Here is a 57,671-nt window from a genome sequence, read left to right as displayed (position 1 = left end):
TGGAATTTTAATGTTGATTGAAACAGCTGAAATCGATCAAGCAGAGGAAGGCGTCAAAGAAATAAAAGATCGAATTGATGTCCTCTTTGATCTTTTGGAACAAGAAGTTCACGCTAAACATTTTGTGATTAAGAACGAAAAAGCAGCTTATGAGCTTTTAGCTTCTGCCCAAAAAGAGAATAAGGAGCTATCAAATGAGGTGTTTGCAGTTCAACAAACCTATCAATTGTCTGATAGTGATTTTGAAACTCAGAGGCAGCTTGAAAAAGAGTTATCCACTGTCTATAAGCACTATGAAATATTAGTTGAAAAATTGAAGATGAATGACACAGCACAAACGGCACTTAGCAATGAACTGAATTTAATTAAAGATCAGCTGGATGTCATTCGCGAAGGACAGAAGGCCTTTGCCTTAAAACTTCAAGCTTTACGAAAAGATGAAATCGAAGCGCGGGAAAAAGTGAAAGAATTAACAAAAAAAGTAGCCGAAACCATTCGGATTGTGAAGAAAAACAATGTTCCTGGTTTGCCGGCAGATTACCAATTTCTATTCGAAGATACAAACGAAAGCATCCAAAACGTACGTTACCAGCTTGAAGAAAAGCCACTTAATGTCTCGGCTCTTAATCAATACCTAGAAGTTGCTGTGTTAACAGTTAATAAGCTTGTGACAACTACTTATGAGTTAATTGAAAATGTTACACTAGCCGAAAAAGCAATTCAGTATGGAAATCGCTATCGCAGCCAGTACCCATCAATTGCTAAAGGCTTAGCAGATGCGGAAGATGCTTTTAGGCATTATGATTACCAGGAAGCATTAGAACAGGTCGCAGCTTCACTTGAAGGAATTGATCCACAGGCATTAAAGAAAATAAAAGCAGCAACTGTAACGGAATAGGTTTGAGAAGAAACCGATTCAGCCATAAGGCTTGAATCGGTTTTTTCGCTCGTTTAGGAAATTTTAAAATTTTCGCTTGTGGATAACAGTTAAAAAAGGGACTTTCGACGTCCAGCTCCAGCGCCTAGCCACTCGATGGTCTACAGCCACTCAAGGAATGAAGGCAAAGAACGCCTTCTTTCCCTGAGCGTCTTATGCTTGTCGGGGCTGATCAAGGCGCTTGCGCTTTTGTTCTTCTTTTTCAAATGAACCTAAATATGATAAGATTTATTTTTGTTAAGTGTCTGGGCGGGGAGGAGATCACAACTTGATTTATTTTGATAATAGTGCAACAACTAAACCATATAAAGAAGTTTTAGAGTCCTTTATGACGGTTTCAAGTGAATATTTTGGCAATCCTTCCTCATTGCATAGTATAGGAGGACAGGCAGAAAGACTGCTGACACAGGCTAGGGACCAGGTGGCAAACCTGCTAAAGGTAAGGCCGGCTGAAATATATTTTACCTCAGGAGGTACAGAGAGTAATAATATGGCCATTAAAGGGGCTGCTCAATTAAACAAAAATAAAGGGCGGCATATCATTACCTCAAGTGTCGAACATGCATCTGTTTTGGCAGTAATGGACCAGCTTTCCGGGGAAGGGTTTGACATTACGTACTTGCCAGTAGACCAAAATGGAAGAGTCTCAGTTGATGATATAGATAAAGCAATTCGGAAAGATACCATATTAATATCCATCATGCAGGTTAATAATGAAGTTGGGACCATACAGCCGATTGCTGAAATTGGGGAACTGTTGAAAAAACATCCCAACATTTTATTTCACGTCGATTCTGTTCAGGCAATTGGAAAAGTTTCGTTGTCCTTGTACAAGAACAGGGTTGATTTTTGTTCGTTATCAGCTCATAAATTCCACGGTTTAAAAGGGACGGGTGTATTGTTTGTCCGAGAAGGAGCAAGACTTGCACCCTTATTGTCAGGCGGCAATCAAGAGCGCAGGCTGCGCAGTGGTACGGAAAATGTGGCGGGATTCGTTGCGCTCGCAAAGGCCTTAAGAATCACAATGGGTAAAAGTGAGCTTGGAATCACGAACATGAAAAAAATCCAGTCCATGCTGCGGAAAGAATTAAATGAAATAGAAGGTGTAAATATCCATACACCGCTCGAAGGGGCGGCACCCAATATATTAAATTTTTCACTAGAAGGAATAAAATCGGAAGTATTTATTCATGCATTGGAACAGGAAGGTGTGTTCGTTTCCACGACAAGTGCCTGTTCGTCAAAGAAAAAATCACCAAGCAAAACACTGCTTGCAATGGGGATTGCGGAAAAATTAGCGGATAGCTCGATTCGAATAAGCCTCACTTTTGATAATACAGAACAAGAGGCGAGAGCAGCCATTACTGCGATTAAAAAGTGTGCAAACCAATTACGAAAGGTTATGAAATAAATGAATTATGACCGTATTTTAATACGTTATGGTGAAATATCCACAAAGGGACGAAATCGCCATAAGTTTGTTGAGAAGCTTAGAAATAGCGTGAAAATTGCCCTGGTACCTTTTCCAAATATTAAAATAGAGGCGAGCCGGGACCGGATGTATGTTTTATTAAATGGGGAGAATGGAATAGAAATTATCGAAAAACTAAAGCATATCTTTGGGATTCAATCCTTTAGTCCGGTGATTAAGGTGGAAAGAAATGTTGAGGCTCTAAAAAACTCAGCATTGGATTTCGTAAGGTCACATTATAAGGAAGGGCAGACCTTTAAAGTTACACCAAAGCGTTCAGATAAAACATTCGAGTTAAATACAGATGGAATCAACCGAACGATTGGCGGCTTTTTACTTCAGAATATCTCTGGACTTCGTGTAGATGTAAAGAATCCGGATATCAATTTACGAATAGAAGTCAGAGAAGACGCAATATATTTATCGTGTGAAACGATTCCAGGTGCTGGCGGAATGCCGATTGGCTCGAATGGAAGAGCAATGCTCATGTTGTCTGGAGGAATTGATAGCCCTGTTGCCGGTTACCTGGCAATGAAACGAGGATTAGAAATTGAAGCGATCCATTTTCATAGCCCTCCATTTACAAGTGAACGTTCGAAAGAAAAGGTAGTAGATCTTACTAAGAAGCTTGCAAAAATTTATGGAAGCAGTATCAAGCTTCATATAGTCCCTTTTACCAGTGTCCAACAGGCTGTTCGCGAACAAATTCCTGAAAATTATTCAATGACTTCGACTAGAAGAATGATGCTTCGAATTGCCGATGAAATTCGGATTAAACAGGAGGGGCTAGCGGTTATTACGGGTGAGAGCCTTGGTCAGGTAGCGAGCCAAACCTTAGAAAGTATGTTTACGATTAATGAGGTGACGAACACCCCCATTCTCCGTCCATTGATTATGATGGACAAAACGGATATAATCAAAATCGCGCAAGAAATAGATACTCTCGAAATATCGAATAGACCTTTTGAGGACTGCTGCACAATCTTTGTTCCTGCCTCTCCTAAAACAAAACCACGTCGGGAGAAAGTTCAGCATTATGAAAGTTATTTTGACTTTACCCCTCTAATTAATGATGCAGTCCAACAGGTTGAAACTCTTGTCATTCAACCTGAAGAGCAAAACTCAGAATTTAATTCATTATTTTAATAAACAAAATATGAAATTTTTGTGAACAATTACCAATTGGATTATAGAATGAACTTTACAGTTTCTACACATTCTATACTCACAAGGAGGTGATATCACATGGCAAACAACAATAACAACTTATTAGTTCCTGGTGTTGAACAAGCTCTTGATCAAATGAAATATGAGATTGCTCAAGAATTTGGTGTAAACCTTGGTGCTGACACTACTTCACGTGCTAACGGTTCTGTTGGTGGTGAAATCACTAAGCGTCTAGTTTCTATGGCTGAACAACAATTAGGCGGCGGATTTTCTCGTTAATCAAATTGAATAAAATGGCTACAGAGAGTGTGGAGGTTTACCTCCCACTCTCTTTCATTTGACTTAAACTGGAATAAGTGCGCAATCAAAAAGGTCTTCTAATTTATTATTTAAGATGTATAATAAAGATATTTCGAAAATAGAAACATTAAGGGGATCGGAAGACAGATGAAAAATACAGATGCAAAGATGGGAGCGGTCCATGCCGGCTTTTCTTATTTTCTTTGGGGATTACTGCCGATTTATTGGAAACTTATAGAACAAGTAAATGCGAAGGAAATCCTTGCAAACCGGATTTTTTGGTCGTTTATATTTATGGTGCTTGTTCTAGTCATAACAAATAAATGGAGTTTATTTATTTATACCTTGAAAGGTTTTACGGAGAATAAAAAACAGATGTATGCCCTAACCATTGCCTCGTTATTAATTAGCGTTAATTGGTTCGTCTATATTTGGGCAGTTAATAGCGGCCATATGATTGAGGCCAGTCTGGGCTACTATATTAATCCGCTTATTAGTATCTTACTTGGCATGATTGTCCTTAAAGAAAAATTAACGGTTGTGCAACTTGTATCATTTATTTTGGCTGCAATTGGAGTAGTTATTATAACTATTTCACATGGTGTATTTCCATGGATTGCAATAACTCTTGCTTTATCCTTTGGTTTGTATGGGCTTGCTAAAAAGATGATTAATGTGGAATCGTCGGTGGGTTTAACGTTAGAGACTATGGTGCTTGCACCAATTGCTGCTATTTATATGATTTACTTATTCCTAAATCAATCTAATTTCTTATTTACCGCCGGTTGGGAAACGGATTTATTATTGATAGGTGCAGGTGCAGCTACTGCGATTCCGCTGCTTTATTTTGCAAAAGGAGCTCAAAAGATACCACTTTCTTTACTGGGCTTCCTGCAATATATTTCACCAACGTTAACACTGATTTTAGGTGTATTTGTCTATGATGAGCATTTTTCTAAAATACAATTGTTATCCTTTATGTTTATTTGGGCTGCTGTAGCCATCTATTCACTTTCAAAAACAAAATGGTTTACCCATAGAAAAGTTAAGCTTTCAAACGAAAACAGAGCTGCACTTTAACTGAAAAAGCCCTTATCCGGCAGTTGCGGATAAGGGCCTTTTTATAAAAAGGTTCGTTTAACTTTATTCCAGAAAGAGTTATCTTTTAATTTTAAGGTTTTTATTTTGTTATCATTAATTTTAATTTGAATGGTTTCCACGTGACGGATACTTAAAGCCTCATTATCCATCCCCATTGTAGGGTGGTCATTCCCTTCGGAAATGACTCTTAAGGTTAGTGTACGTTCACTTCCAACGATAAAGGAAGCACCAAGTGTTCGATACTGATTAGTATTCACAGATGCCACCTCACTAACTTGCATGCAGGAGAGCAGCGGGTCCACAATAGAGCCGCTAACTGATTTATTATAAGCCGTACTACCAGTTGGGGTAGCCACAATTAATCCATCACCGCGAAATGTTTCTAGATGAAGCCCATCAATGAATACATCGATCACAAGTGTTTTAATAATGGCTGATCTGATACTGAATTCATTTAAACAACGAAATGTACTTTGCCCATCGACAGTTACCTCAATGGTCGGATAACGACGAACCTTTAATTGTGTGCTTGTGGTAATCGCTTCTATCATTTTTGATGTATCATTAATGCGAAAATCACAATACATACTCAGACTATCCATGACTGAAATGCCCATATAAAGGCAATCCTCCCGAAAGCCTGTTTTTCTAATCGCTTGCAAAAATGTGCCATCATCCCCAACACTGGCAATAATATTAGCCTTTCGATAATCATCTACAATAGTAAAATCGTAGCGTTTCGCAAGTTCTAACAGGGGTGCCATTTTTAAAAGTAAATCATCATCCCGTTTGTGATAGAAATAAATATTCCGTCTGATATCCATGTTCTGTCCCCCTAAGATCTTAAAAAGAGATGCAATAACTTTGTTGAAATTAAAATGTCTGATGTTAGTTTAGCATTTTTTAGAAACAATATAAAAGTAGGTTAAACTGTTACTTATGTTGAACATGCAAGTTAATCCCCTAAACCAATCTACATCTTGATGGTAGGTTTATTTTTTTCATAAATGCAAATAATAATTGGCTGAAAGGATGTGAGAAAATGTTTTGGCTGCTCCTCACTCTGCTTATCATTTTGGTCTTATTCCTATTCATTATTTTTACAAAGTTGACAATCTATATTTATTATTCTCATTTTAACGATAACGACGATTTAAAAATAGAGTTACGTGTATGGTTTGGCTTAATCAGATACAGAATAAAGGTACCTGTAATTAAAGTTGATGATGACTCTCCAAGCATTGTTGTGAAAAGCAAATCACATTTTGGAGACACAGCTGATGAAGACACCGAAACGGATGTTAATCAATTAAACCAGGATGATTTTTTAAGTAAACTTCAGTCCGTAAAATATATGTTGCATAAGGTTTTTGGGATGAATGTAATAGTTAAAAAGTTTTTACAAAAGGTTACAATTAAAAACTTTGAGTGGCAAACCTTAATGGGTGTTGGTGATGCAGCCTATACGGGGATGATGACTGGAGCCTTATGGGCTATTAAAGGAGGGATTATCGGACTCCTCAGCCATTATATGAGGTTAAAAGAAATGCCTCAATTAACGGTTACTCCGCATTTTCAGGCGGCTGTTATCCATACAAGGTTAACATGTATGTTTCAGTTTCGAATCGGGCATGCTATTCTCGCAGGATTAAAACTGATTAAATTCTGGAAGGGCGGGAAACCGCGCCTAAAAGGCAAATCAGATTTTCAAGAAGAAAAAACTAAATCCGTTTCATAGAGGAGGATAAAACCTATGTCTGACCATCCAATACAAGGTTTGATGACAACCGCAATGGAAAGCTTAAAAGAAATGATTGATGTTAATACGATTATTGGTGATCCGGTAGAAACCCCAGACGGAAGTGTTATTTTAACAGTATCAAAGGTTGGATTTGGATTTGCTGCAGGAGGCAGTGAGTTTAATAAACAAGATAGTGGTGATAAAGAAGGACAAGGGCAGCCTAAACTTCCATTTGGCGGAGGAAGCGGCGGCGGTGTGTCTATTACTCCTATCGCTTTTCTAATTGTAAATTCTCAAGGTGTAAAAATGCTTCATTTAGACGAAAGCACTCATTTATATGAGAAAATTCTCGAGCTAGCTCCTCAGGCTGTTGATAAAATACAGCAAATGTTCTCGAAAAAAGATGGGGGTAAGCAGCAGCAATCCCAACAGCAGACACAACAATCTCAGCAACAGCAGCCAAAAGTAGATTTAGAATTATAAGCAAAAAAGTTAATCTTCCTAGATTTAGGAAGGTTAACTTTTTCTTTTGTAATCACTGTTTCACATTAGGCATTCAAATAAAAACCAAATTTCTCTAGTTCAAATAATTGCAAAAATAGTTTTGAAAAGATATATTAACACTGTACATAATTAAAGTTCATTCGTCTTGAACGAAGGCTTTAATACAACAAAGGAGGATGAATTAGAATGGCAAATGTTACATTTAAAGGGAATCAAATTACTCTTCTTGGCAATGAGGTAAAAGTGGGCGATAAGGCTCCAAATTTCACTGTCCTTGCTAATGACTTATCAGAGGTAACTCTAAATGATACTAAGGGACAAGTTCGTTTAATCACATCAGTACCTTCCCTAGATACAGGTGTTTGTGATGCAGAAACACGTCGTTTTAATGAAGAAGCAAATAGCTTAGGTAATGTTAAAATCTTAACAGTAAGCGTAGACTTACCATTTGCTCAAAAGCGCTGGTGTGCCGCTGCTGGAATTGAAAATGTTCAAACTTTATCAGACCATCGTGATCTTTCTTTTGGTGAAGCATATGGAGTCGCGATTCAAGAGTTAAGACTTTTAACTCGTGCTGTTTTCGTAGTAGATTCAAGTGATACAGTTGTCTATGTGGAATATGTCAGTGAAGCAACTAACCATCCAAATTATGAAGCAGCACTTGAAGCAGCAAGAAACGCAAAATAATATAACTAAGGGCCTCGTGAAATTACGAGGTCTTTTTACTTGTTTAAAAAATACATACTCGTATAGAATGAATAAGGAAATTTAGTAATGGAGGGAAACAATGAACATTTCTCCAGTAGAAGAGTTATTTACATTATTTAATGAAACAGCCCTTATTTTACAAGAGGAATTAGCCTGCAGTTATCTTGAGGCGCTTGCCGAAACCGGTGAGAACTTATTTCAAGGTGCTATCCTGCAGGAAGAGTTAAGTGAATTAACTGTAAAGAGGCTTAAGAAACAATATAGCGAGCTTAGTTTGGACAACTATTCAAATGAAGACATCCGCAAAGCCTTTCAGTTAGTGATTTTAAAAGGAATGAAGGAAAACGTGCAGCCGAATCATCAAATGACTCCCGATTCTGTAGGGATGCTCGTTGGTTACTTAGTTGAGAAATTTATGCAGAAACCATCCTTTCGTCTCCTCGACCCGGCTGTAGGAACAGGAAATCTTTTAACAACGGTCATCAATCATTCTCGTAAACAAATCAGCTCCATTGGTGTAGAGATTGATGATATCCTGATAAAGCTTGCTTATGTGAATGCAAACCTGCAGGGACATCCTATTCAGTTTTTTAATCAAGACAGCTTAGAATCTTTATTTATTGACCCCGTTGATGCAGTAATTGCTGATTTACCTATTGGATACTATCCGAATGATGTAAGAGCGGCCGACTACCAATTGAAATCGGATACGGGCCATTCTTATTCCCATCACCTGTTTATCGAACAAAGTGTCCGGCATACCAACCCAGGAGGATATCTGTTTTTCTTAGTTCCTAATGGTCTTTTTGAAAGTGAACAGGCGCCGCTGCTGCATGAATATATAAAGGACCATTTATATATTCAAGGTCTGCTTCAACTACCAACAAGCATTTTTAAAAATAAGAGTTCAGCCAAAAGTATTTTGATTTTACAAAAGAAGGGGGACCACATCCAACCCCCTAAACAGGCATTGCTTGTGAATCTACCGAGTCTTTCAAACGCCTTTGAGATGGATAAGATCCTAACAAAAATGGAAAAGTGGTTTCAAGAAAATAAAGGATAAAATAGGGGAGATACCCTATTTTATCCTTTATTTTGTTTTTATTCGAATTAAGAAATTTGTGAATATATGAACATTTGTAATGTAATCGGTATCATATTAATTATTCCTTGAAATGTCCTATCTACAATGATTAAATGAAAAATTGAGGGAGATAAACAGGGTCGGTTTGCACAAAATAAAGGTGTATTAAAACATAAATAATTACAAGTCGATGTTGTTATATAAAAGGAGCGTTCTAAATGGCAAAAGTTATTGCAATCAATGCAGGAAGTTCTTCGTTGAAATTTCAGTTATTTGAAATGCCGAGCGAAGAAGTAATCACGAAAGGACTTATTGAAAGAATAGGCCTAAATGATTCGATTTTTAATATTACGGCTAATGGCGAAAAAATTCAGGAAATCATTGATATTCCAGATCATGAAGTAGCTGTTAAAATGCTGTTAGATAAATTAACTACACTGGGGATTATCAAGTCTCTCAACGAAATTGAAGGAATTGGCCATCGTGTTGTGCACGGAGGAGAAACTTTTAACGATTCAGCTGTAATTACTGATGAAGTTTTAGCTAAAATTGAAGAATTATCAGAATTAGCTCCATTGCATAATCCGGCAAATGCCACTGGTATTAAAGCATTCAAACAAGTTCTGCCTAATGTACCGGCAGTTGCAGTGTTCGATACAGCATTTCATCAAACAATGCCTGAGAGCTCTTTCCTATATAGCTTGCCGTACGAATACTATAAAAAATATGGCATCCGTAAATACGGTTTTCATGGCACAAGCCATAAATATGTATCCCAACGTGCAGCAGAATTATTAGGCCGCCCGATTGAACAGCTTCGTTTACTCTCCTGTCACCTAGGAAATGGAGCAAGTATTGCTGCGATTGAAGGCGGCAAGTCCATTGACACATCTATGGGATTTACACCGCTGGCAGGTGTAACCATGGGTACCCGTTCAGGGAACATTGACCCAGCGCTTATTCCTTATATCATGGAGAAAACGAATCAAACAGCTGAAGAAGTGCTTGAAGTGTTAAATAAAAAGAGTGGTATGTTAGCTGTTTCTGGTTTTTCAAGTGATCTTCGGGATATTATTGGTGAAGCTAACAAAGGAAATGAGCGTGCAGAGCTAGCATTGGATGTGTTTGCAAATCGTATTCATAAATATATCGGTTCTTATGCTGCTCGTATGTGTGGCGTAGATGCGATTATTTTCACTGCCGGTATTGGTGAAAATAGTGACCCGATTAGAGAACGTATTTTAAAAGGATTAGAATTTATGGGCGTTTATTGGGATCCTGCTTTAAATAAGGTAAGAGGCGAAGAAGCATTTATCAACTATCCTCATTCACCAGTTAAAGTAATAATTATACCTACAAATGAAGAGGTTATGATTGCCCGTGATGTGGTTCGTTTAGCTCAATAAGGTTAAAAATTAGTTTTTTATTGAACTAAGAAATTAGAAAAAGGCAAAAGCTGTTGTTAACGGCTTTTGCCTTTTTTCAGTCCTGTTTTGATGTGATATACTGGAAAAAGAAACAATGAGCAGGAGGGATTACCATTGCCATTGACAGACCGTGAAACAGTAGTGTTAAATGAAATACGCTCATGGGAAAATAACTTATTAAATTACGAAGCAAATGATTTTCAATTACTATATGAAAAGTATTTGGAACGTTCTTTTTCCTTATTGCCAGAAAAAGTTCAAAGGCAGTTTTTCTACTTGATTGACGGTTGGTTATTTCATTTACACAGTATTATACAAGGGTCACAGTTTCAAATGGATGCAAAGGAAAGAATCCTTACATCAGGCAGAATCTTCAAAAAAGATATTGAGAAAATCGCGGACTTACGACAGTTGGATATTGACCAATTGCAATACATAGCGGAGCAGCAAATTGCCAAGCATCGCCTCTATTCCTTTGCCCAAGGCGGACTCTCTGGGACGGGAGGTACACTTCTGTTAGGGGCAGATATTCCTGCAATGGCAGTAATAAATTTACGGGTGGTTCAATTGATTGCTATGACCTATGGATTTGAGGTGAATACTCCATTTGAAATGATGACTTCTTTAAAAGTATTCCATACCGCCACATTGCCGCCAAGAATCCAAAAAGAAGGCTGGGCTTCCTTAATGGCAGAACTAGAGGCACATGAAGAGTTATATTTCTATGAGGGAAATGAGAAAATTACTGATATTACCTGGTTAGAGCGGCCGGTTCAGCAGCTATTTAAAGCAATGGTGATTATGCTGTTCCGAAAACGGGCAATTCAAGGTATACCACTTGTCAGTATGGCCATTGGGGCTGGGACGAATTATCAATTAACCCGGAAAGTAACCGATTTTGCCCATAAGTACTATCAATTGCGATATCTAAAGGAAAAAGAGGAGTCATACGATGAGTAGCGAAGAACATAAAAAGGAAGCGCCGAAGGCAGTAAGATGTAAGATCATTACTGTCAGTGACACTAGAAATCAGGAAACAGACAAAAGCGGCAAGCTAATGATGGAGATGCTTGAAGGTGCAGGGCATAAAATTGTTGATTATTGTATTGTAAAAGATGAAACGGCTCCGATTCAGGCCGAAATTCTTAAAGGCTGTGACAGAGAGGATATTGATGTTATTTTGACTAATGGCGGGACCGGGATTGCCAAGCGGGATGTAACGATTGAAACCGTTGACGGTCTGCTAGAGAAAGAAATTGTCGGCTTTGGGGAATTATTTCGCATGCTGAGTTACCAAGAGGATATCGGTTCCGCAGCTATCCTATCCAGAGCCATAGCAGGTGTAGTTAAAGACAAAGCGGTATTTTCTACTCCGGGCTCTACTGGTGCGGTGAAATTGGCCATGAGTAAATTAATCCTGCCTGAGATTGGGCATGTGGTCAGAGAGATAAAAAAAGACCTATAAATAGAAAAACTCCCTGACAGAGGGAGTTTTATTGTTTATTGATGGACCTTTGTAGAAACGGTTTGATTTGCACGGTACCACAGCCATAAATCATTGATAATCGAAGCCAGTTCAGCTATTTCCGTATTCAACCTACAAGAACGAGGAAAGTCACTTTCATCTGAGAGTTTATCTTGTTTAAGGTTTATTTCCTGCTCAAGTTCCGCAATTCGATCTGGAATAGATCCGCGAATCTGTTCCCAATGGAGTAAAATATACTGCTGCGTTTCCTTGCTATATTCATCCCACTCAAGCCCTAGATCCGGCACATGGATCCCAAGCCGTTCATCAAAATAAAAATGATCCATCATGTGTCTGCCTCCTATATTTCAATTTGTATACAGTAGAAATGGTGTCAGGCACCATCTTAAGATAATTGTTCTTATTGTACTATAGATAGAGTGATCATTCACGATAATATATGAAATTTTAAACGAAAAGCACGGGGCAATTAGCTCCGTGCTTTAATAGTCTATATGGTTATTCTGCATGTTTTATTGTTCGAACGACAAGAACATCACAAGGAGCGTAGCGAGTGATATGTTCAGAAACACTTCCAATAATGAACCTTTCAACCATATTCATACCGGTAGCCCCACAGAGGATTAAATCAACATGATGTTTTTTGGCTATATCTCTAGGAATACATATTTTAGGGGAGCCGTATTCAATCTCATATTGAACGTTTGTTATTCCTGCTTCAACAGCTTGTTGTTGATTTTTCGAGCAGTTCCTTTGCCTGCTTTTCTGCTTGATCGCCAATAGCGGTATCATATGCTTCAATTAAGGCAAACGACCTTGTATCGATTACATGTACTAATATCATACGTGCACCATTTCGTTTGGCAATTTCTATCCCTTTTTGAAATGCCCAATCTGCTTCCTTTGACCCATCAATAGCGACTAAAATATTTCGATATTTAAGTCCCATGATTATCATCTCCTCACCTTGATTATACAATATTTAACAATGAATAATTGTTTCAATTTTTCGAACAATAAATGAAGTAACATATCCAAAGGGGGCATGAAAGTGATGGAAAGAGAATCAAAGAATAAGTATACGTTTGAATTTGATGAAAAAGGAACAATGGAGGTAAGCCAGCAGATATTGAACTCCTATAATACCGGCTTTATAGGGGAAGGAACGGCACTTGCAGACAGCAGTGATTTTTCAGCTGTAGAGGAATAAACTAGAATTTTAATTAGGGATAAGCTGTCTAATATTAGGCAGCTTTTTCTATTGGATTCTAGTCCTAGGAATAGTACTAGTCATATGTCCTTGAAAATTCAGAAGTAAAGGGCATTTACCCAAGAGTTTATAAATAAACATGCATATTCTTTAGTGTGTCAACTATAAAAAGAGGAGGAAAAATATGAATAATCAAATGTATATGGCTTCTGCCCCAAATTATATGCAGTTTGAACAAATCCCTCAACATGGAAATCAAGATTCACGTTTGTGGGGTGGCTTTGGCTGGGGCAGACCTTGGGGCTGGGGATTTGGTCGTCCATTCTTTGGACCGCCATTTGGCTTTGGCTTTGGAGTACCTTTCGGCTTTGGCTTTGGTGTTCCATTCTTCGGAGGCTTCCCATTCTTTGTTTAAAAAAAAAAAAAACAGGGTTAAAAAACTAGCTAAAGAGGAGAAAGAATAATGACAACTGAAATGTATGGAATAAATACGGGAGATGAAAGACTTCACCATGGGTTCGGTCATTTTGGCGGCTTCGGTCATTTTGGCCGCCCATTCGGGTTCGGGTTTGGCCGCCCATTCGGGTTCGGGTTTGGCCGCCCATTCGGGTTCGGGTTTGGCCGCCCATTCGGGTTCGGGTTTGGTCGCCCGTTCGGATTCGGTTTTGGCCGTCCATTCGGCTTTGGTTTTGGCAGACCATTCGGTTTCGGCTTTGGTAGACCTTGGGGCTGGGGATTTGGAGGTTTCGGGCTGCCGTTTTTAGGAGGCTTGGCAGCAGGTGCATTATTAACTGCCCCATTTGCCTATGGTTATGGTTATCCATATTACTACCCATATGCTTATCCTTATTATCCTTACCCTTACTTTTACTAAATCATTGTGCCTGAGCTTTGCCTTCTGGCAAGGCTCTTAACCACTTTAAGCCTTGAGGTCCTAATTCAAATAAAATAAATGCTATTTCATAATTTTGGTTACATTTTTTACATATAAGGATATAGTATAGTATCTATTTTTTCCAACGATTAAATAACTTTGGGGGTTAGCACAATGCGGATTGGAGTACCGAAAGAGATAAAAAATAATGAAAATCGTATTGCCATGACACCGTCAGGAGTTGTTAATCTCGTAAAATATGGACATGAAGTAATGATAGAAAAAGGTGCAGGACTCGGCTCCGGCTTTTTAGACGAAGATTACCGCTCTCATGGGGCACAAATCGTGGAAACAGCAAGTGAGGCTTGGTCTATGGACATGGTTATGAAGGTAAAAGAACCACTCCCAAGTGAATATCAATATTTCCGTGAAGGGTTAATATTATTTACATATTTACATCTTGCGCCTGAACCGGAGCTAACCAAAGCATTGATGGACCACAAAGTAATTGGTATTGCCTATGAAACGGTTCAACTTGCTAACCATAGTCTGCCATTACTTACACCCATGAGTGAGGTTGCTGGAAGGATGGCCCCGCAAATTGGTGCACAATTCCTAGAAAAGGTCTACGGGGGTAAGGGGATCCTGCTTTCAGGTGTTCCTGGGGTACAAAGAGGAAAAGTCACCATAATAGGCGGCGGGGTTGCCGGTACAAATGCGGCCAAAATGGCGATTGGACTAGGAGCAAAAGTCACCATTATTGATGTGAATCCAGATCGCCTCCGTCAATTAGATGATATTTTTGGTTCGGATGTTACGACCCTCATGTCTAATCCCTTAAATATTGCTGAAGCCGTGAAAGAATCAGATTTAGTCATTGGTGCTGTACTAATCCCTGGAGCAAAAGCTCCCAAACTCGTAACAGAGGAAATGATTCGATCCATGACAGAAGGAAGTGTTGTCGTCGATATAGCGATTGACCAAGGAGGAATTTTTGAGACAACCGACCGAATTACAACTCATGATCATCCAACATATGTGAAGCACGGAGTTGTCCATTATGCTGTTGCGAATATGCCTGGCGCTGTCCCTAGGACATCAACCATCGCCCTAACAAATGTAACAGTTCCTTATGCACTCCAGATTGCAAATAAAGGCTATAAAAAAGCATGCATAGAAAATGAGGCTTTGTTAAAAGGGGTTAATACCCTTGGAAGCTATGTAACTTACCCAGCAGTTGCAGAAGCACAAGGTTTGAGTGCTTTTGATACAAGGAAATTACTGGAACAAAATTAAAAGAAGAGGCCTCAGCCTCTTCATTTTACATAGGTATGAAAGTATAAAAGTTTTTACCTAGAGAATTGTCCAGCTCCAGCGCCTAGCCCCTCGAGGTCACAAGCTTATCCAGTTGTGGCTCCTTGGGACCAAGTCTAGCCATCCCCTGAAGAAGGCAAAAAGCGCCTTCTTGCAGAGGCTGTCTTATCCTAGAGTCCCAGGGCAGTCGTCTGGTCAATCCGTTCAAGAGGTTAAAGAGCAACCTTTCGGCCGGCTCGTCTTTTATTTTTAGCTTGGCTACAGAAAGCTAAAGCTTTTTGTACGCCTTAAGGGCGACTAGTCTTTCGCCTTGCTTTCGCTGGCCAAAGACTAATCGCCCTATATCGGGGCTGACCAAGGCGGTCGCATTTTTCTAAATAGGAAAACCAGCTTCACTAGAAAGCTGGTTTTTTAAAGCAATTATGTAGCCGCATTTGCCGTAGAGATATAAGAAAGTTTTAAACCACCACTCCTCAAAGTGGGTGTTCTCAGAAGCGTTCCTGCGTGTCCTCCAAGTCTTATAGACAGAGGCATGTCATTTCGGCTTCGATAGTTAAACTCCCTTTTACAGCTTAAAGGTTAAAACTTTATTATGATTACGTACAACGCAGCTTGTATTGTTATAATACATCAAATCTTGGTGGAATTCAATGTAAAAAAGTCCCAAATTTATTTAATAATTTGCAGTTCTTTTGGGAACTTAGTTAGTATTTTTGCTCCATCCGAAGTGATAAATACATCATCCTCAATTCGGACGCCAGCAACCTCTGGTACATAGATACCCGGTTCGATGGTGTAAACCATTCCCTCTTCAATTATTAAAGGGTTTGTCTCCGTTAATGATGGATATTCATGAACACTAATCCCAAGACCATGGCCTAAGCGATGTGGGAAAAATTCTCCGTATCCGGCATTTGAAATAATTCGCCGGGCAGTAAGGTCCACTTCTGCAGCGCTGACACCAGGCTTACTTGCGTTTATCGCAGCGAGTTGGGCTTTTAAGACCGTATCATAGATTTCCTTTTGCTTATCGTTAATATCTCCATAAGCAACGGTTCTCGTAATATCAGAGCAATAACGGTCAACCACAACCCCTAAATCGAACAAAACAAGGTCGCCTTTCTTAATTTTAGTTTCTCCTGGTGTACCGTGAGGAGAAGCTGCGTTAGCACCAGTAAGAACCATGGTTGAAAACGACATTTCAGTCACACCCTTTTGTTTAAGGGCGTACTCCAATGCATTAAGCACATCGAGTTCTGTTTTTCCTTCCTTTATTTCACTAACACCGAACTGAACAGCGTAATCAGCCAGTACACAAGCTTCTTCAATGATTTTTAATTCCTGTGCATCTTTAATCATGCGAAGCATACGTAATTTTTCTTCTGCAGATACGAACGAAGCATGTGGAAACAAGCTTAAAAGTCGTTCGTAACGTTCAACGTTCATATGTTCTTTTTCAATCGCAGCCTTCAAAACATGATGGATTCTTTTGTTAATCGAGTTTAGAATCATTTCCCACGGATTTTCAATGTCGCTGTAGCCGATGATATCATGCTCCCAGCCAGAACGTTTTGCATCGGGCACCTCCATTGAAGGGCAAACCAAGAATGGCTCCTCTTCCTGGAATACAGCAAGTGCCAGCAGTCTCTCATGCGGATCGGTATAATAGCCGCTTAAATAAAAGACATTTTCTGAAGATGTTAGAAAGCTGACTTCAATTTCATTTTCCTTCATCCAAGTTTGAAGCTTAACTAATCGTTGTTTCATGATTAGGGGACCCCCATTACCTTAAAATCAAAACCAATTTGAGCGTAACAAGATTAATCGTAAAAGTAAACTATCCAAACCTATCATGCTCTAAAAAGAGACGGTTATGGGTATAAAGTAAGAAGGAATTCTTAAATTCTTATGGAAGACATAAATAGAACGATAAAAAGGAGTTGTTAAGAATGAAAGTATCATATCATGGGCATTCAGTTGTTCAAATTAACACGCAAGGAAAAAATATCATTATTGACCCGTTTATTACAGGTAACTCATTAACCGATTTAAGGGTGGAGGACGTAAAAGCCGATGTAATCATTTTATCGCATGGCCATAATGACCATGTCGGGGATACAGTGGAGCTTGCCAAAAGGAATGATGCACTTGTGGTGGCAACGGACGAACTGTCTACTTTTTTAAGCTGGCAGGGAGTAAAAACACATGGTATGCATATTGGTGGCTCCTATCAATTTGAGTTTGGAAGAATAAAGCTGACTCAGGCTTTCCACGGTTCAAGCTATACAACAAATGATAATCAAATTGTTTATTGCGGGATGCCGGCTGGAATCCTCCTTATGAGTGAAGGGAAGACCATTTACCACGCGGGTGATACAGCTCTTTTCTCTGATATGAAATTAATTGGTGAGCGTCATCCAATCGACCTTGCCTTCCTGCCGATAGGTGATAACTTTACAATGGGTCCGGAAGATGCTGCCTATGCGGCTGAACTGTTGAAAGCTAAAACAGTGGTTCCAATCCATTACAATACCTTCCCGCCAATTAAACAAGATCCTAATCAGTTTATTGAAATGCTTTCCAATATTAATGGACTTGTACTAACACCGGGTGAGGCAATAGAAATTTAATTGTTTAGAGGTTTTCACATACTTTTTTTCCTTCCGCTAGCATAAAAATAAACAAGCAGTCTTTTAGGGAGGAAATGTAGATGAAAAAGAACCGATATTTACTTTGCTTATTGCTTGCGGGGGTTATGCTCTATTTCGCTGTACCCAGATTGTCCGTGAACCTTGACGGGGCACCAGGGATATTTTCCTTAACATGGCTGGCGTTTGCTTTAATTGTGATTGCAGGCAATCTAACTGGACTTCTCTACAGTCCAAAGAAAACAGTCCGAAAAATGCAGTCAGGACGATTAAAGAAAAAGTCCCGGTCTTACTATTAATTTATTAAAATTTAGCTCTAGCTCCTTAAAGCGCCTGTAAAGAAGGCGCTTTCCTCTTTTAAATTGTGAGAAACCGCATTGAATCAAGGCATTCAACACTTTATAATGAAAAATAGACATTATTCCGGTTTAAGACTGGATGAATTGGAATTCAAACCATAAAGGGTGAAGGCTTTGGCTACTAAGCATGAACAAATTTTGCAATACATTGATGGACTTCCAATAGGGGAAAAAATATCAGTGCGGCAAATCGCCAGGGCGATGACCGTAAGTGAAGGAACGGCCTATAGAGCGATAAAAGAAGCTGAAAATAAAGGGTATGTCAGCACAATCGAACGGGTCGGAACGATTCGGATTGAACGAAAGAAGAAAGAAAATATCGAAAAACTGACATTTGCAGAAGTTGTAAATATTGTTGACGGGCAGGTATTAGGCGGAAGAACGGGTTTACATAAAACACTTAATAAGTTCGTGATTGGTGCCATGAAACTAGAAGCCATGATGCGCTACACGGAAGCGGGTAACCTTCTGATTGTTGGTAACCGGACACAGGCACATGAGCTTGCTTTAAAAGCAGGAGCGGCTGTTTTAATTACAGGTGGATTTGATTCTGAAGACCATGTGAAAAAGCTCGCAGACAAACTGGAATTGCCGGTCATTTCAACTAGTTATGATACCTTCACGGTAGCTACGATGATTAACCGCGCCATCTATGACCAATTAATCAAAAAAGAAATCATCCTGGTAGAAGACATTTTAACACATCTTGAGGATACCTATTATCTCAAAACATCAGATAAAGTGTCCAAGTGGCATGAGTTAAATCAAAAAACGACTCATAGCCGCTACCCTGTTGTCGACCAAAACATGAAAATTCAAGGAATGGCCACTAGTAAAGATATACTAGGCCAAGAATTAGATACTCCGATTGAAAAAATCATGACAAAAAATCCGATGACCGTGAACGGAAAAACAAGTGTCGCCTCAACAGCTCATACTATGGTCTGGGAAGGGATTGAGGTCCTGCCTGTTACCGATGATTCCAATCGTCTCGAAGGTATTATTAGTCGTCAAGATGTATTAAAGGCACTACAAATGAATCAGCGTCAGCCGCAGGTTGGTGAAACAATAGACGATATCATTACCAACCAAATGGTCTTAGTCCAAGGGAAAGCTAAAGGAGAAGAAGTCTATTCCTGTGTAGTAACTCCTCAAATGACCAATCATCTTGGAACGATTTCTTATGGAGTATTCACTACAATTGTATCTGACGCGGCAAATCGGGTCTTGCGCAGCTATAAAAAAGGTGATTTGGTTGTAGAAAATATGACGATTTACTTTCTAAAACCGGTTCAAATGGAGAGTACTTTGGAAATTGTTCCTAAAATACTTGAAGTAGGCCGTAAATTTGGAAAAGTGGATGTTGAGGTTTTTAATGATGGTGTGTTGGTTGGCAAAGCAATGATGATGTGTCAGTTAATTGATCGAAATTAAAACTATTAACAAGAAAGCCGCTTCTCTCAAAAAAGAAGCGGCTCAACTTATTTTTGGGCTTCAAGACTCTTAGCCTCTTCGATCGCAAAGGGCAGATAGTGCTTATATTTTTTGAAGCCAATCCAGCTGAAGTAAGCACCATAAATAGTAAAGATGGATGCAATAATGTATGATGTGGTAGTCTCAGATATAAAGAAAAGATGATTAATGCCAAATAAGCAGACAAAAAGGCCTAGAGCAATATTTGATTTTGCGGAAAGCCATTTCTTTTCAACTTGACGGTTGCTTCTAAAGTATTTTGTTTTATAAAATAAGTAGAAAGCAAATAAAACGACAATCAATACAACGAGTACAAACATTATTCAATCCCCCAAATTTCTAGAAGTCATCTATTATTTTAGCGTGGATTGATAAAAAAAGCCATAATTGGTACATAAGGAGCAGTGTTCATGATTGAAGAAATTTTAAATGCGATTAAGCAATATGAAACAATTATTGTTCATCGTCATGTCCGTCCAGACCCCGATGCATACGGTTCACAAGGCGGATTAACAGCTATTTTAAAGGAATCCTTTCCGGAGAAAAAAATCTTTGCCGTAGGTCAAGAGGAGCCAACGCTAAATTTCCTGCGCCGGCTTGATGTGATTGAGGATGAGGTTTATAAAGGGGCATTGGTGATTGTTTGTGATACAGCTAATCAGGAAAGAATTGATGACCGCCGCTACAATTTAGGCGATAAATTAATTAAAATTGATCATCACCCAAACATGGAGCCCTATGGTGACTTGCTATGGGTCGACACTAACGCAAGTTCCTGCAGTGAAATGATCTATGAATTTTATCTAAAAGGTAAACAATTGGGCTTGAAAATGAATGACGAAGCGGCAAGACTATTGTTTGCGGGAATTGTTGGCGACACGGGAAGATTTTTATTTCCAAGCTCGACTGAAAAGACATTTGCTTATGCAGGTGAATTAATTCATTACAATTTTTCCCGTACTGAACTTTTTGACCAAATGTACGAATTAGATCCTAAGATCATTAAATTACAAGGTTATATTTTGCAAAACTTTGAACTACAGCCCAACGGTGTGGCTTCTGTTATGATTACGAAAGAATTACTCACTGAGTATAACGCAAGACCTGCTGAAGCATCCTTGCTTGTTGGCACACTCGGGGATGTAAAAGGCATCAAAGCGTGGGTCTTTTTCATTGAGGAAGAGAAACAAATCCGGGTAAGACTCCGTTCAAAGGGACCTGTTATAAATGTGGTCGCCAGGAAATTTAACGGCGGCGGACATCCACTTGCTTCGGGTGCAACCATTTATTCATGGGACGAAGTGGAACAAGTCGTTAATGAATTAGGGAAAGTTTGCGAGGCCTATACAAAATAGACTGCTAAAATAAAACGGCCCGCTTTCAGGGCCGTTTGTCTAGCTGCAGCGCCTTGGGCCTGGGGTCATAAGCCAATCCGTTTAGAAGGCTAAAAAGCAGCCTTCTCGCCGGCTCGTCCTATGCCTGTCGCCCCTAGGAAAAATGAACTGCTTTTTTCCCAGATCAAGGCGCTTCCGCTTTTCTCATTCAAAATCAATTTCTAGTTGGATTGTTAAGTTTGTATAAATCACCATTTCTTTCACTTTTAATTTATATCTTTTATCATTGATTTTTACTTGTTTGTTTTCAATAATTTTTTTTATTAAGTCTTTACTTTTATAAACCGTGTCAATATCCTTAGCAAGCATCATACTGATGTCATCATGGACAGAATCTTCAGTTTCAAGCACACTCAACGAGTCTAACTTATATTTTTCGGCATTTGTAATTTTAATATTAATCTTCTGAACCGTTAGCTGTTCAATCTTACGCCGATTAATTTCCTTATACTCATCCTGCCATATCTTTTTCTCATTATTTAAGTCAACAATCTGTTTCTGCTGTTTTTGAATTAACTCCGTGTTTTCTTCCTGCCAAACACCGTAAATATATAGAAAGATACACCAGCTAATCGCTCCTCCAACCGCTGTTCCGGCAAAAAAACGCTGCCAGCCGGGTCTCTTGTATAATTGCGGGACCCTCATGACGATATATGCTCCTGGGTTAACCAATTAATGATGAGAGCCCCTGTCTGGGCACCGCCTAGGGCAGAAAGGATAAGTAATAGTTGTTTGAAAAGATCTTTTGTATCCGCATTGAATAGGCCTCTTTCAAAGGTGTAAACCGCATCGAATGTTCCGCCAATCGCTGAAACGATTGCCCAAATCCTGAGTGCGGAGGATAGCCGGTAGACTGTGGTAAGTGGGGGCTGTCCGGTTAGGAATGAAGCAATTCCACCAATTAAGGAACCGCCAAGCACGACTCCTAGCGCTATAAAGTAGCCCTCAATAAAAGCAGGAAAAAAACCAATTTCTTTCATGAGCAAACCGCCCTTATAAATAGTTATATTCATTTATATGGACAAGAGTCTGGGAATATGAGTTAGCAAAAAAATAACCATCATTTAAGGCGCTTCCGCTTTTCTGAATTGTCTAGCTGCAGCGCCTAGGGGCTCGGGGTCATAAGCCAACCCGTCAAGAAGGCTAAAGAGCAGCCTTCTCGCCGGCTCGTCTTATGCCTGTCGCCCCTGTGCAAGGCGCTTTCGCTTTTCTGTAAATAAGAACATATTTTCTTTTTTTCGTCTTAAGCTCTATAATTAAATTAATGAAATTTTTTTAAGAAACGGTGTGACATTATGTCTTTTATTCACCTCCAGGTGTATAGTGCCTATAGCTTGTTGACAAGTACGGCATCTATACCAAATTTAATTGAAAATGCTATAAGTAAGGGATTTAGTGCCCTTGCCTTAACGGATCGAAATGTAATGTACGGAACGATTGAATTTTATAAACTTTGTAAGAAAAAAAACCTTAAACCGATCATTGGTTTAACCGTAGATGTGGAAAGTGAAAGGTCGGAAAATGCCGCTTACCCACTTGTATTACTTGCCGAAACAGAAGAAGGATTTAAAAACCTATTAAAAATATCAAGCGCTGTTCAAACAAAATCCAAAAATGGAATCCCGTTTAAATGGCTGAAGTCTTATGCACAGGGGCTTATCGCGATTTCTCCAGGTTTAGAAGGGGAAATTGAACAATCACTTTTGAACGGGAATCAGGAATATGCAAGAAGCTTAATCCGTAAACTCGACTACATATTCGGGAATGGCAGCTTTTTCTTATCGGTTCAACAGCATCAGTTGGAAGATGAAGTCAAGATATTTAAACAGTTTCTTGACATTTCTAAGGAAGAAAACATTCCGCTGGTAGCCACAAACAGAGTACATTATTTAGAAAAAGAAGATACCTTCGCGCACGAATGTTTATTAGCCATTAAAAATGGTGATAAACTCCAGGATGAGCATAGAGAAAAACTAGATAGCGACCAGTTTTATTTGAAGAGTGCCAAGGAAATGGTCGATAGTTTTTCAGTACTTCCAGAAGTTTTGGAAAACTCCCTGAAAATAGCAGAACGTTGTACGGTAAATATCGAACTTAATAAAACATATTTACCAACATTTCCAAACGATAATGGAATTCCCGCTGAGGAATTTCTTGATCAACTGTGCCAAAAAGGATTGTTCGAACGCTTTCCTAACCCTGGCAAGGAATATTTAGACCGATTGCAATTTGAACTTGCCGTGATTAAACGAATGAAGTTTAGCAACTATTTTTTAATTGTTTGGGATTTTATGAGATATGCCCGCGATCATAATATTTTAACTGGACCCGGGCGGGGCTCGGCGGCAGGTTCGCTTGTCGCTTATGTACTGTATATCACAGATGTAGATCCGATTGAACATAATCTATTATTTGAGCGTTTTTTAAATCCTGAAAGGGTATCGATGCCTGATATTGATATAGACTTTCCTGATCACCGCCGTGACGAGGTTATCGATTACGTCGCAAAAAAATATGGGGAAATGCATGTCGCCCAAATCGTTACGTTTGGAACGCTCGCTGCAAAAGCGGCTTTAAGGGATGTCGGCAGAGCGTTTGGCTTAAATACAAAAGAATTGGAGTATTTATCAAGATTGGTTCCATCCCGCTTAGGGATTGATTTGGAAGCCGCATTTAAAGAATCAGAGCCATTAAGAAGGTTTGTGAAGGATACACCGCTAAATCAAAGACTTTTTGAGACAGCTCTCAAGCTTGAAGGGCTTCCTCGCCACACTTCCACACATGCTGCCGGTGTGGTCCTTAGTGAGAAGCAGCTAGTGGAATTAATCCCGATTCAACGAGGATCGGGAAATGTGTACTTAACCCAATATTCAATGGAACACCTTGAGGAGATTGGTTTACTAAAAATGGACTTTCTTGGTCTCCGAAATCTTTCACTGATTGAAACCATTTTAAATTCTATTTATCGAGAATCGGGAAAGAAGGTTGACATTAAGCAAGTGCCGCTAGTAGACACCAACACCTTTGAATTACTTGCACGGGGTGAAACCACAGGGATCTTTCAGCTTGAATCGGAGGGAATGAGGAAGGTGTTGACGAGGTTAAAGCCGTCACGATTTGAAGATATCGTGGCAGTAAATGCCTTGTATCGCCCGGGGCCTATGGAAAACATTCCTCTCTATATTGACCGAAAACATGGCAGGGCGGATGTTGATTATCCCCACCCTGATTTAGAGCCTATCTTAGAGAATACATATGGGGTTATTGTGTACCAAGAGCAAATTATGCAGATTGCTTCTAAAATGGCCGGTTTTTCACTCGGTGAAGCGGATCTTCTGCGGAGAGCAGTTGGGAAAAAACAAAAAGAGGTGTTGGACAAGGAGCGCTATCACTTTGTCCAAGGAGCCATAAAAAAAGGATATACGGAAGAATTGGCGAATGAAATATATGATTTAATTGTCCGATTTGCAAACTATGGATTTAATAGAAGCCATGCTGTCGCCTATAGTATGATTGCCTATCAGCTGGCATTTTTAAAAGCAAATTTTCCTGTTCATTTTATGGCTGGGCTCCTTACCACAGCCATTGGAAATGATACAAAAATTGCTCAATATATCATGGAAACGAGGCAAAAGGAGATTCTGGTCCTTCCTCCATCGATTAATCAAAGTAAATACTCCTTTAAGGTTGAAAGAAGCGGTATCCGCTATAGTCTGGCAGCCATTAAAAATGTCGGCGGTGCTGCCTTAAAGGAGATATTTCAAGCCAGGAAGCGGAAGAGATTTGATGATTTATTTGATTTTTGTATCAGGGTTTCTTCTAAAGCAGTAAACCGAAAAACACTTGAATTTCTAGTACATTCCGGTGCCTTTGATGAATTTGGCGAAGATCGTGCTGTTCTTTTAGCCAGTTTGGATGTAGCTATCGAACATGCTCAAATCTTTAAATCGGATGACGCTGATCAATTTGCCTTATTTGATGATGACATGATTCCAAAGCCGAAATACGTTCATGTGGATCCCATTAGTCTCGAGAATAAATTGACCTTTGAGAAAGAAGCACTTGGTTTTTACCTTTCTGACCATCCCATTTCCATTTATGAAAAAAGGCTGAAAGCCAGCGGAGCCTCGCTGTTATTTCAATTAAACCCGGAAATGAAAAGGGCTTTTTCAGGTGTTTATATTTCGGCCATGAAATCGATTCGTACAAAAAAGGGAGATTCGATGTCCTTTTTAACAATAAGTGATTCGAGCGGTGAAATGGAGGCTGTAGCTTTTCCAAATATCTTTAAAAGGTTTCAGGGATTACTAAAACAAGGCAGCTTTGTCATTCTTGAGGGGAGAATTGAAGAGAGAGAGAACATGCTCCAATTTATCATCCAGCAGGTATTTGATATGGAACAGTGGCTAAACACCAATTTTAAGCAACAACCAGTTTTATATTTAAAAATTTCAACTGGCATAAGGGATGAGGAATCACTGCAAAAAATAAATAAGATTTTGCGAGAAAATAAAGGAAACATCCCTGTTGTTCTTCACTATGAAGAAAAACGAAAAACGATAAGGTTAGGTGACCAATACAGGGTAAAATCCGAACCGCATGTCATGGAGAAACTAAGAAGCATTCTAGGTTCAAAAAATGTGGTCCTAAAGGAATAATTCTTTACAACTTTCCTGGATATGTTATAGTGATAAAGAGACGAGTGTGGTCTGACCACTACAGCTGGCAATTAATTATTGGGTATTGATATTATATATATATTAGGGGTGACAGTTCTTGACTTTACGTGAAGAAGCATTACATATGCATCGAATTCATAAGGGGAAATTAGAGTCAAAATCAAAGGTTCCAGTTCGAAATGCTCATGATTTAAGTTTAGCTTATTCACCTGGTGTGGCGGAGCCATGTAAGGACATCTATGAAAAACCTGAAACTGTCTATGATTATACCATGAAAGGAAATATGGTTGCGGTTGTTTCCGACGGTACTGCCGTTTTAGGACTTGGCAATATTGGACCAGAAGCTGCACTTCCAGTTATGGAGGGTAAAGCCGTTCTTTTCAAAAGCTTTGCCGGTGTGGATGCCTTTCCGATCTGTTTAAACACAACAGATGTGGATAAAATTGTTGAAACCGTTAAGTTGTTGGAACCAACCTTTGGAGGAGTGAATCTCGAAGATATCGCAGCTCCCAACTGTTTTGTGATCGAGGAAAGATTGAAAAGGGAAGCCAATATTCCTATTTTTCATGATGACCAGCATGGTACAGCGATTGTTACGGTAGCAGGACTAGTCAACGCCCTTAAACTTATAGGAAAGAAAATAACTGAAATTAAGGTAGTTGCAAGTGGGGCAGGAGCTGCTGGTATTGCAATTATCAAGTTGTTATATAGCTATGGAGTTAGAGACATTATCATGTGCGATACAAAAGGCGCAATTTATGAAGGCCGGCCGCATGGGATGAACTCAGTCAAAGCAGAAGTAGCGAAATTCACCAACCGAGATAATCAACAAGGAAGTCTCGCCGATGTCATAAAAGGTGCAGATGTCTTTATTGGTGTATCGGTTGCCGGAGCACTGACCAAGGAAATGGTTGCTTCGATGAACCAAGACTCGATTATTTTTGCCATGGCGAATCCTGATCCAGAAATAATGCCGGAAGAAGCCAAAGCAGCAGGGGCAAAAGTCGTCGGAACAGGTCGCTCTGACTTTCCGAACCAGGTAAACAACGTCCTAGCATTCCCTGGGATTTTCCGTGGAGCCCTTGATGTTCGGGCAACACATATTAATGAAAAAATGAAGGTAGCAGCAGTAGAGGCTATTGCCGGCCTAATCAACGAAGATGAACTACATGCAGACTATGTCATCCCAGCACCTTTTGACCCAAGGGTAGCACCAAATGTTGCTGCTGCAGTGGCCAAGGCGGCTATGGAAACAGGTGTAGCCCGTCTTAAAGTTGACCCTGAAGACGTAAAGGAAAGAACGCAAAGGCTCGCAATCATTGGTAAAAGTGAGTGATTTCGTAAGTGACGAATTCCAAAGTTTATTTAGAGATTGTGAAGCACTTAAGAGAAATGATTACAATTGCCGGTCTTAAGACAGGTGATAAAATTCCATCTGAACGTGAATTGTCGGAGCGCCTGAATTTCGGGCGCTCTTCCGTTCGCGAAGCATTAAGAGCATTAGAGCTTCTTGGTTTAATTGAGACAAGAAGAGGCGAGGGAACGTTTATCAGAGATTTTCGCGGTCATCAGCTGGTTCAACTCCTTAGCACTTTTATTTTGCAGGACCAAAAAGCAATACGTGATGTGTTTGAAACCAAAAACTATATTGAAATGGATTGCTTGCATTTAGTACTCCAAAAAGCGGATAATCAGGAAATAAACAAGATTAAGGATTGGGTTGAAAAGTCGGAACACTTCTCTGATGATGAATTTTTTCAGAGAATAATGGAACTGTCCGATAACCACTTATTCTTGCGGTTGTGGTCTATCTTAAAAGAGTATTATCATTCACTTGAAGAAAATCATCTGACCTTTAAGCGGGAATATTATCTTAAATTAACAATCGCTTTAGCCGAAAAGGATCTTGAAAAAACACTATCTGCGTATAAAAAACTTCGAAATTTGTCAAACTCTACCGACAAATACTAACAGATTTTGAACTATGTTTATTTTATAGTGAAAGTTATACAAGCCTGTTAGGATGGCTATTTTTTAGTCTAATACTGGTCTGACCACGTTTGAATCCAATAGGTATGAAGTAAAGGCAGGATAGAAAGACTTCTATAATAGCAGTAATTTGGAGAATCCTGCCAATGGCAGTCGCGTTACACAAGGGAGGTTTTAATTTGGCGCTTAAAGATCTTTTTACAAAAAATCAACCAAAAAAGAAAAAATATGCAACTATTCCAGAAACGGCTAAAAGTGATGTGCCTGAAGGAATTATGTCTAAGTGTCCTTCATGTAAGAAAATTATGTATACAAAAGAATTAGTCAAAAACGCAAAGGTATGCCTGCATTGCGGCTATCATTTTCAAATGACAGCAAAAGAGCGGGTCGATAGTTTTATTGACGAAGAAACTTTTGTGGAATTAAACGAAGAAATGATTTCAATAAACCCACTTAATTTTCCGGACTATCTAGAGAAGCTTGAAAAAGACCGGCAAAAAACCAATCTAAATGAAGCGGTTGTAACTGGCATGGGGTCTGTTAACGGTCATAAAATTGTCTTGGCTATTATGGATGCCTCGTTCCGAATGGGGAGTATGGGTTCAGTCGTTGGTGAAAAAATAACCCTGGCGATTGAAAAAGCAGATGAACTGTCACTTCCATTTATTATCTTTACGGCATCAGGCGGGGCGAGAATGCAAGAAGGTGCTTTGAGTTTGATGCAAATGGCCAAGACAAGTGTTGCCTTAAAGAGATTTAGTAATAATGGCGGACTTATTATCTCAATTATGACTCACCCGACAACAGGCGGGGTTTCTGCAAGCTTTGCCTCCTTGGGGGATTATAACTTTGCCGAACCAGGAGCATTAATTGCCTTTGCCGGCCGAAGAGTTATTGAACAATCTATTCGTGAGGAATTGCCTGAGGACTTCCAAACCGCTGAGTTTCTCCTAAAGCATGGACAGTTAGATGCGATTATTCCTCGTTTGGAAATGGTGGATCAAATTACCAACATATTAGACATTCATCAATCTGGAGGTGAACTTGATTGGTAGGAGAATTAGAATTCGAACGCCCTATTGTGGAGTTAAGAAAGAAAATTGCTGAAATAAAAGAGTTCACTAAAACAGCAGATGTTGATTTAAGTCATGAAATCAAAAAGTTAGAGGCCCGGCTAGAAAAACTTGAACAGGATATATATGAAAATATTAAACCCTGGGACAGGGTTCAAATTGCCCGTCTAGCCAGCAGGCCAACAACACTTGATTATATTTCTTATCTCTTTGACGGCTTTTTTGAGTGCCATGGTGACAGGACCTTTGCCGATGATGAGGCTATTGTTGGTGGTGTTGCCAAATTTAAAGGATTACCTGTTACAGTTATTGGTCATCAGCGCGGGAAAGATACGAAAGAAAACATTCGCAGAAATTTTGGAATGCCTCATCCTGAAGGCTACCGAAAAGCATTGCGATTAATGAAGCAGGCTGATAAATTTAATCGCCCGATTATTTGCTTTATTGACACAAAAGGAGCTTATCCAGGAAAAGCGGCAGAAGAACGAGGTCAAAGCGAAGCCATTGCTCGGAATTTGTTTGAAATGGCGGGTCTTCGGGTCCCGGTTATTTGCGTTGTGATTGGTGAGGGGGGCAGCGGCGGTGCCTTAGCGCTTGGCGTTGGCAACCGTATTTATATGCTCGAAAATTCAACTTACTCCGTTATTTCTCCTGAAGGTGCAGCCGCTATTTTATGGAAGGATGCGTCTCTTGCAAAAAATGCAGCTGAAACCATGCGAATTACCGCTCCTGACCTAAAAGATCTGGGCATTATTGATGATATTATTCCAGAAATTAAGGGTGGAGCTCAAAAGGACGTGAAACAGCAGGCAGAGGAAATTGAGAAGATGCTGAAAGCTTCACTAACAGACTTATTAAAACTATCAGAAGAAGAATTAATAGCAGACCGGTATAACCGGTTTAGAACCATTGGCGAATACACAGTTGCGAAAGATTACATTAGTGTAAATTAAAAAATCGTGCTCTCCACGGGCACGTTTTTTAATTATGTGAGTTGTCCAGCTCCAGCGCCCAGCGACGAGACGACTTCGCCCATCTCCCTACGATAAGTCAACACGAAAAAGCTAACGCTCTTCGTGTTTCCTTTATCTCAGTCGATGGGCTCCAGTCCTGTCGTGCGCTAAACGGGCGCTTCCGCTTTTTCTTTGTTCACAGATTATTCACGGAAAATACCTTAAATTGTTAAAGATAACGATTACAAACAGATTTGAAGCGCTGCCAGTTTACTAACTATTCCGTCTATTATAATTACTAATATGAATCGGTTGTTAACGCGTTTTCTTCATGTTATTTTATAAATATTCGAGGGTTTTATGTTAATAATAATAAAGTACTAAAAGTGTAGGCATAATTAATTCTTTTACTAACAAAGTGTACATACGGTTCAAATTTATTTCTGAGGTGAAAAACATGAAAAAAATAGGTGTACTTACAAGTGGGGGAGATTCCCCGGGGATGAATCCAGCCATACGGGCTGTTGTCCGTAAAGCAATTTTTCATAATGTAGATGTTTATGGTATTTATGGCGGCTATGCGGGATTAGTTAGCGGAAATATAAAAAAACTTGAGCTTGGTTCTGTTGGCGATATCATTCACCGCGGAGGAACCATGCTTCAGTCTGCCCGTCTGCCGGAATTTGCAAATAAAGAAGTACAAAAAAAAGGGATTGAGCAGCTTCTTGCCCACGGTATTGAGGGACTTGTTGTAATTGGTGGTGACGGTTCCTACCGCGGCGCTAAAGCCTTAACTGAGCAAGGATATCCATGTGTTGGAGTACCTGGAACGATAGATAATGATATCCCAGGAACAGAATTAACTATCGGCTTTGATACGGCCCTTAATACAGTCATCAATGCAATTGATAAAATTCGTGATACAGCAACATCCCATGAAAGAACATTTGTTATTGAAGTAATGGGACGTAATGCTGGTGACATAGCATTATGGGCTGGACTTGCCGGCGGCGCGGAAACCATATTAATTCCTGAAGAAAATTATGATATGAGAGAAGTGGCTGAAAGGCTGCGCAGTGGACATGAACGTGGCAAAAAGCATAGTATTATTGTCGTGGCAGAAGGCGTATGCAGTGGTTACGAATTTGCACGCCAGCTTAAAGAAACCACTGAATTTGATACAAGAGTTTCAGTGTTGGGGCATATCCAGCGCGGCGGTTCACCAACCGTAGCAGATAGAGTGCTAGCCAGCAGGCTTGGAGCACGCGCGGTTGAACTGCTAATTGAAGGAAAAGGCGGACGTGCCGTAGGAATTGAAAATAATAAGCTTGTTGACTACGATATTATTGAGGCCTTAGAGAAAAAACATACGCTCGATCTTGAATTATTTAGATTATCTAAGGAGTTATCAATATAGGAAATTGAAGTTGTCTTTTCTAAAATAGGAGGAAAAAAGCATGCTACGAAAAACAAAAATCGTTTGTACGATTGGACCTGCAAGTGAATCAGTGGAAAAATTAACTCAATTAATTAATTCGGGTATGAATGTTGCCCGATTAAATTTTTCTCATGGAGATTTTGAAGAACATGGGGCAAGAATCAAAAATATTCGCGAAGCCTCAAAGCAAACTGGAAAGACTGTAGCCATCCTGCTCGACACAAAGGGGCCGGAAATTCGTACCAACAATATGCAAAACGGAGCAATTGAGCTTGAAGCTGGTAAAAATATCATTATTTCCATGACAGAGGTAGAAGGTACGACTGAGAAATTTTCTGTTACATACCCTGGACTAATTGAAGATGTACATGTAGGCTCAAGAATTCTTTTAGACGATGGATTAATCGGTCTTGAAGTAATCGAAATCAATCAGGCTGAAAAAGAAATCTATACTAAAATTTTAAATAGCGGTACATTAAAGAATAAAAAAGGTGTAAACGTTCCTGGAGTATCGGTTAATTTACCAGGGATAACAGAAAAAGACACCCAGGATATTTTATTTGGGATTGAGCAGGGTGTTGATTTCATCGCAGCATCATTTGTTCGCCGCGCGAAAGATGTATTAGAAATTCGTCAGCTATTAGAAGAAAATAATGGAACAAACATTCATATTATCCCTAAAATTGAAAATCAAGAAGGCGTTGATAACATCGATGAAATTCTTGAAATTTCTGATGGTTTAATGGTTGCGCGTGGAGACCTTGGCGTAGAAATTCCTGCTGAAGAAGTACCACTTGTGCAAAAAATGCTCATTAAGAAGTGTAATGCCCTAGGAAAACCTGTTATTACAGCTACGCAAATGCTTGATTCTATGCAGCGTAACCCTAGACCAACTCGTGCAGAAGCGAGTGACGTTGCCAATGCCATTTTTGATGGTACCGATGCTATTATGTTATCTGGTGAAACAGCTGCAGGACAATACCCTGTAGAAGCCGTACAAACCATGCATAACATTGCTTCAAGAGCGGAACAAGCTTTGGATCATAGAGAAATCTTATCAAGCCGCAGTAGGGACACTGAGCACAATCTTACCGATGCAATTGGACAATCTGTAGCCCATACCGCTTTAAATCTTGAGGTTAAGTCGATTATTACACCAACAGAGAGTGGTCACACGGCTAAAATGATTTCTAAATATCGTCCAAAAGCAGCTATTGTTGCGGTGACAGCTAATGAGCATACTGTTCGTCGGTTACAACTGGTGTGGGGTGTATATTCACAGCTAGGCAGAACTTCAACAACTACAGATGAAATGCTGGATACAGCTGTTGAATCCAGCCTAGAAAGCGGTCTTGTAAAACATGGTGATTTAGTTGTCATCACTGCTGGCGTACCTGTTGGAGAAGCAGGCACAACGAACTTAATGAAGATTCATGTGGTTGGGGACATCATTACAAAGGCCCAAGGCATTGGACGCCGTTCTGCTTTTGGTAAAGTAGTCGTGGCACATGATGCAAAGGAAGCATTGGATAAAGTTAAGCCAGGAACGATCCTTGTTACAATCGGAACCGATCGTGATATGATGCCTGCACTTGAAAAGTGTGCAGCACTTATTACTCAAGAAGGTGGATTAACCAGCCATGCTGCTGTAGTTGGCCTTAACTTGAGCATTCCAGTCATCGTTGGAGTGGACCGTGCCCTTGAGTTATTTAAAGATGGTCAGGAAATTACCGTTGATGCAACAAGAGGAATCGTCTACAACGGTCATGCAAGTGTACTATAAACGTTAAGTACTTTTTAATTGTGTAAATAAAAAACGTCAGCATCCCTTTGGGGCTGACGTTTTTTTATAATCTTCTTCTTAAATCTCTTGGGTAAATCAAATATTTGGACCTTTAATATACGTCCAGACATCATGGAAAACATTTGCACGATAAAGTGTGCTGATAATTACAAGGGTAACTGGCCCAATAATTAATCCTAAAAATCCTATTAATTTAAAGCCAACAAATAAGGCAATAAGGGTAGCTAATGGATCTAGGCCGATACTAGATGAAAGGATCTTTGGCTCCATAATCTGACGCTGTACAAGGACAATAATATAAAGAACACCTAAACCAATGGCAAGCCCCATATCACCGTTAATGAAAGCATAGATAATCCATGGTACAAAGACGGCTCCTGTTCCCAAGTAGGGAATGATATCAACAATTCCTGTTGCTAATGCTATGGTAATAGCATAATCTACTCTAAGGATAAGCAAACCTATTAGAATAATGACAGTTGTAATCGAAATAAGTGTAAGCTGCGCTTTAATAAAACCGAATAACGCCTTTTTTAAGTCGATGAAAACCGTCTTACTACTTGTTTTCGCTTTTTGTGGAAGTATTCTGCCGCCCATTGCAGACAAGTGATACCAATCCTTGCTGATAAAGAAGGTTGCTAATAAAGAGAAAATGAGGACAGTAGCAGCGTTGGGAAACCAAGAAAGGATATTAGGGATATTTCCAAATAGATTTTTAATAAATGTCCCAACCGTTGAGCCGATTTTTGCCCCTACATTTTGAATATTACCAATAATCGTGTCTTGTTGGCCGGCTTCCAGTTTATTAAAGACACTTGTTAATTGGTTGTATAAGGGAATAATTTGGGCTGTAAAATAATCCTCTAAATAATTAATCAGTGTATCAAGATGTTCCGGAACTACTGTGGCCAAGTAGGCAGCACCAGAGACAATCTCTGCGACTAAAAGCGTAATTAAACCAGCACAAGAAGCAAATATCACGATTAATGAGATTAGGACAGCAAGACCGCGTGGCATTTTTGCCTTTTTCTCAAGGAGATCGACTAAAGGATTAATCAGAAAGGCTATGATAAGACCTATTAAAAATGGATACGTAACTTTTGATAAAAAATAAAACAGATACAACGCCAAACACACACCGCCAACTACGAGTAGGAATCGTATGGTCCGGTATATATATTTAAGCTCCAAAAACAGCCCTCCTATTGTAATTAGTAACTTCAGTTTAACATTTTATGACCAAAGCTGCATAATTTTCCAGAAAATTTATTCTCTGAAAATATTACGAACCAGCTAAGAGAAAGTTTCACTAGATTATAAAAAAGAAAAAAGACAGATGGCACTTCCAGACTTTAAAAAAATAGTATGTTAAGATAATTTGGAAAGGATTGGTGAACAATGTTAAGCGAGTCATTATTATTTCTCTTGCTTTTACTCGTCATCGGATTAATTGCGAAAAATAGTTCCTTGATGATCGCTATTGCAGTCCTGCTATTATTGAAGGCTGGGGGTTTGGAGGCTAAATCCTTTTCCTTCATACAGTCAAAGGGAATTAATTGGGGGGTAACACTGATTACTATTGCTGTACTGGCCCCAATTGCCAGCGGGGATATCGGCTTTAAAGACTTAACCTCATCCTTTAAGTCCCCATATGCTTGGATTGCACTTATTTCGGGGATGCTGGTGGCATTACTTGCAAAGGGTGGTGTCAAACTGTTGGCAGATGACCCGCAGATCACTACCGCATTAGTACTAGGTACGATTCTATCTGTTTCTATATTTAAGGGTGTAGCAGTAGGGCCTTTGATTGGTGCTGGAATCGCCTATACTGCCATGAAAATTTTTGGTTTTTTCACCTAGATTTTTTGTAAAATAATATTTTTTTGCTTTTTTCGGTGTCTTTCCATTCACAAAAATCTGATAATTGTTTATAATAGGCTTGTAAGCGTATCCTTATTTACATAAACTATATATAAATGGTGAATTACTTTTAAAATCTTTTTTTTAAATCATTTTTAATAAGAAACACTTCTTGGATTGATTCCGAGCAATCGCTCAGTCCATAAAAAGAAGAAAAAGATGGGCGTCACTTGACTAAGTCAAATACCATATAACAAGCTTTTAACTCAACTGAAACTGATCATTGCTTTTAGTTGAAATAAGTATTTTTGCCGTAAGGAAAATATAACTGTCTTATCAGGCATAAGTGTAATGATGAGCTGACTGTTAGTGAATGTCAGCAGTTAGGTTTTTAGAAAGATGGGGAAATTTAGAATGTGAGGAGAGATTTTTCTATGACAGTAACACGCGGTCTTGAAGGGGTAGTGGCTACAACATCTTCCATAAGCTCTATTATTGATGACACACTGACATATGTTGGCTATGACATTGATGACTTAGCCGTAAATGCCAGCTTTGAAGAGGTCATTTATTTATTATGGCATCGGAGATTACCAAATGCAGAAGAATTAGCAGAGTTAAAAACACAGCTGGCTGAAAACTCAGCACTGCCAGATGAAGTCATTGAGCATTTTAAGATGTATCCAATTCAAAAGGTACATCCTATGGCTGCCCTTCGTTCAGCCGTTTCATTATTAGGTTTATATGATGACGAAGCGGACTTAATGGACGATGAAGCCAACTATCGAAAAGCAGTTCGCCTGCAAGCGAAAATGCCGGCAATTGTTACTACGTTCGCCCGTGTTAGAAAAGGGCTTGAACCAGTAGCACCAAGAAAAGATTTAAGCTTTGCAGCCAATTTCTTATATATGTTAACCGGCAAAGAACCTGAACCAATTGCGGAAGAAGCGATGAATAAGGCATTGGTGTTACATGCGGATCATGAATTGAATGCATCTACCTTCACTGCCCGCGTATGTGTTGCAACGTTATCTGATGTTTATTCAGGTGTCACATCAGCTATTGGTGCTTTAAAAGGGCCGCTTCATGGCGGTGCTAACGAAGCGGTAATGAAAATGTTAACTGAAATTAGCACACTCGAAAACGTAGAACCATATGTTCGAGGCAAGCTTGCCAACAAAGAAAAAATCATGGGCTTTGGCCACAGAGTATATCGTAAAGGTGATCCTCGTGCCAAGCACTTGAAAAAAATGTCTAAAAAGCTAACAGAGCTAACTGGTGCACCGCACTGGTATGATATGTCGGTTCAGATTGAAGCCATTGTTACAGGCGAAAAGAATTTACCGCCAAACGTTGATTTTTATTCAGCTTCTGTATACCATAGCTTAGGAATCGACCATGATTTAATGACACCAATCTTTGCTGTAAGCCGTGTATCAGGCTGGTTAGCTCATATCCTAGAACAATATGAAAATAACCGTTTGATCCGTCCACGTGCGGAATATACCGGCCCAGGCATGCAAAAATATGTGCCAATTGAGCAAAGAGTTTAATATTTTACTTTTTTTCAAAAAATTGATTCAATAGTATTGAATTAATAAAGGTTAGAGGTTAATCTCTCTAACCTTTGATTCAGTCTTTTGATAGATCTCGAACAAAGTTTAAGGTTTTTTACATACCAGGAGGGAGATTTACAAATGCAAGGCGAAAAAATTACAGTTACAAACGGCGTATTAAATGTACCAAACCATCCGATTATTCCATTTATCGAAGGGGACGGTATCGGTCCTGATATTTGGGCTGCTTCAGAGAGAGTTCTCAATGCAGCTGTAGAAAAAGCCTATAAAGGCGAGCGCAAATTAATCTGGAAGGAAGTTCTAGCTGGCGAAAAGGCTTTTAACCAAACCGGTGAGTGGCTTCCTAAAGAAACACTTGATGTGATCAATGAGTATCTAATTGCAATCAAAGGTCCATTAACCACTCCTGTTGGCGGAGGAATTCGTTCCTTAAACGTTGCTCTGCGTCAAGAGTTAGATTTATTTGTTTGCTTACGTCCAGTAAGATGGTTTGAAGGCGTTCCTTCACCAGTTAAGCGTCCAGAAGATACTGATATGGTCATTTTCCGTGAAAATACTGAAGATATTTATGCCGGTATTGAATATGAAAAAGGAACAGAAGCAGTAAAGAAGGTTATTGACTTCTTACAAAATGAATTAGGTGTTAACAAAATTAGATTCCCTGAAACTTCCGGAATTGGCATCAAGCCGGTTTCTGAAGAAGGAACAAATCGTCTAGTTCGTGCGGCAATTAACTATGCAATTAAAGAAGGACGTAAGTCTGTTACACTTGTGCATAAAGGGAATATCATGAAATTCACTGAAGGCGCATTTAAAAACTGGGGCTATGCTCTTGCAGAAAAAGAATTCGGTGATAAAGTGTTCACTTGGTCACAATATGACCGTATTAAAGCAGAACAAGGCACAGATGCTGCGAACAAAGCTCAAGCTGATGCTGAAGCTGCTGGTAAAATCATCGTGAAAGATGCGATTGCTGATATTTTCTTACAACAAATCCTTACACGTCCACGCGAGTTCGATGTTGTGGCGACATTAAACTTAAACGGCGACTATATTTCTGATGCCCTTGCAGCACAAGTTGGTGGTATTGGAATTGCTCCAGGAGCTAATATCAACTATGAAACAGGGCATGCAATCTTTGAAGCAACACATGGTACTGCCCCTAAATACGCTGGTCTAGATAAAGTAAATCCATCATCTGTTATTTTATCAGGCGTGCTATTACTTGAGCACTTAGGCTGGAATGAAGCGGCAACTATGGTAATTAAATCAGTAGAAAAAACAATTGCATCTAAAGTTGTAACATATGACTTTGCCCGTTTAATGGAAGGTGCAACCGAAGTAAAAACTTCGGAGTTTGGTGATGAGCTTATTAAGAACATGGAATAATCATTTTGCTTGCACAAAGCACATGAGTTTCTAAAAGACCTTTGTTCTCTAAATGCTTTATCAGGAACAGGGGCTGTTATAAACAGCCCCTGTCTGTATGTATATGTTTTAAAAAAACTAATACGTTTAAGGGGAGAGCTTAAAATGTCATTAAAACGTAAAAAGATTTCTGTTATCGGCGGCGGTTTTACTGGTGCGACAACTGCATTTTTACTAGCTCAAAAGGAACTTGGAGATGTTGTTTTAGTTGATATCGCTCCAATGGAAAACCCTACAAAAGGTAAAGCATTAGATATGCTTGAAGCTAGTCCTGTACAAGGTTTTGATGCCAACGTTACTGGTACATCTAACTATGAGGACACACGTGATTCCGATATCGTTGTGATTACAGCTGGTATTGCACGTAAGCCAGGCATGAGTCGTGATGATTTAGTGCAAACAAACCAAAAAGTGATGAAAAGTGTTACACAAGAGATCGTAAAATACTCTCCAAACTGTACAATTGTTGTTTTAACTAACCCAGTTGACGCGATGACTTACACTGTATTCAAGGAATCTGGTTTCCCTAAAAATCGTGTTATCGGTCAATCTGGTGTTCTTGATACAGCTCGGTTCCGGACATTTGTTGCTCAAGAATTAAATGTTTCTGTTAAAGATGTTACGGGCTTCGTTCTTGGCGGCCATGGCGACGATATGGTTCCACTTGTACGCTACTCCTATGCGGGCGGTATTCCATTAGAAACGTTAATTTCTAAAGATCGTTTAGATGCGATTGTGGAACGTACTAGAAAGGGTGGCGGCGAAATCGTAAATCTTTTAGGTAACGGAAGTGCTTACTACGCACCGGCTGCTTCATTAGTGGAAATGTGTGAAGCTATTCTTAAAGATCAACGCCGTGTGTTACCATCCATTGCATACCTAGAAGGTGAGTTTGGCTATGAGGGAATTTATCTTGGTGTACCAACAATCCTTGGTGCAAATGGGATTGAAAAGGTAATCGAATTAGATTTAACTGCTGAGGAGAAGGCAGCATTAGACAAATCAGCCGAATCTGTCCGAAATGTAATGCAAGTATTAGTCTAATAAATTTTTTAGATTCGGGGATCACAAACGGTCTCCGAATTTTTTTGTTTTCTTTTGTAACCGCTCACACTAAGGGGTGTATTTTGATGTTATTAGGAAAAAAAAGAAAGCTAGGCCGAAGAATTGAAGAAATTAGTGTTGGTGAAAGGTTGTCATTAACGGAAAAAATTGAAGACAAGGATCTCCTTTTATTCCTTGGACTGACTGATGATGCAAATCCACTTTATATACAGCATGATTATGCTTCCCAAACCCCTTTTGAAAAGCCGATCGTCCCAAGTATCATTATGGGACAGTTGAGTTTCTATTCGAAGTGGTTGCGGTGCAACGGTCGGAGCATGTAGTGGACATTCATGTCGTTGGAGTAAATGAAGCAAATGTGACGGTGATTGATGGGATGTTAAAGGTATGCCCGCCGCATCGGCTAGGGGATATCCATGGGAAGGTTTTGGATAATTTTTGAATTTGAAATATTTGAGAACATGGGGATGTGGGACTGGGCTAAATATGTCCGCATGGAACGTTCATGAGGACAAAAAGAGTCGGAACTAAAGCCAAAATGTCCGCATGGAACGTTCATGAGGACAAAAAGAGCTGGGGCAAAGGCAAAGATGTCCGTATGGAACGTTCATGAGGACAAAAAGAGTCGGAACTAAAGCCAAGATGTCCGCATGGAACGTTCATGAGGACAAAAAGAGCTGGAGCAAAGGCAAAGATGTCCGCATAGAACGTTCGTGAGGACAAAAAGAGCCGGAGCAAAGGCAAAGATGTCCGCATAGAACGTTCATGAGGACAAAAAGAGTCGGAACTAAAGCAAAGATGTCCGCATAGAACGTTCATGAGGACAAAAAGAGCCGGAGCAAAGGCAAAGATGTCCGCATAGAACGTTCATGAGGACAAAAAGAGTCGGAACTAAAGCAAAGATGTCCGCATGGAACGTTCATGAGGACAAAAAGAGCTGGAGCAAAGGCAAAGATGTCCGCATAGAACGTTCATGAGGACAAAAAGAGCCGGAGCAAAGGCAAAGATGTCCGCATAGAACGTTCATGAGGACAAAAAGAGTCGGAACTAAAGCCAAGATGTCCGCATGGAACGTTCATGAGGACAAAAAGAGTCGGAACTAAAGCCAAGATGTCCGCATAGAGCGTTCATGAGGACAAAAAGAGCTGGAGCAAAGGCAAAGATGTCCGCATGGAACGTTCATGAGGACAAAAAGAGTCGGAACTAAAGCCAAAATGTCCGCATAGAGCACCCGAAGGACATATGCAAGCCCCCCCGTATCACCATAGTATTAATTATTTGTCAACATAGTACGAAAACTTACCATGCCCAATCCGTGAAAACCGCTTTATTAAAATTCTATTAATTACCTTTTTAGACTCTACCACCCCGCACCACTCGTAAACACAATTAGTCGTAATCCTTTTATCCGGAAACAACAGCTTAATTTCTCCCACACTTCTTAAAACAGCAGACTCCACTATTTCCACTTGTCCACAATCAGCACATACAAGCTTTCCACTTGTAATAGAGCATAAAAATGAATTACACTTTGAACAAGTGAAACCTTTACGTAACCTTTCATAATCATAAGTCGGAATCTTTGTATGGGAATAAGGGGACTTAACCTGATGCAATGAAATGAGCTTATCCGCAATCCTTTTATGCCGATTCGTTAATTTAGATGGCTCATTATCTAGTTTTCTCATAAGCTGTTTTAACTGTGGAGGATAGAAAATGGGCTTATCTATTGGAGCTTGATACAAGAAAAACTCCGGGTTTACAAATACAACGCAAGCATCAATAGTTTGGGAAAAGCCAAGTACTTGAAATAATTGGAGGAGTAAGGAGTTGCTCCTTTTTATCTGGTCAAGAGGATTTTTAATAATCTTTCCAAAGTTTGTTTCGAATCGTTCCTCCCGATAACAATAATCCCCTTCATAATTTTTAACCTCAAAGAAATAAAAAGTGTCTTGGAAAATAATTGAAGTATCAAGCTGGAACGATGTGTTATTAACTTCAAGATTCAAATCATTTAAAATTAAGCAATCACTTTGCAGTTGCTCTTCTAATAAATCAAACCGGACCTCCCCTTCAAAACCTTTCTCTTTATAAAGATAGTACTTTTGCTGCTCCGATGTAAAATCCATTCGATTATTTAAGATCCTAAGAACCTTTAACTCTTCCGGTACCGAACGTGGTTTATATGCCATATTACACGACCTTTCTTTTACAAATACTATTGTATAAAACAAAAATGTCGGTACCGGAGAGAATTGTGAATTCTTTGTAAACTTTTTTACATGAAAGCGGTCTTATTTAACAAATATCAATCTTAGCCCATAAAACTAGATAATCGATATTCCTTATAGATATAATGAGGGTATCTAGTAAAGTGGGGGTTATCTGATGAAAAATAAAGTGCTAGTTGTCGATGATGAACAATCAATCGTGACATTACTTCAATATAATTTAGAACAGGCTGGATTTGAAGTTGTTACAGCTATGGATGGGGCAGAAGGAAAACGATTAGCCGAATCAGCGTCACCAGATATTATTATCTTAGACTTGATGCTGCCAAACATAGATGGAATGGATGTTTGTAAACAACTGCGTCAACAAAATATTATGACCCCAATCCTCATGTTAACTGCAAAAGACGATGAGCTTGATAAAATTATAGGACTCGAGCTTGGTGCTGATGATTATATGGTCAAGCCTTTTAGTCCGCGAGAGGTCATCGCCCGGGTCAAAGCCATTTTAAGAAGAACTCAAATCCAAACAGAAACAACCGCGGACAATAATCAAACAGAAGAGCAGATTCAGATAGGAAAATTAACGATTTACCCAGGAAAATATGAAGCCTTTTTCCAAGAAAATCAATTGGAATTAACCTTGAAGGAATTTGAATTGCTCCTTTATCTTGGACAGAATAAAGGGCGTGTATTGACCAGGGATCAATTGCTCAGTGCTGTTTGGAATTATGATTTTGCAGGCGATACTAGAATTGTCGATGTTCATATTTCACACCTTCGAGAAAAAATTGAAGAAGATACAAAAAAGCCTGCCTACATCAAAACGATTCGCGGCCTTGGCTATAAACTGGAGGAGCCTAAGGGAGAATGATCAAGTTCCGCTCAAGGACTTTCATTGCATTAATTAGTTTACTTGTGGTTGTATTAATAGGATTAGGTATATTGCTTGGGCAATTTTTTAAATATAATTTTTTAGACACGCTGAATGACCAAGTAAAAGTAGAAATCTGGTGGCTTTTATCAGCTGGTTTCGGGACAGCTATCATTGTCACTGTGATACTTGGAATCAGGATTACCACAAGGTACACAAAGCCGATTAAAGCGGCAACCGAAGTGGCAATCGAACTTGCACATGGTAATTATCGTGCCCGTACAACAGTGAACCGGTTAGATGATACCGGAATGTTAGCTTCTTCTATTAACATGCTGGCAGAGAATCTTCAGGAACTCACCAAAGTTCGAGATATCCAGCAGGACCGCTTGAGCGCATTGATTGAAAATATGGGAGCTGGTTTAATCCTAATTGACAGCAGAGGGTATATTAATTTAGTCAACAAGGGCTATATTGATATTTTTCATATCAATCCGAGTGAGTATCTAAATAAACAATATTATGAAGTTGTTGAATATGAAGAGATTTGTCAGCTTATTGCAGAGGTATTCCGTACGGAACAAAAAGTAAGTAAGCAATTACATTTACCTTTGCAGATAGAAAGAAAATATTTTATCGTTTATGGTGTTCCAATCATCGGCGCTAACAATGTCTGGAAGGGTGTACTGCTCGTATTTCACGATATATCCGAAATCAAAAAACTGGAACAAATACGTAAGGATTTTGTCGCCAATGTTTCTCATGAATTAAAAACCCCAGTCACCTCGATAAAGGGTTTTACCGAAACCCTCCTAGATGGTGCAATGAATAACAAGGAAACGCTACAATCGTTTCTCTCGATCATCTTAAAAGAAAGCGACCGGCTGCAGTCATTAATTCAAGATCTATTGGACCTTTCAAAAATTGAGCAGCAGGGCTTTCAGTTAAATATTCAGTCGATTGATTTATATTCCCTTCTTCAAGATGTCCTTAAACTGTTGGAGGGGAAAGCTAATACGAAAAACATTCAGTTCGAGTTTCACTGTAAACTGAACCAAGTCCAAATAAAAGGGGATTTGGATCGCTTAAAGCAGGTGTTTATCAATCTAATCAATAATGCGATTACCTATACACCGGCTGATGGGGTGGTTAGTATAAACCTGCTTGACAGTGATAAAAATGTGCGTATTTCTGTAAAGGATACTGGAGTGGGTATTAGTAAAGAAGATATTCCCCGGATTTTTGAACGATTTTACCGGGTGGACCGAGCGAGAAGTCGAAACTCTGGTGGTACTGGCCTTGGCTTAGCCATAGTGAAACATTTAATAGAAGCCCATCACGGGAGCATAAGTGTGAAGAGTAAATTGGGAGAAGGCAGTGAATTTATCATTGAACTGCCAAAAGAAGGAATTTTGAAGGATGGTGAAGGTTAAATGGATAAGAAAAAGCTTGTGCTGATTGATGGGAATAGTATTGCTTATCGCGCCTTTTTTGCGCTCCCATTACTTAATAATGATAAGGGAATACATACAAATGCTGTTTATGGTTTTACCATGATGTTGATGAAAATATTAGAGGATGAAAAGCCGACCCATATGCTGGTTGCCTTTGATGCAGGTAAAACGACGTTTCGGCATAAAACCTTTGGCGAGTACAAAGGCGGCCGGCAAAAAACACCGCCTGAGCTGTCAGAGCAGTTCCCGTTCATTCGTGATCTGTTGGATGCCTACGGTATTTCAAGGTATGAGCTCGAAAATTACGAAGCAGATGATATTATAGGTACGCTTTCACTTATTGCTGAAAAGGACGGCTTTGAGGTAAAAGTCATCTCCGGTGATAAAGACTTAACACAGCTATCCTCGCCAATCACCACTGTCGGCATTACCAGAAAAGGAATAACAGATATTGAGGAATATACCCCTGAGCATGTCGCAGAAAAATACGGCCTGATTCCAGAGCAAATAATTGATATGAAAGGCTTGATGGGAGACCCATCCGATAATATCCCAGGGGTTCCGGGTGTAGGTGAAAAGACCGCCATTAAGCTTCTTAAAGAATTTTCCACCTTGGAAAACTTATTAGATTCCATTGACCAGGTAAGCGGAAACAAGCTGAAGGAAAAATTAGCTGAATTTAAAGAACAAGCTATAATGAGCAAAGAACTTGCGACCATTGAACGGCAAGCGCCTGTCGAAGTGGAGATAGATACGATTGCTTATGAAGGCTATACAAGAGAAAAACTAATCAGCTTATTTAAAGAATTAGGCTTCAACTCGTTACTTGAAAAGCTCGGGGATGAACCAATCGAAACAGTAGAACATGTGCTCGAGGATATCGACTACGTGATTCCAGAAGAAATTACCGAAGACCTCTTTGCTGATCACAATTATTTCTATGTTGAAATGCTTGATGATAATTATCATTATGCCGATATTATTGGCTTTTCAATTGTGAATGAAACAGGGCATTATTACTTGCCGACAGAGCTGGCGTTAGAATCAGACGTCTTTAAAAAATGGGCGGAGGATGAACAGAAGAAGAAAATTGTTTATGATGCCAAGCGCTCTGAGGTTTCTTTACGAAGATATGATATCCATTTAAGAGGAACTGATTTTGATATTCTAATGGCAGCATACTTGGTTAATCCATCGGAAAATATTGAAGATTTAGCCGCGATTGCCAAAAGGTATCAAATCCATAATATTCAATCAGACGAATCTTTTTATGGAAAAGGTGCGAAACGGAGGGTTCCTGACATGGCAAAGCTTGCCGAACATCTTGTTCGAAAAAGTCTTGCCATGTCAGATTTAAGAGACAAACTCGAAGATGAATTAAGGGAAAATGAACAGTACGAATTATTCGAGGAATTAGAAATGCCTTTATCGCTAATCTTAGCGGACATGGAATCTTGCGGGATTAGAGTAGAGCAGGACCGGCTGCAGATGATGGGGAAAGAGCTCACAGAGAGGCTCATTGAAATTGAGGGAAAAATATGTGAGTTAGCTGGTGAAAAGTTTAATATTAATTCCCCTAAACAATTGGGTGTGATCCTGTTTGAAAAATTAGGCTTGTATTCCTATAAGAAAACGAAGACTGGTCACTCTACATCAGCCGATGTGTTAGAGAAATTAGCTGAGGATCATGAAATCATACAGTATATCCTTTTATATCGCCAGCTCGGGAAGCTTCAATCCACTTATATTGAGGGCCTGCTCAAGGTCATTAACCCAAAAACGGGAAAGGTCCATACAAGATACCAGCAAACGTTAACAGCAACAGGCCGTTTAAGCTCGATCGATCCGAACCTGCAAAATATCCCGATTCGTCTTGAGGAAGGGCGGAAAATCCGTCAAGCATTTGTTCCTTCCGAAAAGGGCTGGGTGATTTTTGCAGCAGACTATTCGCAGATTGAATTGCGAGTCCTTGCCCATATAGCCGGAGATGAAAAGCTAATTGATGCTTTTAAGCACGATATGGATATCCATACGAAAACGGCGATGGAGGTATTTCATGTTGAAGAAGATGAAGTAACCTCTAATATGAGAAGACAGGCTAAGGCTGTAAACTTTGGGATTGTCTATGGAATCAGTGATTATGGACTTTCGCAATCCTTAGGAATCACAAGGAAAGAAGCAGGACAGTTTATTGACCGTTATCTTCATACGTATCCAGGTGTTAAGGAATATATGGATGATATTATTCACTCTGCCCGACAAAAAGGGTATGTGACCACTTTAATGCAAAGAAGAAGGTACCTGCCTGAAATTACTGCCCGGAATTTTAATTTACGAAGCTTTGCCGAAAGAACAGCGATGAACACTCCAATCCAAGGGACCGCCGCTGATATTATCAAAAAAGCGATGATCGATATGGATGAGGCCTTAAAGGATAAAGGTCTTCAAACACGTCTCTTACTCCAAGTCCATGATGAATTAATCTTTGAAGCTCCTGAGGAGGAGATTGAAACCTTGAAGAAATTAGTTCCTGATGTCATGGAAAATGCGCTTGAATTAAAAGTACCGTTAAAGGTTGACTATGCCTATGGGCCAACCTGGTTTGATGCTAAATAAAAAGGATGATCTAAATTGCCAGAGCTTCCTGAAGTAGAAACCGTTAGAAAAACATTAAAACAACTTGTCCTTCATAAGGAAATTGCCAACGTTACTGTCTATTGGCCTAAAATCATTAAAAATCCTGTTGAGGTGGAGCAATTTATTGATGCCTTAAAAGGAGAAACAATCGTGGATGTAGGCCGAAGAGGGAAATTTTTAATTATTTATACAGATCAATTTGCGTTGGTGTCTCATTTACGAATGGAGGGAAAATATGGTCTGTATCCAAAAATAGAGCCTTTTGATAAGCACACACATGTGATTTTTCATTTTACTGATGATACCGAGCTAAGATATCGCGATGTGCGCAAATTTGGGACGATGCATCTCTATAAAAAGGGAGAAGAATTCGTACAGCCCCCATTGTTGGAGCTTGGTCCTGAACCATTTTCGGAGGAGTTTACAAAAGAATACTTAACTGAAAAATTAAAAAAGACTAATCGCAGAATTAAAACAGCTTTATTAGATCAAAAATTGTTTGTTGGTCTTGGAAATATCTATGTCGATGAGGCTCTATTTCGTTCAGGTATTCATCCTGAGCGGATTGCAAGTACGCTTAATGAAGCGGAAATATCCGTTCTACATGATGAGATTGTCGCGACCTTAAGTGAGGCGGTTACAAAAGGAGGCAGTACGATTCGTTCGTATGTAAACTCCCAAGGCCAAATCGGTATGTTTCAACTGGACTTATACGCATATGGACGCAAAGGGGAAGCATGTAAAAAATGCGGAACCCCTCTTGAGAAAACCACTGTTGGCGGGCGTGGAACACACTATTGTCCGAACTGCCAGAGAATTTAGGACAGACGCACTGTTTTTTGAAAAAGAGAATAACAAAACACATTGGATGGGCTCCTTCCATATACTATCGTAGTGATTTCGGAGGAAGGAGCCCTATACATCATGGTTCAGTTATTCTCACTTCTTATATTAGCTTTTGCTCTCAGCCTTGACAGCTTTAGCGTTGGCTTCACCTACGGGTTGAGGCAAATGGTTATGCCGCTTAAATCCGTTTTAATTATAGCTACCTGCTCGGCGGTTTCATTAATGATAGCCGTGTCAATTGGACATGGTTTGGAAAGGATACTATCACCGAAACTAACGGCAAGCCTTGGAGGGATTATTTTAATTGTCCTAGGTGCCTGGGTATTGTATCAGTTTTTTCGGCCTGAGAAAGCAAAAGAAGAGCTAACACATGAAAAAACCATCGTTAACTTTGAAATACGCTCTTTAGGAATCGCGATAAACATCCTAAAAAAGCCGATGTCTGCCGATTTTGACCAATCCGGAACCATTACGGGGATCGAAGCCTTAATGCTTGGCTTAGCCTTATCATTAGATTCTTTTGGAGCAGGGATAGGAGCGGCCATGCTTGGGTATTCTCCCTTTTCCTTAGCCTTTGCGGTCGCCGTCATGAGTTCTCTATTTGTTCTGTTAGGGATCAAAAGCGGCACATTTTTTCATAAATTTGAATGGATTCAAAAATTCACCTTCTTACCAGGAGTCTTATTAATCATCATTGGAGTTATGAAGTTATAAACCCAGAAAGGATTAGAACATGTCACTAGTTATAGGGCTAACAGGCGGAATTGCCAGTGGAAAAAGTACAGTTTCAAATATGTTGAAAGAAATGTCGATCACCGTTATCGATGCAGATATAGAAGCCCGCTTAGCAGTAATGAAAGGTGAATCCGCTTACAAGCAAATAATTGCTGAATTTGGCGATGGTATTCTTTTAGAAAATGGAGAAATCGACCGGCAAAAACTTGGCGCGATTATCTTTCATCAAGCTGACAAACGGAAGCGATTAAATGAAATAACTCATCCGGAAGTAAGACGAAGAATGCTTGAACAAGTGGAGACTGCTAAAAGGAATAACGAAGAGGTTGTGGTTTTGGATATCCCCTTATTATTTGAAAGTAAACTAACCGCAATGGTTGAAAAAACGTTACTGGTTTATGTGGACAGTGACATCCAATTGCAAAGATTAGTGGAGAGAAATAACCTAACCATTGCAGATGCCCAAGCAAGAATCAACTCTCAAATGCCCTTATCAGAAAAAATCAGGCTTGCAGATGCTGTAATTAATAATAATGGAACGCTCGAAGACACAAAGCAACAGCTCCTTATGATATTAGAAAAGTGGGGCTTAAAACAAAAATAATCGATTGGAGGAGGCTTTAGCCTTCTTTTTTTTTGGGAGCAAATGGTGTATTGCCCGAATTTAAAATAAATAAAAAAATTCCGCTATTTAATGATCACAATTAAACCTAAATATGTTATACTAATTCCAACAATACTAGTTAACAGTATAACACTAATGCGGAAGGGGCCGTAAAATGAAAGCGAGAATTGCCATTAATGGATTTGGGAGAATTGGAAGGATGGTTTTTAGAAAAGCAATCCTTGAAAGTAATCTTGAGGTTGTAGCAATCAATGCGAGCTATCCGGCAGAAACATTAGCTCATCTAATTAAATATGATACAAATCATGGGCCATTTCAGGGGGATGTCATCCCTTTAGATAAAGAATTAATTGTCAATGGTAAAAGAGTTAAACTTATAAATAACCGTGTGCCTGAGGAATTGCCATGGAGAGAACTTGGGATTGATATTGTTATTGAGGCAACGGGAAAATTTAATTCTCGTGAAAAAGCTGCACTACATCTTGAAGCAGGCGCAAAAAAGGTTATTTTAACAGCACCAGGCAAAAATGAGGACGTTACGATTGTAATGGGGGTAAATGAAGATAGGCTTGATCTCACACAACATGATATTATCTCCAATGCCTCATGTACAACAAACTGTCTTGCTCCCGTTGCAAAGGTATTAGATGAAAAATTCGGTATTGAGTGTGGTTTAATGACAACCATCCACTCTTACACAAATGATCAAAAAAATATCGACAATCCACATAAAGACTTGCGGAGAGCCCGTTCATGTGGACAATCTATCATTCCAACTACAACAGGAGCGGCCAAGGCAATTTCATTGGTACTGCCACAATTAAAAGGGAAACTCCATGGGATGGCATTGCGTGTTCCTACGCCAAATGTCTCGTTAGTCGACCTAGTGGTAGATTTAAAGTGTGATGTTACACTAGACGATATTAATCAGGCATTCTTAGAAGAGGCCAACGGCTCATTAAAAGGAATCTTGGAATTTACCATGGAACCTTTAGTATCTGTAGACTTTAATACAAACTCGCATTCTGCTATTATTGACGGCCTTTCGACGATGGTAATGGGAACGAGAAAAGTGAAAGTCTTAGCCTGGTATGATAATGAATGGGGCTATTCATCCAGAGTGGTCGATCTCGCTCTTTATGTGGCAGAGGGAATCGCCAAAATGTCGAAGGTGAAAGTCAGCTAATCATTTCTCACAAGCATTTATGAAAATGCTGTCGTTTGACAGCATTTTTTTAGTGGTTTAAAATAAAAAGCAACAAGAGGTGTACCAAATCGTACACCTCTTTTTATATTTTTATGAGAATGTTGTAAAATAGATAAAAAAGGAAGAATTCTGGAGGGTATGGCTGCTATGGTGAATATTTTTACACGTTTTAAAAAACAAATTGAAACGTCTGATCGAAATACGGAAGACTCTTTAAAAACGCACTATTATAAGGCAACCTTTAATCAATTGTTTCAGTCTGTAGAAAAGTTATTTCATGATGATGCGGATTGCCGGGTAACGACAGTCTCTAAAGACCATGGGGAGATTGCTGTTGAAATTAATAAACCGATCCCTTGCTTTCTTGTTGTAACAATTGTTTCAGTCAAACCATTGGAAACGGCAGTGGATTTTAATATTTCTTCCGAAAGTTTTTCCATCCTAGGCATGTACCCTCAGTTGAAAAAGAGGATTGAATCCTATTATGGAAAGATTAATAATCTACATAACCTTGTCGAAATAAGGAAAAACTCGTAATCCCCTACTTGTATAAAAGTCTGCTTTTTTATAAGATAAACTTAAGGATTTTGTTCGGGATTATAGGCATGTTTTTAGACAAATAAGAAACCTATCACGCCTTTGTCTTCGCTCCTTTGGGGAAAACCAGTGGCAAGTTCTTTTATTCAGTTTGGAGTTGATTAACAATGAAGTGCCCTTCATGTCAAAATTACGGTACACGTGTGCTTGATTCCCGGCCTGTTGATGAAGGACGTGCAACACGGAGAAGAAGAGAATGTGAGGAATGCGGTTATCGGTTTACTACTTTTGAGAAGATTGAAGAGATTCCTTTGATTGTAGTGAAAAAGGAAGGAACAAGAGAAGAATTCAGCCGTGATAAAATCCTAAGGGGCTTGATTAAGGCGTGTGAGAAACGCCCAGTAGCTTTAAAGGAGTTAGAGGATATTACGCATGGTGTAGAAAAAGACCTTCGCAGCCAGGGCATTTCCGAAATCAAAAGTGAAGCGATTGGCGAGATGGTTATGGACAGGCTTGCGCATGTAGATGAAGTCGCCTACGTACGGTTTGCTTCCGTTTACCGCCAATTTAAGGATATCAATGTATTTATAGACGAATTAAAGGAACTAATAAAAAAGGAAAAGTCGTAAAAGGAGCTAAAAATTTTGGCTCTTTTTGTTTAGAAGGCGAATGGCCTTGAACAGGGCGACAAGCATAAGACAATCCGGTGAGAAGGTTGCTTTTTAACCTTCTTGCCGGATTGACTTATGACCTCGAGCCCCTAGGTGCTGTAGCTGGACTTTTATTTTATTTATACAGGGGAAGGGTTGAATTGATATGGCGCAGCATTGGCAGGAAATTCTTCCGATCGACCGTTATATGGTAGCTGCCGGAGGGCTGCTGCATGAGTATGATCGGAAAGTGCTGACGTTTTTATATCAGCCTTTGATTGGGTCAACTTGCTTAAGTTTGTATTTGACGCTTTGGGCAGAGCTTGAGGAAAATCGTCTCTGGTCCGAATCATCCACACACCATCTATTAATGAATCTGATGGGGATGAATTTAAAGGAAATTTACGAAGCACGGTTAAAGTTGGAGGGAATCGGGTTAATCAAGACCTATGTCAAAACGGTTGATGAAGAGCGTTCCTTCATTTATGAGCTTCAGCCGCCTTTAAATCCGGAGCAGTTCTTTTTAGATGGAATGTTGAACATCTATTTGTTCCGAAAAATCGGGAAGAACCATTTTGCCCGGCTGAAGCGGTTTTTTACTGATAAACAAAAACCAAAGGAAAATGAATTTCAAGATGTAACAAAAGCATTCCAGGATGTGTTCGCCTCGGCCACACTTGGGAGCATGCAATATATACAAGATGTTTCAGGGGAATTACAAGCAGAAGAGGATGAACGATTTATTGGGCGTCAGGAGCAAAAGGGGATTCAACTCGATGTCGATACTTTTGATTTTGGTCTGCTAATGGCCGGATTAAATGAATCGCTTGTACCTAAAAAGGCATTAACGAAAAAAGTGAAAGAAGTCATTAGTAATCTTTCATTCCTCTATAATATAAATCCGATTGAAATGAAAAATTTAATTCTTGACGCCATTAATCCAAATAATGAAATCGATCTCGAAGAATTAAGAAAAGCAGCACGGAACTGGTATCAATTTGAAAATAATGAGCAGTATCCAAGCTTAGTAGAACGGACACAGCCGCCAAGGTACCGAGTCCAATTGGACGAGCCAAAGACGAAAGAAGAATTGTTGGTCCGTTCGTTAGAAACTACCTCCCCTGCTAAGGTATTTAGAGATGCTTCACACGGAATTGAACCATCTGATACCGAATTGAAAATTATTGAAGATGTGATGTTCAAGAAGAAATTACTGCCTGGTGTTGTAAATGTTCTCATCCAATATGTGCTGTTAAAAGCGGATTCGAAATTTACTAAGAATTATGTTGAGCAGATTGCCAGTCATTGGGCGCGTAAGGAAGTTAAAACAGTAAAAGAGGCAATGGATTTAGCTAGAAGTGAACATAGTAAGTACCTTTCCTGGGATAAAGAAAAGAAAAACAGAAAAGCGTCTAATAAAAAGCCTATTAGGACAGAGCTTTTGCCTGATTGGTTTGATAAAGAGCCAAAGAAAGAACCTGCAGAAGGTCCAGAAGAAAAAAAACCTGATTTAGAGGCTAAAAAACGTGAAATCGAAGAAATGTTAAAAGCAATCGAAGATTAAGAGGTGACATATGGAAAAGATAAACCGAACACTAAAACGGATAGCCTCAAGTGAAAACTTTCAAAAACGTTACGAAAAAATGCGGCAAGAAACGCTCTCGCACCCGGCTGTTAAATCGTTTATATTGGAACATCAAGATGAACTGACAAAGGATTCAATCGAAAAGGGCTTAAATAAGCTATATGAGTACATTAATCAAAGTAAAGAATGTAATAAGTGTGAGAGTCTTGATGGCTGTATCAATATGATGAAAGGATACCAGCCGGAGCTGGTATTAGTAAGAAATATAATTGATGTCCGTTATGAAAGATGCCCAAGAAAAATAATGGACGATGAAAAACGAAAAAATGAAAAGTTAATTAAAAGTTTATATGTCCCTAAAGATATTTTGAATGCTACGTTTGAGGATTTAGAACATGATGATAATCGAATCGATGCCATTCAAAAATCACTTTCATTTATTTTAAACTATGAACAAGGGAAGCCGGCAAAGGGTTTATTTTTATATGGAGAATTTGGAGTTGGGAAATCGTATTTACTTGGCGCCATTGCGAACAAGCTGGCCAAAAAACAAATTTCCTCGATGATCGTTTATGTCCCGGAATTATTGCGAGAAATGAAAAGTTCAATAGCCGATTCCACCTTAAATGAAAAAATTGAGGCCCTAAAAAAAGAACCGATTTTAATGCTGGATGATATCGGGGCGGAGGCTATGTCAAGCTGGACAAGGGATGAGGTTCTTGGACCTATCCTGCAGTTTCGAATGCTGGAAAACCTTCCTACCTTTTTTACGTCAAACTTTGATTTAAAAGGGCTCGAGCACCATTTAACCTATAGCCAGCGTGGCGAGGAAGAGAAAATGAAAGCCCGCAGAATTATGGAAAGAATCCGTACCTTAAGCCTGCCCGTTTTAGTTGATGGGCCGAATAGGAGATAATATTAGAATAAATGGATTGCCGGTCTCCGGCGGTCCTTTTTAATTTAAATAATATTTCTGAGGCCTAGCGTACTTCTATTTTGGCCAAGTCCCCCATATATATTAAACAGAGATTTTTCTAAAAAGGGGGGATTTGGTTGGCGGAAATTATCTTCCAAAGCAAGAAGGATGCGAAGCGGTTTTATAACCACTTGCTAACGTATTTACCATGCATTTCGGATGAAAAAACTATTCTTCTAATAGAAGATCGACATATAGTACAAGTTTTAGATGGCAGCATATCTAATGAAATGTTTCATAAGGTGAAAACAGCCGTTTATGATTTTATTACCACCGTGAAACGTAATGACTGGTTTCGAGATATTATTAAGAATCACTATTTTTTTCATAATGAGGAAGAACAACAGCAGATTATGGAAATTATTTATTCCATCCTGGAAGGTCAAAGACAGGATCTTGCCGTTTTCTTAAAGGAAGCCGATAAAGAGACGTCTTTTATTGAGGATGCAGTGGAGCAGATTTTTCAAGCCAATGTATCTTTCTCCTTCGATTCATTGCTAAAATTCCGCTTGCGTCCATACCTGCAGATGCTCGAAGAATATGTAGAACTCGCCATTGATGAATACAAAATGGAGCAGGAATATCAAATGTTTATCCAGATGCTCCGCGACTTTTTAGTAAAGCGGGAGCCGAAAATAGCGACTCTGCATGTATTATTTGACGAGGAAATTACGTTTTATAATGAGGAGTTGGCAGAAATTAAACGGGGGGAATTAACAAGAATGATTGACCGAAAATTATTAGTCAATCATCCAGTATATGTTGATTCTGTCTCAATCGCACCACTCTTATCAATTGCTCCTACTTCTATTTATCTTTATACGAATAACCCAGATGAGCCGCTGGTAAGAACAATCAAAAATATTTTTGAAGAACGGGTGACAATTAAAAATTATACTGCCTTAAGAAGTTTAAAAAAATGGACAGCGGAACCAGGGTCATCAGAAAATCATGCATAAAGTCATAAAATAATGTCAATATTTAGTTTTATGTACCTTGCTTTTTCAAAAGTAAATGATTATAATAACGTACATAGCAAATATTGTAGTAAAAGTAATGATAAGGACAATAGTATTTCTTTACGGTTTTTAGAGAGGAAGACCACGGGCTGAAAGTCTTCTAACACGGAATAAATACTTACCACCTTTAAACTTCAACAGTGAATTTTTCTTTTTTAGAAATTAGTAATTGTTGACGGTTTACAGCCGTTACCTGACCAAAGTCATTTTTAATTGTATTTATTAAAAATGAAAAATTGGGTGGAACCACGTGTTAATCAAAACTCGTCCCTATTCCTAGGGACGGGTTTTTTTATTTTTTTACAAGGAGAAATGTCCAGCTCCAGCCCTCGGGCAAGGCGCTTCCGCATTTCAATTAAGGAGGAGTTAATATGTCAGATGTTGTTAAGATTTCGTTTCCTGATGGGGCAGTAAAGGAGTTCCCTAAAGGGACAACAACAGAAGATATTGCCGCTTCCATCAGCCCGGGCCTCAAGAAAAAGGCAATTGCCGGTAAATGGAACGGACAAATGGTTGATCTTCGCCGTCCTATTCTGAAAGACGGTTCTATAGAAATCGTTGTACCTGAATCAAATGAGGCGTTAGAGGTGTTGCGCCACAGTACAGCCCATCTAATGGCACAAGCTGTGAGAAGACTATATCCAGATGTCAATTTAGGGGTTGGTCCGGTTATTGAAGGCGGCTTCTATTATGACATGGACCTTGATGTATCGTTAACACCTGAGGATTTGCCAAAGATTGAAAAGGAAATGGCGAAAATCGTCAATGAAAATCTTGAAATCGTTCGTAAGGAAGTCAGCCGTGCTGAAGCTGTCCAGCTTTTTAAAGAAGCGGGAGATCCTTACAAGCTTGAACTAATTGAAGCGATTCCGGATGAAGAAACAGTAACAATCTATGAGCAAGGCGAATTTTTCGACCTTTGCCGTGGTGTTCATGTCCCTTCTACTGGAAAAATCAAAGAATTTAAGCTATTAAGTATTGCAGGTGCTTATTGGCGTGGCAACAGCGATAATAAAATGCTGCAGCGCGTTTATGGTACTGCCTTCTTCAAGAAGGAAGACTTAAAAGAGCATCTTCGTTTATTAGAAGAAGCAAAAGAGCGTGATCATCGTAAAATAGGGAAAGAATTAAGTCTATTTACAAGTAACCAATTGGTTGGTCAAGGCTTGCCGTTATGGCTTCCTAAAGGGGCAACAATCCGCCGTGTGATTGAACGTTACATTGTTGATAAAGAACAGCGTCTTGGTTATGATCATGTGTACACTCCTATTATGGGAAGCGTAGATTTATACAAAACTTCAGGTCACTGGGACCATTACCATGAAGACATGTTCCCAATTATGGAAATGGATAACGAGCAATTAGTCCTCCGCCCCATGAACTGTCCGCATCATATGATGGTGTACAAAAACAGCATGCACAGCTACCGTGAGCTTCCAATTCGGATTGCTGAGCTTGGGCTAATGCATCGTTACGAAATGTCAGGGGCATTAGCCGGATTGCAGCGTGTCCGTGGGATGACATTAAATGATGCTCATATTTTTGTCCGTCCAGATCAAATTAAAGATGAATTCAAACGTGTTGTGAACTTAATTCTAGAAGTATATAAAGACTTTAATATTAACGATTACTCGTTCCGTCTTTCTTACCGCGATCCGCAAGATACTGAAAAGTATTTTGATGATGATGCGATGTGGGAAAAAGCACAAAGCATGTTGAAGGAAGCAATGGATGACCTTGGCCTTGATTATTTCGAAGCTGAAGGAGAAGCAGCCTTCTATGGTCCTAAGCTCGATGTGCAAGTGAGAACTGCACTTGGTAAAGATGAAACATTATCAACTGTTCAGTTAGATTTCTTACTGCCTGAGCGATTTGATTTAAATTATGTCGGGGAAGATGGCAAGCAGCATCGTCCTGTTGTTATTCACCGCGGCGTGGTGTCGACAATGGAACGGTTTGTTGCTTACTTGATTGAAGAATACAAAGGTGCATTCCCTACATGGCTTGCGCCAGTACAGGTGCAAGTGATTCCGGTTTCACCTGACGCTCATTATGAATATGCGAAACAGGTTCAGGAACAGCTGCAAAATGAAGGCTTGCGGGTGGAATTAGATGGCCGTGATGAAAAAATCGGCTATAAAATTCGTGAAGCACAAATGCTGAAAATACCATATATGCTGGTTGTTGGTGACAAAGAAGTGGAAGACAATGCTGTCAACGTCCGGAAATATGGAGAACAAAAATCAGAAACGAAGCCATTTGTTGATTTCCTTGCAGGACTTCTAGCAGAGGTAAAACGCGGCTAACTTAGTACGGAAAAATACCACAGCCTTTTGGACTGTGGTATTTTTATAGCTATTTTTAGTTCTCCAGCTGGAACGTATGAGTAAAATGAGACTTTCCGTTTTCATCCTGGATTTCAACAGTTGCCTGCTTGCTTGCAGGATCCACCTTAAACACACCGAAGTTGAAAAAATTCCCCTCTGTATATAATTTCTCAGGACCAAAAGTTGGGTCTAGGGTTCCTGGATTGATTTTTACAGCGCCAATCGGACCGCTGATAAGTTCATTATAATCCGTTTTTCCATCCTTATTGGCGTCATATTTGATAACTTCGGCAAAATGGACATCGGTGGTGACGAAAAAGACGTTTTTAATTCCTTTTTCAATAATAAAATCAGAGATTTTTTTGAACTCGTTCTCATAACCTGTTGGGTCATTTGGGTTTACATTATCTCCATTTGCCCATCCATCCCTAGCCATTGCTTTTCCGGTTGGTACGGAGATTGGAACGGAAGTCGCTACTAGTTTCACTTTTGCATCAGACTCGAGAAGCTGCTGCTCTAGCCATTTTAGCTGTTCATCACCTAGCATCTGTTTATCCGGTCCGTCAGCCTGTGTGTTAGGTGAGCGGTAGCCGCGGTTGTTCAGGATCATCATATCCATGGTATTACCCCAAGAGTATTTATGATAAAGCTTGTCCGCTGAACTGCGCTCACTTGAAATCGGCCAATAGTCCTTAAACGCTCTTAATCCGGTTGGAGTAAGCTCCTGAGAAGGACCTGAAAAGTCATTGGTCACTTCATGATCATCCCAAATTGAGAACGTTCCTGTTTTTTGCAAAAGACTGCGTAAACCAGCATCTGTGCGGTTTTCTTTATATTTAGCCCAGAAATCCTGAACTGTTTTAGAAGGAGGGTTAGGGACAGCAGGTGTTTTATTATCTGCATA

53 protein-coding genes, 1 other RNA gene, 2 pseudogenes and 1 other annotated feature (2 of these 57 only partly in view) are annotated in these 57,671 nt (G+C 39.4%); of the genes and pseudogenes, 45 read left to right on the top strand and 11 right to left on the bottom strand.

From position 1 onward, the window contains the following. The 5 genes from ezrA to rarD all read left to right on the top strand — a co-directional run. Positions 1 to 898: the 3' portion of a septation ring formation regulator EzrA gene (gene ezrA / locus M3226_RS06845; protein ID WP_251563804.1), read on the top strand. It extends 791 nt beyond the left edge of the window; only the last 898 of its 1,689 coding nucleotides appear in the window; the start codon falls outside the window, past its left edge; it ends in the stop codon at positions 896 to 898. 307 nt (positions 899 to 1,205) lie between these two features. Next, positions 1,206 to 2,348, top strand: coding sequence for a cysteine desulfurase family protein (locus M3226_RS06840; RefSeq protein WP_251563802.1), 1,143 nt, complete (start codon positions 1,206 to 1,208; stop codon positions 2,346 to 2,348). Continuing rightward, positions 2,349 to 3,554, top strand: coding sequence for a tRNA uracil 4-sulfurtransferase ThiI (thiI, locus tag M3226_RS06835; RefSeq protein WP_251563800.1), 1,206 nt, complete (start codon positions 2,349 to 2,351; stop codon positions 3,552 to 3,554). 99 nt (positions 3,555 to 3,653) lie between these two features. After that, positions 3,654 to 3,854, top strand: a complete 201-nt coding sequence (locus M3226_RS06830; protein WP_251563798.1) for an alpha/beta-type small acid-soluble spore protein — start codon at positions 3,654 to 3,656, stop codon at positions 3,852 to 3,854. A 168-nt stretch (positions 3,855 to 4,022) separates the two neighbouring features. Further along, the gene (rarD, locus tag M3226_RS06825) at positions 4,023 to 4,955 is read left to right on the top strand and encodes an EamA family transporter RarD (RefSeq protein ID WP_251563796.1); all 933 of its coding nucleotides are present in this window, start codon (positions 4,023 to 4,025) and stop codon (positions 4,953 to 4,955) included. A 41-nt stretch (positions 4,956 to 4,996) separates the two neighbouring features. Here rarD and M3226_RS06820 read toward each other — a convergent pair whose 3' ends face one another. Next, positions 4,997 to 5,800, bottom strand: coding sequence for an NAD kinase (locus M3226_RS06820; protein WP_251563794.1), 804 nt, complete (start codon positions 5,798 to 5,800; stop codon positions 4,997 to 4,999). A 218-nt stretch (positions 5,801 to 6,018) separates the two neighbouring features. Here M3226_RS06820 and M3226_RS06815 point away from each other — a divergent pair, with 218 nt between their 5' ends. The 7 genes from M3226_RS06815 to M3226_RS06785 all read left to right on the top strand — a co-directional run bounded on the left by M3226_RS06815 (position 6,019) and on the right by M3226_RS06785 (position 11,905). Further along, entirely contained in the window at positions 6,019 to 6,714 is a 696-nt protein-coding gene (locus M3226_RS06815) for a DUF2953 domain-containing protein (RefSeq protein ID WP_251563792.1), read from the top strand. A 15-nt stretch (positions 6,715 to 6,729) separates the two neighbouring features. Further along, positions 6,730 to 7,200 (top strand): GerW family sporulation protein, encoded by a 471-nt coding sequence (ytfJ, locus tag M3226_RS06810; RefSeq protein ID WP_251563789.1) that lies wholly within the window; start codon positions 6,730 to 6,732, stop codon positions 7,198 to 7,200. 207 nt (positions 7,201 to 7,407) lie between these two features. Next, a complete protein-coding gene (gene tpx, locus M3226_RS06805; RefSeq protein WP_251563787.1) occupies positions 7,408 to 7,908 on the top strand; it encodes a thiol peroxidase in 501 nt (166 codons plus the stop codon). Positions 7,909 to 8,008: 100 nt separating this feature from the next. Further along, complete coding sequence (locus tag M3226_RS06800; protein ID WP_251563785.1) at positions 8,009 to 8,992, top strand: class I SAM-dependent methyltransferase; 984 nt, start codon at positions 8,009 to 8,011, stop codon at positions 8,990 to 8,992. Positions 8,993 to 9,231: 239 nt separating this feature from the next. Beyond that, positions 9,232 to 10,419: an acetate kinase gene (locus M3226_RS06795; protein ID WP_251563783.1), complete on the top strand. Its 1,188-nt coding sequence runs from the start codon at positions 9,232 to 9,234 to the stop codon at positions 10,417 to 10,419. A gap of 135 nt (positions 10,420 to 10,554) precedes the next feature. After that, positions 10,555 to 11,400, top strand: a complete 846-nt coding sequence (locus tag M3226_RS06790) for an EcsC family protein (protein WP_251563782.1) — start codon at positions 10,555 to 10,557, stop codon at positions 11,398 to 11,400. Beyond that, complete coding sequence (locus tag M3226_RS06785) at positions 11,393 to 11,905, top strand: MogA/MoaB family molybdenum cofactor biosynthesis protein (RefSeq protein ID WP_251563780.1); 513 nt, start codon at positions 11,393 to 11,395, stop codon at positions 11,903 to 11,905. Before M3226_RS06790 ends, M3226_RS06785 begins: the two co-directional genes overlap by 8 nt. Positions 11,906 to 11,940: 35 nt before the next feature. On the opposite strand, the gene M3226_RS06780 is transcribed toward M3226_RS06785, so the two are convergent. Next, positions 11,941 to 12,255, bottom strand: a complete 315-nt coding sequence (locus M3226_RS06780; protein ID WP_251563778.1) for a hypothetical protein — start codon at positions 12,253 to 12,255, stop codon at positions 11,941 to 11,943. A gap of 169 nt (positions 12,256 to 12,424) precedes the next feature. Then, positions 12,425 to 12,875 (bottom strand): annotated as a pseudogene (locus M3226_RS06775) (universal stress protein). A gap of 102 nt (positions 12,876 to 12,977) precedes the next feature. On the opposite strand from M3226_RS06775, the gene M3226_RS06770 reads away from it, so the two are divergent. From M3226_RS06770 to ald, 4 genes are all read left to right on the top strand, one after another. Further along, on the top strand, positions 12,978 to 13,136 hold the full coding sequence (locus tag M3226_RS06770) for a hypothetical protein (protein ID WP_251563776.1): 159 nt from the start codon (positions 12,978 to 12,980) through the stop codon (positions 13,134 to 13,136). 184 nt (positions 13,137 to 13,320) lie between these two features. Beyond that, positions 13,321 to 13,551: a hypothetical protein gene (locus tag M3226_RS06765; RefSeq protein WP_251563774.1), complete on the top strand. Its 231-nt coding sequence runs from the start codon at positions 13,321 to 13,323 to the stop codon at positions 13,549 to 13,551. A gap of 48 nt (positions 13,552 to 13,599) precedes the next feature. Next, complete coding sequence (locus M3226_RS06760) at positions 13,600 to 14,010, top strand: hypothetical protein (protein ID WP_251563772.1); 411 nt, start codon at positions 13,600 to 13,602, stop codon at positions 14,008 to 14,010. Between the two features lie 174 nt (positions 14,011 to 14,184). Beyond that, on the top strand, positions 14,185 to 15,306 hold the full coding sequence (gene ald, locus M3226_RS06755) for an alanine dehydrogenase (protein WP_251563770.1): 1,122 nt from the start codon (positions 14,185 to 14,187) through the stop codon (positions 15,304 to 15,306). Positions 15,307 to 15,745: 439 nt separating this feature from the next. Here the strand turns inward: ald and ssrS are convergent. Together ssrS and M3226_RS06745 are read right to left on the bottom strand one after the other, a co-directional pair. Beyond that, a non-coding RNA gene (ssrS, locus tag M3226_RS06750) (6S RNA) lies at positions 15,746 to 15,941 on the bottom strand. Between the two features lie 52 nt (positions 15,942 to 15,993). Next, positions 15,994 to 17,091, bottom strand: a complete 1,098-nt coding sequence (locus tag M3226_RS06745; protein WP_251563768.1) for a M24 family metallopeptidase — start codon at positions 17,089 to 17,091, stop codon at positions 15,994 to 15,996. A gap of 182 nt (positions 17,092 to 17,273) precedes the next feature. Here M3226_RS06745 and M3226_RS06740 point away from each other — a divergent pair, with 182 nt between their 5' ends. From M3226_RS06740 to M3226_RS06730, 3 genes are all read left to right on the top strand, one after another. Continuing rightward, positions 17,274 to 17,954, top strand: coding sequence for a metal-dependent hydrolase (locus tag M3226_RS06740; protein WP_251563766.1), 681 nt, complete (start codon positions 17,274 to 17,276; stop codon positions 17,952 to 17,954). 80 nt (positions 17,955 to 18,034) lie between these two features. Next, positions 18,035 to 18,271 (top strand): hypothetical protein, encoded by a 237-nt coding sequence (locus M3226_RS06735; protein ID WP_098532806.1) that lies wholly within the window; start codon positions 18,035 to 18,037, stop codon positions 18,269 to 18,271. Between the two features lie 174 nt (positions 18,272 to 18,445). Further along, positions 18,446 to 19,765 (top strand): CBS domain-containing protein, encoded by a 1,320-nt coding sequence (locus M3226_RS06730; protein WP_251563763.1) that lies wholly within the window; start codon positions 18,446 to 18,448, stop codon positions 19,763 to 19,765. Positions 19,766 to 19,812: 47 nt separating this feature from the next. Here the strand turns inward: M3226_RS06730 and M3226_RS06725 are convergent, their stop codons facing one another. Next, on the bottom strand, positions 19,813 to 20,124 hold the full coding sequence (locus M3226_RS06725) for a YtpI family protein (protein WP_251563761.1): 312 nt from the start codon (positions 20,122 to 20,124) through the stop codon (positions 19,813 to 19,815). 90 nt (positions 20,125 to 20,214) lie between these two features. On the opposite strand from M3226_RS06725, the gene M3226_RS06720 reads away from it, so the two are divergent. Next, complete coding sequence (locus M3226_RS06720) at positions 20,215 to 21,159, top strand: DHH family phosphoesterase (protein WP_251563759.1); 945 nt, start codon at positions 20,215 to 20,217, stop codon at positions 21,157 to 21,159. Between the two features lie 183 nt (positions 21,160 to 21,342). Here the strand turns inward: M3226_RS06720 and ytrI are convergent, their stop codons facing one another. Together ytrI and M3226_RS06710 are read right to left on the bottom strand one after the other, a co-directional pair. Continuing rightward, entirely contained in the window at positions 21,343 to 21,843 is a 501-nt protein-coding gene (ytrI, locus tag M3226_RS06715) for a sporulation membrane protein YtrI (RefSeq protein WP_251563757.1), read from the bottom strand. Continuing rightward, on the bottom strand, positions 21,840 to 22,178 hold the full coding sequence (locus M3226_RS06710; protein WP_098532796.1) for a YtrH family sporulation protein: 339 nt from the start codon (positions 22,176 to 22,178) through the stop codon (positions 21,840 to 21,842). Before M3226_RS06710 ends, ytrI begins: the two co-directional genes overlap by 4 nt. Positions 22,179 to 22,493: 315 nt before the next feature. Here M3226_RS06710 and dnaE point away from each other — a divergent pair, with 315 nt between their 5' ends. From dnaE to pyk, 7 genes are all read left to right on the top strand, one after another. Then, on the top strand, positions 22,494 to 25,856 hold the full coding sequence (gene dnaE, locus M3226_RS06705) for a DNA polymerase III subunit alpha (RefSeq protein WP_251563755.1): 3,363 nt from the start codon (positions 22,494 to 22,496) through the stop codon (positions 25,854 to 25,856). Positions 25,857 to 25,974: 118 nt separating this feature from the next. Continuing rightward, on the top strand, positions 25,975 to 27,213 hold the full coding sequence (locus tag M3226_RS06700) for an NAD(P)-dependent malic enzyme (protein WP_098532792.1): 1,239 nt from the start codon (positions 25,975 to 25,977) through the stop codon (positions 27,211 to 27,213). Positions 27,214 to 27,221: 8 nt separating this feature from the next. Beyond that, on the top strand, positions 27,222 to 27,848 hold the full coding sequence (locus tag M3226_RS06695; protein ID WP_308211932.1) for a FadR/GntR family transcriptional regulator: 627 nt from the start codon (positions 27,222 to 27,224) through the stop codon (positions 27,846 to 27,848). A gap of 164 nt (positions 27,849 to 28,012) precedes the next feature. Beyond that, complete coding sequence (gene accD / locus M3226_RS06690) at positions 28,013 to 28,921, top strand: acetyl-CoA carboxylase, carboxyltransferase subunit beta (protein WP_251563753.1); 909 nt, start codon at positions 28,013 to 28,015, stop codon at positions 28,919 to 28,921. After that, on the top strand, positions 28,915 to 29,892 hold the full coding sequence (accA, locus tag M3226_RS06685; protein ID WP_251563751.1) for an acetyl-CoA carboxylase carboxyl transferase subunit alpha: 978 nt from the start codon (positions 28,915 to 28,917) through the stop codon (positions 29,890 to 29,892). The genes accD and accA overlap by 7 nt, the downstream gene beginning before the upstream one ends. A 457-nt stretch (positions 29,893 to 30,349) precedes the next feature. Further along, positions 30,350 to 31,309 (top strand): 6-phosphofructokinase, encoded by a 960-nt coding sequence (pfkA, locus tag M3226_RS06680; RefSeq protein ID WP_251563749.1) that lies wholly within the window; start codon positions 30,350 to 30,352, stop codon positions 31,307 to 31,309. 40 nt (positions 31,310 to 31,349) lie between these two features. After that, complete coding sequence (gene pyk, locus M3226_RS06675) at positions 31,350 to 33,113, top strand: pyruvate kinase (RefSeq protein ID WP_251563747.1); 1,764 nt, start codon at positions 31,350 to 31,352, stop codon at positions 33,111 to 33,113. Between the two features lie 96 nt (positions 33,114 to 33,209). Here pyk and ytvI read toward each other — a convergent pair whose 3' ends face one another. After that, positions 33,210 to 34,325 (bottom strand): sporulation integral membrane protein YtvI, encoded by a 1,116-nt coding sequence (ytvI, locus tag M3226_RS06670; protein WP_251563745.1) that lies wholly within the window; start codon positions 34,323 to 34,325, stop codon positions 33,210 to 33,212. Positions 34,326 to 34,532: 207 nt separating this feature from the next. Between ytvI and M3226_RS06665 the strand changes: the two genes are divergently transcribed. From M3226_RS06665 to M3226_RS06645, 5 genes and pseudogenes are all read left to right on the top strand, one after another. Next, positions 34,533 to 34,994: a DUF441 domain-containing protein gene (locus M3226_RS06665; protein ID WP_251563743.1), complete on the top strand. Its 462-nt coding sequence runs from the start codon at positions 34,533 to 34,535 to the stop codon at positions 34,992 to 34,994. Between the two features lie 434 nt (positions 34,995 to 35,428). Further along, entirely contained in the window at positions 35,429 to 36,547 is a 1,119-nt protein-coding gene (gene citZ / locus M3226_RS06660) for a citrate synthase (RefSeq protein WP_251563741.1), read from the top strand. 144 nt (positions 36,548 to 36,691) lie between these two features. Beyond that, the gene (gene icd, locus M3226_RS06655) at positions 36,692 to 37,960 is read left to right on the top strand and encodes an NADP-dependent isocitrate dehydrogenase (RefSeq protein WP_251563739.1); all 1,269 of its coding nucleotides are present in this window, start codon (positions 36,692 to 36,694) and stop codon (positions 37,958 to 37,960) included. A gap of 144 nt (positions 37,961 to 38,104) precedes the next feature. Next, the gene (mdh, locus tag M3226_RS06650; protein WP_251563737.1) at positions 38,105 to 39,043 is read left to right on the top strand and encodes a malate dehydrogenase; all 939 of its coding nucleotides are present in this window, start codon (positions 38,105 to 38,107) and stop codon (positions 39,041 to 39,043) included. A gap of 86 nt (positions 39,044 to 39,129) precedes the next feature. Continuing rightward, positions 39,130 to 39,506 (top strand): annotated as a pseudogene (locus M3226_RS06645) (MaoC family dehydratase). Positions 39,507 to 40,338: 832 nt separating this feature from the next. Here the strand turns inward: M3226_RS06645 and M3226_RS06640 are convergent. Beyond that, positions 40,339 to 41,256: a nuclease-related domain-containing protein gene (locus tag M3226_RS06640; RefSeq protein WP_251563735.1), complete on the bottom strand. Its 918-nt coding sequence runs from the start codon at positions 41,254 to 41,256 to the stop codon at positions 40,339 to 40,341. Between the two features lie 196 nt (positions 41,257 to 41,452). On the opposite strand from M3226_RS06640, the gene M3226_RS06635 reads away from it, so the two are divergent. From M3226_RS06635 to thrS, 13 genes are all read left to right on the top strand, one after another. Continuing rightward, positions 41,453 to 42,169 (top strand): response regulator transcription factor, encoded by a 717-nt coding sequence (locus M3226_RS06635; protein ID WP_251563733.1) that lies wholly within the window; start codon positions 41,453 to 41,455, stop codon positions 42,167 to 42,169. Continuing rightward, the gene (pnpS, locus tag M3226_RS06630) at positions 42,166 to 43,602 is read left to right on the top strand and encodes a two-component system histidine kinase PnpS (protein WP_251563731.1); all 1,437 of its coding nucleotides are present in this window, start codon (positions 42,166 to 42,168) and stop codon (positions 43,600 to 43,602) included. Before M3226_RS06635 ends, pnpS begins: the two co-directional genes overlap by 4 nt. Beyond that, positions 43,603 to 46,239: a DNA polymerase I gene (polA, locus tag M3226_RS06625; RefSeq protein WP_251563729.1), complete on the top strand. Its 2,637-nt coding sequence runs from the start codon at positions 43,603 to 43,605 to the stop codon at positions 46,237 to 46,239. A 15-nt stretch (positions 46,240 to 46,254) separates the two neighbouring features. Continuing rightward, positions 46,255 to 47,082: a DNA-formamidopyrimidine glycosylase gene (gene mutM, locus M3226_RS06620; RefSeq protein ID WP_251563727.1), complete on the top strand. Its 828-nt coding sequence runs from the start codon at positions 46,255 to 46,257 to the stop codon at positions 47,080 to 47,082. A 102-nt stretch (positions 47,083 to 47,184) separates the two neighbouring features. Next, positions 47,185 to 47,820 (top strand): sporulation membrane protein YtaF, encoded by a 636-nt coding sequence (ytaF, locus tag M3226_RS06615; protein ID WP_251563725.1) that lies wholly within the window; start codon positions 47,185 to 47,187, stop codon positions 47,818 to 47,820. Positions 47,821 to 47,839: 19 nt separating this feature from the next. Further along, positions 47,840 to 48,445 (top strand): dephospho-CoA kinase, encoded by a 606-nt coding sequence (gene coaE, locus M3226_RS06610; protein ID WP_251563723.1) that lies wholly within the window; start codon positions 47,840 to 47,842, stop codon positions 48,443 to 48,445. A 175-nt stretch (positions 48,446 to 48,620) separates the two neighbouring features. Further along, positions 48,621 to 49,652: a glyceraldehyde-3-phosphate dehydrogenase gene (locus M3226_RS06605; RefSeq protein WP_251563721.1), complete on the top strand. Its 1,032-nt coding sequence runs from the start codon at positions 48,621 to 48,623 to the stop codon at positions 49,650 to 49,652. A 168-nt stretch (positions 49,653 to 49,820) separates the two neighbouring features. Continuing rightward, positions 49,821 to 50,210: a hypothetical protein gene (locus M3226_RS06600; RefSeq protein WP_251563719.1), complete on the top strand. Its 390-nt coding sequence runs from the start codon at positions 49,821 to 49,823 to the stop codon at positions 50,208 to 50,210. Positions 50,211 to 50,377: 167 nt separating this feature from the next. Then, a complete protein-coding gene (gene nrdR / locus M3226_RS06595) occupies positions 50,378 to 50,839 on the top strand; it encodes a transcriptional regulator NrdR (RefSeq protein ID WP_026563356.1) in 462 nt (153 codons plus the stop codon). A gap of 187 nt (positions 50,840 to 51,026) precedes the next feature. After that, the gene (locus M3226_RS06590) at positions 51,027 to 52,424 is read left to right on the top strand and encodes a replication initiation and membrane attachment family protein (RefSeq protein ID WP_251563717.1); all 1,398 of its coding nucleotides are present in this window, start codon (positions 51,027 to 51,029) and stop codon (positions 52,422 to 52,424) included. 10 nt (positions 52,425 to 52,434) lie between these two features. Continuing rightward, positions 52,435 to 53,361, top strand: a complete 927-nt coding sequence (gene dnaI / locus M3226_RS06585) for a primosomal protein DnaI (RefSeq protein WP_251563715.1) — start codon at positions 52,435 to 52,437, stop codon at positions 53,359 to 53,361. A gap of 137 nt (positions 53,362 to 53,498) precedes the next feature. Then, a complete protein-coding gene (ytxC, locus tag M3226_RS06580; protein ID WP_251563713.1) occupies positions 53,499 to 54,380 on the top strand; it encodes a putative sporulation protein YtxC in 882 nt (293 codons plus the stop codon). 88 nt (positions 54,381 to 54,468) lie between these two features. Continuing rightward, positions 54,469 to 54,715: a binding site (T-box leader), on the top strand. 96 nt (positions 54,716 to 54,811) lie between these two features. Then, positions 54,812 to 56,746 (top strand): threonine--tRNA ligase, encoded by a 1,935-nt coding sequence (gene thrS, locus M3226_RS06575; RefSeq protein WP_251563711.1) that lies wholly within the window; start codon positions 54,812 to 54,814, stop codon positions 56,744 to 56,746. 55 nt (positions 56,747 to 56,801) lie between these two features. Here the strand turns inward: thrS and M3226_RS06570 are convergent, their stop codons facing one another. Next, positions 56,802 to 57,671: the 3' end of a glycerophosphodiester phosphodiesterase family protein gene (locus M3226_RS06570; RefSeq protein ID WP_251563709.1), read on the bottom strand. 1,347 nt of this gene lie beyond the right edge of the window; only the last 870 of its 2,217 coding nucleotides appear in the window; its start codon lies beyond the right edge, outside the window — the gene reads right to left on this strand; it ends in the stop codon at positions 56,802 to 56,804.

The organism is Neobacillus cucumis (assembly GCF_023715505.1).
This window is presented reverse-complemented; position numbering and strand designations above follow the sequence as displayed.

Excerpts from the sequence above, each read along its gene's own strand:
- thiI (WP_251563800.1), top strand. The coding sequence starts at position 2,349 with ATGAATTATGACCGTATTTTAATACGTTATGGTGAAATATCCACAAAG.
- M3226_RS06830 (WP_251563798.1), top strand. The coding sequence starts at position 3,654 with ATGGCAAACAACAATAACAACTTATTAGTTCCTGGTGTTGAACAAGCT.
- rarD (WP_251563796.1), top strand. The coding sequence starts at position 4,023 with ATGAAAAATACAGATGCAAAGATGGGAGCGGTCCATGCCGGCTTTTCT.
- M3226_RS06820 (WP_251563794.1), bottom strand. The coding sequence starts at position 5,800 with ATGGATATCAGACGGAATATTTATTTCTATCACAAACGGGATGATGAT.
- M3226_RS06815 (WP_251563792.1), top strand. The coding sequence starts at position 6,019 with ATGTTTTGGCTGCTCCTCACTCTGCTTATCATTTTGGTCTTATTCCTA.
- ytfJ (WP_251563789.1), top strand. The coding sequence starts at position 6,730 with ATGTCTGACCATCCAATACAAGGTTTGATGACAACCGCAATGGAAAGC.
- tpx (WP_251563787.1), top strand. The coding sequence starts at position 7,408 with ATGGCAAATGTTACATTTAAAGGGAATCAAATTACTCTTCTTGGCAAT.
- M3226_RS06800 (WP_251563785.1), top strand. The coding sequence starts at position 8,009 with ATGAACATTTCTCCAGTAGAAGAGTTATTTACATTATTTAATGAAACA.
- M3226_RS06795 (WP_251563783.1), top strand. The coding sequence starts at position 9,232 with ATGGCAAAAGTTATTGCAATCAATGCAGGAAGTTCTTCGTTGAAATTT.
- M3226_RS06785 (WP_251563780.1), top strand. The coding sequence starts at position 11,393 with ATGAGTAGCGAAGAACATAAAAAGGAAGCGCCGAAGGCAGTAAGATGT.
- M3226_RS06780 (WP_251563778.1), bottom strand. The coding sequence starts at position 12,255 with ATGATGGATCATTTTTATTTTGATGAACGGCTTGGGATCCATGTGCCG.
- M3226_RS06765 (WP_251563774.1), top strand. The coding sequence starts at position 13,321 with ATGAATAATCAAATGTATATGGCTTCTGCCCCAAATTATATGCAGTTT.
- M3226_RS06760 (WP_251563772.1), top strand. The coding sequence starts at position 13,600 with ATGACAACTGAAATGTATGGAATAAATACGGGAGATGAAAGACTTCAC.
- ald (WP_251563770.1), top strand. The coding sequence starts at position 14,185 with ATGCGGATTGGAGTACCGAAAGAGATAAAAAATAATGAAAATCGTATT.
- M3226_RS06745 (WP_251563768.1), bottom strand. The coding sequence starts at position 17,091 with ATGAAACAACGATTAGTTAAGCTTCAAACTTGGATGAAGGAAAATGAA.
- M3226_RS06740 (WP_251563766.1), top strand. The coding sequence starts at position 17,274 with ATGAAAGTATCATATCATGGGCATTCAGTTGTTCAAATTAACACGCAA.
- M3226_RS06735 (WP_098532806.1), top strand. The coding sequence starts at position 18,035 with ATGAAAAAGAACCGATATTTACTTTGCTTATTGCTTGCGGGGGTTATG.
- M3226_RS06725 (WP_251563761.1), bottom strand. The coding sequence starts at position 20,124 with ATGTTTGTACTCGTTGTATTGATTGTCGTTTTATTTGCTTTCTACTTA.
- M3226_RS06720 (WP_251563759.1), top strand. The coding sequence starts at position 20,215 with ATGATTGAAGAAATTTTAAATGCGATTAAGCAATATGAAACAATTATT.
- ytrI (WP_251563757.1), bottom strand. The coding sequence starts at position 21,843 with ATGAGGGTCCCGCAATTATACAAGAGACCCGGCTGGCAGCGTTTTTTT.
- M3226_RS06710 (WP_098532796.1), bottom strand. The coding sequence starts at position 22,178 with ATGAAAGAAATTGGTTTTTTTCCTGCTTTTATTGAGGGCTACTTTATA.
- dnaE (WP_251563755.1), top strand. The coding sequence starts at position 22,494 with ATGTCTTTTATTCACCTCCAGGTGTATAGTGCCTATAGCTTGTTGACA.
- accD (WP_251563753.1), top strand. The coding sequence starts at position 28,013 with ATGGCAGTCGCGTTACACAAGGGAGGTTTTAATTTGGCGCTTAAAGAT.
- pfkA (WP_251563749.1), top strand. The coding sequence starts at position 30,350 with ATGAAAAAAATAGGTGTACTTACAAGTGGGGGAGATTCCCCGGGGATG.
- pyk (WP_251563747.1), top strand. The coding sequence starts at position 31,350 with ATGCTACGAAAAACAAAAATCGTTTGTACGATTGGACCTGCAAGTGAA.
- M3226_RS06665 (WP_251563743.1), top strand. The coding sequence starts at position 34,533 with ATGTTAAGCGAGTCATTATTATTTCTCTTGCTTTTACTCGTCATCGGA.
- citZ (WP_251563741.1), top strand. The coding sequence starts at position 35,429 with ATGACAGTAACACGCGGTCTTGAAGGGGTAGTGGCTACAACATCTTCC.
- icd (WP_251563739.1), top strand. The coding sequence starts at position 36,692 with ATGCAAGGCGAAAAAATTACAGTTACAAACGGCGTATTAAATGTACCA.
- mdh (WP_251563737.1), top strand. The coding sequence starts at position 38,105 with ATGTCATTAAAACGTAAAAAGATTTCTGTTATCGGCGGCGGTTTTACT.
- M3226_RS06640 (WP_251563735.1), bottom strand. The coding sequence starts at position 41,256 with ATGGCATATAAACCACGTTCGGTACCGGAAGAGTTAAAGGTTCTTAGG.
- M3226_RS06635 (WP_251563733.1), top strand. The coding sequence starts at position 41,453 with ATGAAAAATAAAGTGCTAGTTGTCGATGATGAACAATCAATCGTGACA.
- pnpS (WP_251563731.1), top strand. The coding sequence starts at position 42,166 with ATGATCAAGTTCCGCTCAAGGACTTTCATTGCATTAATTAGTTTACTT.
- polA (WP_251563729.1), top strand. The coding sequence starts at position 43,603 with ATGGATAAGAAAAAGCTTGTGCTGATTGATGGGAATAGTATTGCTTAT.
- ytaF (WP_251563725.1), top strand. The coding sequence starts at position 47,185 with ATGGTTCAGTTATTCTCACTTCTTATATTAGCTTTTGCTCTCAGCCTT.
- coaE (WP_251563723.1), top strand. The coding sequence starts at position 47,840 with ATGTCACTAGTTATAGGGCTAACAGGCGGAATTGCCAGTGGAAAAAGT.
- M3226_RS06605 (WP_251563721.1), top strand. The coding sequence starts at position 48,621 with ATGAAAGCGAGAATTGCCATTAATGGATTTGGGAGAATTGGAAGGATG.
- M3226_RS06600 (WP_251563719.1), top strand. The coding sequence starts at position 49,821 with ATGGTGAATATTTTTACACGTTTTAAAAAACAAATTGAAACGTCTGAT.
- nrdR (WP_026563356.1), top strand. The coding sequence starts at position 50,378 with ATGAAGTGCCCTTCATGTCAAAATTACGGTACACGTGTGCTTGATTCC.
- M3226_RS06590 (WP_251563717.1), top strand. The coding sequence starts at position 51,027 with ATGGCGCAGCATTGGCAGGAAATTCTTCCGATCGACCGTTATATGGTA.
- dnaI (WP_251563715.1), top strand. The coding sequence starts at position 52,435 with ATGGAAAAGATAAACCGAACACTAAAACGGATAGCCTCAAGTGAAAAC.
- thrS (WP_251563711.1), top strand. The coding sequence starts at position 54,812 with ATGTCAGATGTTGTTAAGATTTCGTTTCCTGATGGGGCAGTAAAGGAG.